The following is a 57238-nucleotide window of genomic DNA, read 5'->3' on the forward strand; positions in this document are numbered from 1 at the left end:
TACCTGGATGAGCACCCCCGGCTTCAGGCGGGGCAGCAGTTCGAAGAAGAACACCATGACGTCGGAGCCCATCTGGAGCCGGTGCGAACCGTCGATGAAGAGGATGTCTCCCGGCTCCAGTTCGGCGAAGACGCCGAGGTCGGCCTCCTGGAGCGGGAGACGGACCACCTCGTCGCAGAGGTGGTCGATATGGGCCCGGGGCTCCGGGTCGATCGACGTGATGCGGGTGCTCAGGCCGAGGTCCTGAATGGCCCGGCGGGCGAACTTGGTGGAGTTCCCCGAGCCGACTTCGAGATAGCGGGCCGGCCGCTCGGAGGCGAGGAAACCATAGAGCGAGAGCGCGTCCAGCGGGGGCAGCCAGGTGTTGCCCCAGTAGGCGGTGGCGGCCTTCTCCACTCCGTTCAGGGGGATCCCGGCCAACTGGTCGGCGTACTCCAGAAAACCGGTGAGCTGTTCGGCGTAACGCTCCCGGCTCTTCTCCAGGAGCGCGCACACAGGGCTGATTTCGGCGCGCGGCTCGGGTGCCACCACGTGGTCCAGAAACACCGGTTTGGCCAGGCCAAAGGGCCACATGACCAGGCCGAACGCGGTGGGCCTGCGCTCCAGCCGGTCAAGTCCACGGCGTAGAACGGGAAGCCGCTCCAGCAAGGTGGGGGTGGGTTCGGTCACGAGGATCGGGGACCGCTTGTGCACGGAGGGAAACCTTTCGATCGGTTGGAAGGCCGAGAAGGGCGAGCCACAGGTTCCGCAAGCACTGTTCGATGGAAGACGGTGAACCAACGGAGTCGGCGAAGCCGGTGATACTCCGGACGCCGGTGATCCTTCCCGGATCGTCCCCCGCTATCCACGAAGACCGTCCTTACCGCGCCGGGCAGTTGACGGAGTTCGTACGATGGAGTGGAAACGCATCAACGCCCGTCCAGGCCTGTGAGCCCAGCGGGCCGAGCGGGGGAAGAAAGGTGCGTGCCCGATGCCGATCGGGCTCCTCTCCACGATTGCCGCCGTGTTCTACGGGGGCACGGTCTCCGTCCTCGCCCTCACCGCGACCTTCGCCCGGCGTCGCACACTGCGACGTGAAGCGCGCAGCACCCTCGCCCTGCTGGTTCCGGGGAGGGCGGTGGAGTCGGAGCGTTAGCCGGCCCGGCCGGATCGGTCCGACGACCGGACCAGCCCGGCCCGAACAATCTCGCAGCCGTGCCTTGACCTCAAGTCCGCTTGAGATCCCAGAGTTATCCGCATGAACACCGAAACCGCAGACATCAAAGCCATCGAACAGGTCGTCGCCACCGTCGAGCGCGCTCAGCGTGCCAAGGACGTCGAGGGCTTCCTCGCGCTCTTCCACCCCGACGCCCTCTGGACGACCGGCCACGGCAAGGTCCTGATCGGCTTCGACGCGATCGCCGAGTTCACCCGCACCGTGCTGCCGGCGGCCAGCTGGGAGGGCGAGATCACCTACAAGGCAGTGCACACGCAATTCCTGCGGCCCGACGTGGCGGCCGTGAAGGTACGGCAGGTCTACCACTCACCGGAGGGCGAAACGGAAGGCGCTCCGCTCTACGTCATGACGAAGCAGGATGACGGAAGGTGGCTGCTGCACGCCTGCCAGAACACGGCAGTGTGGGCCGGATAGACATCTCGGAGTCACGGACGGCGACGGCGCGGGGGATCTTGCAGGCGCCCTCCGCGCCCTCGCCGTTCCACCGCCGCGCCTACGGTCGCCGGCGCAGGTCCGCCGTGAAGGTGTCCCACGCGGCGGGAGCGAGCACGAGAAGCGGGCCGTCGGGGCGCTTGGAGTCGCGGACGGCGACGGTACGAGGGATGTTGCGGGCCACTTCGACACACTCCTGGCCCGCGTTGCCGCCGCTGTAGCTGGACTTGACGAACTCGTACCCGGGCACGCGGTTTACAGCTCCCTGAGAATGGCGTTGATGAGTCTGACCGAGGTGTGCTGCGCAAGCCCCAGGCGCGAGATGCGGTCGAAAAGGCTGCTGTGGCGCTCGGCATCAGTATCGCTCTCCAGCCAGAGAGTGGTCGAGGTCGTATCCATGTGAACCACATCAAGCGCCCCCGGTTCAGCGAAGGACACGATGGTGAAGGCGCTTGTCATGCCGGGGTGAGCACCGGCGATGTACGGCATCACCTGAAGCTTCACGTTCGGCTGCCGCGCCACGTCCAGCAGCCTGCCGAGCTGTTCCCTCATCACCTCGCGTCCGCCCACCAGCTGACGCAGGGCGCCTTCATGCACCACCACCCGCAGCTCAAGCGGGCGGTCGCCGATCAACCGCGCCTGCCGCGCCATCCTGGACTCGACGAAGGGTTCGATCTCGTCGGGGTCCTCCCAGGACCCGTTTCCCACGGCGAGCGCTCTGGCGTAGTCCGGGGTCTGCAACAGTCCAGGCACGATGGCGACTTGCCAGGTGCGAAGGCTGGTGGCGATGTCCTCCAGCGCCACATACTCGGCCATGGACTGGAGTCCCGGGTACTGATTCCACCAACCACTTGCCTTGCGACGTTCGCGGTCGGTCTTGGCGAGTGCCAGCAACCTGTCGATGAAATCGGCGTCACCCTCGCCGTACAGGTGGCACAAGGCCCTGATGTCGGGATCCCGTATCGGTACGAGGCCCCGCTCGATCTTCGCAACCTTGGCGACCGACGCCGTCAGCGCCTCCGCGGCGTGCGATTGCCGCAGGGAACGCCCCTCGCGCATGCGCAGCAACTCCCCTCCGAGACGGCGCCCGAGCACAGTCGAGACCGTCCGGCCCCGATCAGGGCTGTTACCTGCCACGTCGCATCCCTCCGCCGAGTTGCCCAAGTCTCGGACTCATTCTCCTCGAACACCAACTAGGGCAGAGAAATTTCTGCCCGAACTTATTGCTGCACACGCGATCACACCGCTACCGTCGGTGTTCCACCGCTCGCACAGCGGAGCCGAAACCGGCGGAAGTGCACCGCCCTGCCCCGCGCCGAAACCGGCGCCCCGCAAGCGCGGCATCGCCACCGCCCCTCACCGAGAGGTACGCGCCCATGACCTCAGCCCAAGAGAAGCCCCCCGTCCCCGAACCCGTTCTCCGCGAGGACAGACTCAACTTCACGCCGACCGCCCGCAGCGTCACCTTCTCCCGGCGCCGTACCGCGCGGCTCGTACGGGAGTGGGGGTATCCGGGGCTGGCCGGCGACGCGGCCTTGCTGGTCAGCGAGTTGGCGACCAACGCGTTACTGCACGGCGCCATCCGGGGGCGGCTCTTCCGCGTTCACCTCACGCTCACCGCGACCACGCTCCGTATCGCGGTCAGTGACCCGCGCGGCGAGCGGCTGCCCGGTCTGCGCGAGGCCGCGGGCGACGAGTGCTACGGGCGGGGGCTCCTGATCGTCGCGCGGATCGCGGACCGCTGGGGCATCGAGCCGCGCACCGTCGGGAAGACCGTGTTCGCCGAACTCGCCCTGCGGCAGGGGCCGGACATGCCGATGGGCCCGCGCGAAGTTCGCGCGGGCCCATCTCGTACAGCTACGCCCAGGTGATCAGGCGCTTCGGCTGTTCCAGGATCGCGGCGACGTCCGCCAGGACCTTGGAGCCGAGCTCGCCGTCGACCAGGCGGTGGTCGAACGACAGGGCCAGCGTGGTGACCTGACGGGGCTTCACCTTGCCCTTGTGGACCCACGGCTGGAGCTTGATCGCACCGACCGCGAGGATCGCGGACTCGCCCGGGTTCAGGATCGGGGTGCCCGTGTCGACGCCGAAGACGCCGACGTTGGTGATGGTCACCGTGCCGCCCGCCATCGCGGCGGGGGAGGTCTTGCCCTCGCGGGCCGTGGAGACCAACTCACCGAGGGACGCGGCCAGTTGCGGAAGCGTCTGCTCGTGCGCGTCCTTGATGTTCGGCACGATCAGACCGCGCGGGGTCGCGGCGGCGATGCCCAGGTTCACGTAGTGCTTCTGGACGATCTCCTGGTTCGCCTCGTCCCAGGCGGCGTTGACCTCCGGGTTCCGCTTGATCGCGACCAGGAGGGCCTTGGCGATGATCAGGAGCGGGTTGACCCGCACCCCCGCCATGTCCTTGTCCTCCTTGAGCTCCGCGACCAGCTTCATCGTGCGCGTCACGTCGACGGTGACGAACTCGGTGACGTGCGGAGCCGTGAAGGCGCTGCCGACCATCGCCTGGGCGATGGCCTTGCGTACGCCCTTGACCGGGATACGGGTCTCGCGGGCGCCCACCGTGGTGACGACGGCCGGAGCCGGGGTCTCGGGAGCGGCCTCCGCCACCGGAGCGGCGGCGATCGGCGCCGGGGCCTGTGCCGGTACGGGCTTGGCCGCCGCGTGGACGTCCTCGCGGGTGATGATCCCGCCCTCGCCGGTCGGGACGACCGTCGCCAGGTCGATGCCCAGGTCCTTGGCCAGCTTGCGGACCGGCGGCTTGGCCAGCGGCCGGCTCTCCGGGACCACCGCGCCGTGGCCGTTCATCTCGCCCTGGATGGCCGCCGCGGCGGCCGGTACGGCAGCGGCCGTACCCTTGCGGGCCCGCCGCTTGGTCGAGCTCTCGGCCACGCCGTAGCCGACCAGGACCGGCTGGCGGCCCTTCGGAGCCTCGGGCTCCGGTTCGGGCTGAGCAGCCGGGGCGGGTTCGGCCGCCGGGGCCGCGTCGCCGCTGCCCGGTGCCACGTCCACCGCGATGATCACCTGGCCGACGTCGACCGTCGTGCCCTCGGGGAAGCGCAGCTCGTGCACCACGCCGTCGAACGGGATCGGCAGCTCCACGGCCGCCTTCGCCGTCTCGACCTCGCACACGACCTGGCCGTCGGTGACGGTGTCGCCGGGCTGGACGTACCACTTGAGGATCTCGGCCTCGGTCAGTCCCTCGCCCACGTCGGGCATCTTGAACTCACGGAAGCGAGCAGCGTTGGAAGTGTCGGTCATCGTTGTCACGTCCCAGTCCTCAGTACGCCAGCGAGCGGTCGACGGCGTCGAGCACACGGTCGAGACCCGGCAGGTACTCGTCCTCCAGACGCGCCGGCGGGTACGGGGCGTGGTAGCCGCCGACCCGCAGCACCGGTGCTTCCAGGTGGTAGAAGCAGCGCTCGGTGATCCGGGCGGCGATCTCGGCCCCGGAGCCGTAGAACACCGGCGCCTCGTGGACCACGACGAGCCGGCCGGTCTTCTCGACCGAGGTCTGGATGGCGTCGAAGTCGATCGGGGACATCGAGCGCAGGTCCAGGACCTCGATCGACTTGCCCTCCTCCTGGGCGGCCGCGGCCGCCTCCAGGCAGACCTTCACCATCGGGCCGTACGCGACGAGCGTGAGGTCGGTGCCGGTACGGGCCAGCGAGGCCTTGTGCAGCGGGCCCGGGATGGAGTCGGTCTCGACCTCGCCCTTGTCCCAGTAACGGCGCTTCGGCTCGAAGAAGATGATCGGGTCGTCGCTCTGGACGGCCTGCTGCATCATCCAGTAGGCGTCGCTCGCGTTCGACGGCGAGACCACCTTCAAGCCCGCGACGTGCGCGAACAGCGCCTCGGGCGACTCGCTGTGGTGCTCGACCGCGCCGATGCCGCCGCCGTACGGGATACGGATGACGACCGGCAGCTTGATCTTGCCGAGCGCACGGGCGTGCATCTTGGCGAGCTGGGTGACGATCTGGTCGTACGCGGGGAAGACGAAGCCGTCGAACTGGATCTCCACGACGGGCCGGTAGCCGCGCAGGGCCAGGCCGATCGCGGTGCCGACGATGCCGGACTCGGCGAGCGGGGTGTCGATCACCCGGTCCTCGCCGAAGTCCTTCTGGAGCCCGTCGGTGATCCGGAAGACGCCGCCGAGCTTGCCGACGTCCTCACCCATGATGAGGACCTTGGGGTCGGTGTCGAGGGCCTTGCGCAGCGACTCGTTGAGAGCCTTCGCAATGGACATCTTTTCCATGGCCATGGCTACTTGCCCTCCTCGGCGGTGTCAGCGAACGATGCCTGGTAGGCGGCGAACTGGGCGCGCTCCTCGTCGACGAGGGGGTTCCCGTCCGCGTAGACGTTGTCGAAGATCGCGATCGGGTCGGGGTCGGGCATCGCCCGTACCGCCTCGCGGACCCGCTTGCCGAGGGCCTCGCTCTCCTCGTCCAGCGCGGTGAAGAACGCCTCGTCGGCGGCGCCCTCCTTCTCCAGGTACGCGCGCAGCCGCAGGATCGGGTCCTTGGCCTCCCAGGAGGCCCGCTCCTCGTCGGCCCGGTACTTCGTCGGGTCGTCGGAGGTGGTGTGCGCGCCCATCCGGTAGGTGAACGCCTCGACGAGGGTGGGCCCCTCACCCCGGCGGGCCCGCTCCAGCGCCGACCTGGTCACGGCCAGGCAGGCGAGTACGTCGTTGCCGTCGACCCGGACGCCGGGGAAGCCGAAGCCCTGCGCACGCTGGTAGAGCGGGACGCGGGTCTGCTTCTCGGTCGGCTCGGAGATCGCCCACTGGTTGTTCTGGCAGAAGAAGACGACCGGGGCGTTGTAGACCGCGGAGAAGGTGAAGGACTCGGCGACGTCCCCCTGGCTGGAGGCGCCGTCACCGAAGTACGCGATCACGGCCGAGTCCGCGCCGTCCTTGGCGACGCCCATGGCGTAGCCGGTGGCGTGCAGGGTCTGCGAGCCGATGACGATCGTGTACAGGTGGAAGTTGTTGGTGTTCGGGTCCCAGCCGCCGTGGTTCACGCCGCGGAACATTCCGAGCAGGTTGGTCGGGTCGACCCCCCGGCACCAGGCGACGCCGTGCTCCCGGTAGGTCGGGAAGACGTAGTCGTCGTCGCGCAGGGCCCGGCCGGAGCCGATCTGGGCGGCCTCCTGGCCGAGCAGCGACGCCCACAGGCCCAGCTCGCCCTGGCGCTGGAGGGCGGTGGCCTCGGCGTCGAAGCGGCGGGTCAGGACCATGTCCCGGTACAGGCCGCGCAGCTCTTCCGCGGTCAGGTCGATCGAATAGTCCGGATGCTCCAGCCGCTCGCCCTCGGGCGTCAGCAGCTGTACGAGCTCGGGCTCGGAACTCTGTGGCGTCTTCGCGGACGTCTTCGCGGTCGTTTTCACGGCGCTGGTCCGCTTGCTGCTGCGTCGCGGTTTGCGCGCGGCAGTGCTCTCCACGGTCACGTGCGTGCTCCTCCGTCGGTCCGGCCCCCGGGGTCTGCCGGGAAGCCAGTGCGGCTCGCCTGTGTCCGTACCCGTGCACGGGGTGGGTGCCGCTCGGTCCGGGAACAGGCGTGACAGGTGCCCCGGCGAGCGCCCTGCCGAATGCACGTTACCCAGTACGCCGCATAACTGCGAAACCCTATCTGACCTGCGATTTTGCTTGGATTTCCAAGTAAATCGAAAAAGTCGGGAACTCTCGCTGGTCACAGCATTGGTAACAGCCTCGCAGGCCGCCGGAACAACGGCACGTTATCCCGCCGTTCGGCGGCAGGGAAGAGGTGAGTGTGTGAGACTGCGTTTTGTGCGCGAACAAGGAAAAATCACCGTTTTTCTGTTGGACGACCATGAAGTCGTCCGACGCGGAGTCCATGAATTGCTCTCCTCCGAGGACGACATCGAGGTCGTCGGCGAGGCCGGCACGGCGGCGGACGCGCTGGTCCGTATCCCCGCGACCCGGCCCGACGTGGCGGTGCTCGACGTACGGCTGCCGGACGGCAGCGGGGTGGAGGTCTGCCGGGAGGTCCGCTCGAAGGACGAGAACATCAAGTGCCTGATGCTCACCTCGTACGCCGATGACGAGGCGCTCTTCGACGCGATCATGGCGGGTGCCTCGGGATACGTACTGAAGGCGATCCGGGGCAACGAACTGCTGAGCGCGGTACGTGACGTGGCGGCCGGGAAGTCGCTGCTGGACCCGGTGGCGACCGCGCGGGTGCTGGAGCGGCTGCGGGAGGGCAAGAAGGGCCGGGGTGAGGACAAGCTCGCCGGCCTCACCGACCAGGAGCGCAAGATCCTCGACCTGATCGGCGAGGGCCTGACGAACCGGGTGATCGGCGAGCGGCTGCACCTCGCCGAGAAGACGATCAAGAACTACGTCTCCAGCCTGCTCTCCAAGCTGGGCATGGAACGGCGCTCGCAGGCCGCCGCGTACGTGGCCAGGCTCCAGGCGGAGAAGCGCTGAGGAGCACCGGGGGGCGCTGAGGAGCACGCCGGGAAGCGCCGGGAAGCCGGTGATCTTCGGGACCTTGGTCCCGGATCAACCGGGGCCGCAGCCTCTGTCTGCGACCTCCCCGGCGGCGGAGAGTGGAGGCCATGTCCTCCGAGGAACTCCAGGCGATCGAACTTCTCGGCCGCGTCCGGTACGGCCGGCTGGCGACCAGCATGCGGGCCCTTCCCTTCCTGTCGGTGGCCCGGCACGTCGTGATCGACGGGCACGTGGTCCTGCGGATGCACAGCGGTTTCGGCTATCACAACGCGTGCGACGGCACGGTCGTGGCGTACGGCGCGGACAACTTCGACACCGCCGCCCAGGCGGGCGGCAACGACCTGTGGGCCGTGCAGTTCACCGGCACCGCCGAGATCGTGCGCCCCTCGGCCGACCGGCGCGAACTGTTCGGCGACGGTCCCGCCCGGGTGAACGGGGAACCCTTCGACCCGGCGTACCTCAGGATCGAGCCGCACTTCGTCTCTGTGCACACTCTGGACTTCAACGCAAGTCAGACGACCGGCCACACAGCGTGATCTAACATCTGGTGAGTGCTGCGCTCATTTGTCACCCTTCCGTCCGCTTCGCCGGCCGGCGGGGTCCGGTTCCCTTCCGTGCCCGCTCCGCCCGTGTCCCCGGTGGACCGGGCGTTGTTCCCCTCCGTACCACCGCCGCCCGTGTCCCCGGCCGACCGGGCCCCCTTCCCGTCCGTGCCACGACAGCCGCCGGCGCCGCCGGTGCCACCGGTGAACGAGGTGCTGCGCCGCTACCCGGACGCCGGTGAACCCCTGAGCTGCAAGCCCATCACCAAGGGGCTGCTCAACCACGGCTACCGCGTCTCCACCACCCGCGGCTCGTACTTCCTCAAGCACCACCTCGACGACTCCACCGGTGACCGCGCCACGATCGTCCGCCAGCACCGAGCCACCCAGCGGCTCCAGTCGCTGGGCGTGCCCGTCGCCCCGCCCGTGCAGGACACCGAGGGCGACACGGTCACGGAGATCGGCGGCCGGTGCTACGCCCTGCACCCCTGGGTGGACGGGCTGCACCGGGCGGGCGCCCAGCTCACCACCGCCCAGTCGGAGCGGCTCGGGACACTGCTCGGGACGGTGCACACCGGGCTCGAACAGGTCATGGGCCCGTGCACCGGTCCCGCGCACCGCTCCTGCGGTTACCGGAGCGCCGATCCGGGCGACACCTTCGCGCTCATCGACGACCTGCTGACGGCCGCGCGCCGGCGCCGCCCCCGGGACTGCTTCGACGAGCTGGCCGAGCACCGCCTGCGGGAGCGGCGCACCCTGCTTGAACGTCACGCCGACCGCAGACCCCCCACCCCCGGCGCCCCGGCCACCGGCTGGGTGCACGGCGACTTCCACCCGCTGAACGTCCTGTACCGGGGCACCGACCCGGTCGCGATCCTCGACTGGGACCGGCTGGGCGTCCAGCCGAGGGCGGAGGAGGCGGTACGGGCCGCGGCGATCTTCTTCGTGCTGCCGGCCGGGAAGCTGGAGCTGGAGAAGGTACGGGCGTACGCGCGGGCCTACCGGCTGGCGGCCGGGGCCGGGGCGGCCGAACTGGCCGCCGCGGTGCACCGGGTGTGGTGGGAGCGGCTCAACGACTTCTGGATACTGCGCTGGCGGTACTGCCTGGACGACCGAAGGGCCGACCCGCAGTTCCCTGCGGTGTCGGCCCTGGCGGTCTGGTGGACGCGCGAGTACGAGACGGTGCGCGAGGCGTTCACGGGCTGAGTGCGTCCGTGAACGGCCGGGTCAGCGGGTGATCACTGGGTGGTGATCACAGAGTGGTGATCACGGGGTGGCGCCCGTACCGGCCGCCGCGGACGCGCCTGCCGCCGCGGACGTACCGGTGGTGGCACCGCCGTCGGACGTACCGGTGGTGGCACCGCCGTCGGACGTACCGGTGGTGGCACCGCCGTCGGCCGTGCCGGTACCGCCGTCCTCGTTACCCGTACCGCCGTCCTCGTTACCCGTACCGCCGTCCTCGTTACCCGTACCGCCGTTCTCCGTGCCTCCGGTGGCCGGGGGGGACGGCTGGTTCGACGGCGGTACGGAGGGCTGGGTCGGCGTGGTCGACGGGGAGTAGGTCCGCGAGGGCGGGGTGTCCTGCTGACTGCCGGTGGAGTTCCCCGGCAATTCGGTCTTCTGGCTCTCGTCGTCGGTCGGCTCGGACGAAGTCTTCTCCGGGGACGGCGAACTGGAGACCTTGTCGGGCTTCTTCTCGTGCTTCGACCCGGTGTCGTTCGCGGCGTTGACCGCGAAGGCGACACCCGCGCCGATGGCGATCAGCGCGAGCACGACGAACAGCCACAGCTTGCCGCGGCCGCCACCACCGTTGTGCCCGCCCTCGTAGCCGCCGTCGTCGGGGTTCATCGGCGGCAGGATCGGGCCCTGCGAGGTGTCCCCGTGCGGCGGGTGGCCCATCGCCATCGTGCCCCCGGCCATGCCCATGGCCGGGGTGTGCCCGCCTTCGTGCATCGCGACCGGGCCGGTGTTCCACGTACCCGTGTGGCCGCCCTGCACCTGAAGCATCTGAAGGCTGTACTGGACGAGGCCGCGCATCTCCTCGGCGCTCTGGAACCGGTCGTCCGGGTCCTTCGCGAGGGAGCGCATGACCAGCCCGTCCAGCTCCGGCGGCACCGCGTCCAGAACCTCGGACGGCGGGACCGGAATGTCCTGGACGTGCTGGTACACGACGGAGAGCGGCGTCTCACCCGTGAACGGGGGCCGCATGGCCAGGAGTTCGTACAGCAGGCAGCCGGTGGCGTAGAGGTCGGAGCGGTGGTCGACGGCCTTGCCGAGCGCCTGCTCCGGAGAGAGGTACTGCGGCGTGCCCATGACCATGCCGGTCTGGGTCATCGTCGACTGCGCGCCGTGCAGCGCACGGGCGATGCCGAAGTCCATCACCTTGACCGCACCGGAGTTGGTGATGATCACATTGGCCGGCTTGATGTCGCGGTGCACGATGCCGTGCTGGTGCGAGTACGCGAGCGCTTCCAGCACACCCGAGACGATGATCAGGGCCTGCTCGGGCGGCGGCGGCTCGGCACTGATCAGCAGGTCGCGGATGGTCCGCCCCTCGACCAGCTCCATCACGATGTAGGGGACGGTCGCCCCGCCCACGACGTCCTCGCCGGAGTCGTACACGGCGACGATCGCGTGGTGGTTGAGCCCGGCGACCGACTGCGCCTCGCGCGTGAACCGGGCCTTGGAGACCGGGTCCTCGGCGAGATCGGAACGCAGGAGCTTCACCGCGACGGTACGTCCGAGCCTGACGTCCTCGGCCGCGAATACCTCCGCCATGCCGCCCCGGCCGAGGCGGTGGGTCATCCGGTAACGTCCGTCACCGACAACACCGCCGATGCCCCAGGAGTCGGTGCCATCCGAAACTCCGCCGCCGTTTGCTTCGGAATCGGGTGCCATCAGTCCTCGCCGTCGTATCTGTCCGCGCGTCCGCGGGTTCTCACGGTGTCTAGCTGCATTGCCACGTCACGCTACAGCCTCTTCCGGACACACCGTTTCCGAGAGGGACCGGTCATCCAACCGCCCGGCGTGCCGTCCACGCAAATTTCATGCGGGTCCTGTAACGCTTCCGAGACGCTTCTTGTGCGTACGGTCACGGAACGGGCACCCGGCTTGACGTGTCGTACCCCTCGGGCAGACTTGGCGCGTAATGGATGATCGCGTCAGTCGCGCGCCGAGGGGGAGCAAGTCATGAGCCAGGACGGCGCACACGGCGCACAGGGTCGCTATGCGGGCGGTTCGGTCGCCGGCGGCCGCTACCAGCTTCGCGACCTGCTCGGCGAAGGCGGAATGGCGTCGGTGTACCTGGCGTACGACACCGCCCTGGACCGACAGGTCGCGATCAAGACACTTCACACGGAGCTGGGGCGCGAGCAGTCCTTCCGCGAGCGGTTCCGGCGCGAGGCGCAGGCCGTAGCCAAACTGCAGCACACCAACATCGTCTCGGTCTTCGACACCGGCGAGGACGAGCTCGGCGGCGCGCTGATGCCGTACATCGTCATGGAGTACGTGGAGGGGCAGCCGCTCGGCTCCGTGCTCCAGGCCGACATCCAGAACCATGGCGCGATGCCGGCCGACCGGGCGCTGAAGGTGACGTCCGACGTGCTGGCCGCGCTGGACACCAGCCACGAAATGGGCCTGGTCCACCGCGACATCAAGCCCGGCAACGTGATGATGACCAAGCGCGGCGTCGTGAAGGTCATGGACTTCGGCATCGCCCGCGCCATGCAGTCGGGCGTCACGTCGATGACGCAGACCGGCATGGTCGTCGGCACCCCGCAGTATCTCTCCCCCGAGCAGGCCCTCGGCCGCGGCGTGGACGCCCGCTCCGACCTGTACTCGGTCGGCATCATGCTCTTCCAGCTGCTGACCGGGCGGATCCCGTTCGACGCGGACTCCCCGCTGGCCATCGCGTACGCGCACGTCCAGGAGGAGCCGGTCGCGCCCTCCACCATCAACCGGTCGATCACCCCGGCGATGGACGCGCTGGTCGCCCGCGCGCTGAAGAAGAACCCGAACGAGCGCTTCCCTAGCGCGGCGGCGATGCAGGACGAGATCGCCCGCGTGCTGGCCGCGAGCGGCTCCACGGGCGCTCCGGTGATCGTCGCGGGCGGCGGCGCCCCGGCGAACAGCGGCTCGGGCGTCGGCTCGGCGGTCTTCCCCCCGGTCGACCAGTCCGGCGGAATGCCCCAGAGCGTCCAGACGCCCTACCAGCCGGGCCCGTACCAGTCGGGCGCCCAGCCGGGCCCGTACGCGCCGACCCCGGCCCCCACCCCCGCCCCGTCGTACGGCTACCCGCAGTCGGCCCAGCCGTACCAGAGCCAGGTCCCGGCCCAGCAGACCCCGCCGCCCTACACGATCTCCCCGCAGACCCAGCAGCAGACGCCCGCCGGCTCGGGCGGGGGCGGCTCCAAGCGGAGCATGCCGGTCGTCGTGGGCTCGATCGTGGTCGCACTGATCGCGATAGGCGGACTGATCACGGTCCTCTCCCTCAAGGACTCGGGCGAGAAGGACGACCCCACGGCCGGCCAGTCCCCCGCCGGCGAGCACAAGGATCCGGAGCGGAACCGGACGATGGACACCGAGGACTGCACGGACGCGCTGGAGGACAGCGACGACCCGGAGAAGGTCGACGCGCCGAAGTTCTTGTACAAGGACTTCCTGTCCGCGAAGGCGTGTGCAGACGCAGCTGGCTGGACCGTCAAGAAGATCGAGGTCCCGGGGAACACATATGCGGAGGACCAGATCATCGACCAGTTCCCGTCGTCCGGCACCGCTGTGGACAAGACCGGCGCCCACTTCGAACTGCGCGTCGCAACGGGTGACCCGGCCTGAGCCGCGCCGGTTACGGAACGTTGCAGTCTGTCGCCCACCGCAATTAGGATCATCGTTCGGCAGTAATCGAATGGGGGGATTCATGCGACTCCGCAGCAAGTCCATGCTGTTTGTGGCGGCATCCGTAGCGTTTCTCAGCGCCACGACCATCACCTCGGCTTCGGCGGCAACCGGGGTGGTCCTGTCAGCAGAGACCACTGGCGCCTTCGGCGACGCGTATGTCACGTTCGCAAGCAGGACGTACGCGAGCAAGATCGAGTTCCGGTCCGTCGACACTCTGGCCGATGGCCATCACGCACGCCTCCGGCTGATCACCAAACGGAGTAACGGCGTACAGGCCACCTGGCCGTGGCGAATCAACTACGGCGGCAAGGGCGCCCAGCCAGAGTGGACGACGTCCCTGACCGACAAAGAAGGAATCGCTGAGGTACGACTTCAGGTATGCAGGGGCGAGGGTGACGCCCTGATCAATTGTGTGTACAGCGACTGGAGATCCAACGGTCTCGCATAGACAAACCCACACGAGAAGCCCGGCACGCAGGTAAGTGCCGGGCTTCTCGCATCACCCAAAATGCCCACTGTGTCCACACATGCAACGCTGCACTCATGTCTGCTGCGCTCTTCCACTCACGGCATTCGCGGCGCGTCGCCTGCATGGCGGCGTCGGGTGCGGCGCTGGCGCTGCTACAGGTCCAAGCTCACGCCAGTCACCAGCCACCCAGCGGCACCTCGGGGGCAACGCGGGGACCATTCACCACTTCGGCAGCCAGTCCAGCGCCGCCAAAGCCTCACCAGGCTTCGGAAAGCTCCATTTCCCCCTCTACCCAGCACACTCCGCCCAGCCCCCCGCCGATTGCCCCATCGGCCACCTCTTCGGCCGCCCCCGCACCCCTCGGATCACCACTGCCATCCCGCCGGGCTTCCGGCTCCCTCTCCTCCGCCGCTCCCGCAGGCTCCGACTCCCCCGAGAAGACGCCGCGTTCCGAGGCACGGTCCCCGCTGGCCGGGCGGGAGGCCGGGGAGGGCCGACTGCGGCCCGGACGGCAGCTCTCGCCGCAGGAGCTCGCGCACGCGGACAATACGTTTCAGCAGTCTGCCTCACCCTCCGCCACGACTGATCCGGAGCCGATACCTGCCGCGCCGCCCGCAGCAAGCACATCCCCCGGCACCGACGGGCTCTCGCCGCAGGCCCTGGACGCGCCGACCGTGCGCCGGGTGAAGCAGGTCTCACTGGGCGCGGGAATCGCGCTGATCGGGATGGGGCTGGGCTTCCTGGCGTTCCGTATGCGCCGGGCCGACTGAGCCACCCCGGGCCCCTCACCGGGTCTCGCGCACCCCCGGAGGGATTTGCATCGAGCGACATACTCGGTATACATACTGAGTATGTCGATCCGCCACGGGCTGCTGGCCCTGCTGGAGCGGGGGCCCAGATACGGCTCCCAACTCCGTACCGAATTCGAGTCGCGCACCGGCTCCACCTGGCCACTCAACGTCGGCCAGGTGTACACGACGCTCAGCCGGCTGGAGCGCGACGGCCTGGTCGTCCAGGACGACGAGGACGACCAGGGCCATGCTCTCTACGCGATCACCGACGGCGGACGCACCGAGCTGCGGAACTGGTTCGAGACGCCCGTCGACCGCAGCAACCCGCCCCGCGACGAGCTGGCCATCAAGCTCGCCATGGCGGTCGGCGCGCCCGGTGTCGACATCCGTGCCGTCATCCAGTCCCAGCGCCACCACACCCTGAAGGCGATGCAGGACTACACCCGTCTCAAGGCGCAGTCGCTCAGCGATGTCCCGACCAACCGCGACGAGGTCGCCTGGCTGCTCGTGCTGGAGCAGCTGATCTTCCAGGCGGAGGCCGAGGCACGCTGGCTGGACCACTGCGAGACCCGGTTGATCCGCCTCGCCGACGCCGCCGCCAGGGAGCCGGACCCCGAGGTCCGTACGACCGGACGCACCACGCCCCGCGTCGCCCTCCCGCGCAGCCGGCGCTGATCAACACACCGCACATCGCACACCGCAGCAGGCGCTGAGCACACACGCCCCGCGCCTGCCGCACACCGTCTGACGCACTCCGCCTGCCGCACACCGCAGCCGGCACCGACCACCGCCGGCGCGGAACCCGGGCCACAGGCCACCCGCGTACGCAGCGGACACCGGCACGGTCCGCCACAGACCGCTCCGCCGTCCCGGCTCCGTCGCCCCACACACCCGTTCCAAGGGGGAACCGTTCACCATGTCCTCGCACGTCCCGCCCCGATCCGCGGCGCCGACCGGCGCACCCGTACCGGCCGGCGCACCGGTCCTCGAACTCCGGGCGCTCACCCGCACCCACGGCTCCGGCATCGCCGAGGTGCACGCCCTGCGCGGCATCGACCTCGCCGTGCACGCCGGTGAACTCGTCGCCGTGATGGGCCCGTCCGGTTCCGGCAAGTCGACCCTGCTGACCATCGCGGGCGGTCTCGACACCGCGACCAGCGGCCAGGTCGTCATCGAGGGCCAGGACATCTCCGGACTCGGCCGCAAGGGCATCGCCGCGCTGCGCCGCCGCAGCGTCGGCTATGTCTTCCAGGACTACAACCTGATCCCCGCGCTCACCGCCGCCGAGAACATCGCCCTGCCGCGCGAGCTCGACGGTGTCTCCGTCCGCAAGGCCCGCAAGGAGGCCCGGGAGGCGCTGGAGGAGATGAAGCTGCTGGAGGTCGCCGACCGGTTCCCGGACGAGATGTCCGGCGGCCAGCAGCAGCGGGTCGCGATCGCCCGCGCGCTGGTGGGGGACCGGCGCCTGGTGCTCGCCGACGAGCCGACCGGAGCGCTCGACTCCGAGACCGGCGAGAAGGTGCTCGCGCTGCTGCGCAACCGCTGCGACCAGGGCGCGGCCGGTGTCATGGTGACGCACGAGCCGCGGTACGCGGCCTGGGCGGACCGGGTCGTCTTCCTCCGCGACGGTTCGATCGTCGACCAGACGCTCACCGCCGACGCCGACTCGCTCCTCACCTCCGAGGCCGCCAAGTGAGCGTCTTCACCGGCTGGCGCGCCGCCCTGCGGATAGCCCGGCGCGACGCGATGCGGTTCAAGGGCCGCAGCGCACTCGTGGTCGCGATGATCGCCGTACCGGTGGTCGGCGTCACCGCCCTCGACGTGACGTACCGCAGCGTGTCACCCACCACGGCCGAGCAGCTGACGGCCGACATGGGCTCCGCCGACGCGCTCTTCAGCGACCAGCGGATCGGCCCGATCGAGCAGCTGCCCGACGGGGACAGGTACGAACAGGTCGACGAGAACGCAGTGGTGGACGAGAACGCCCCGCTGCTCGACATCAGCACCACGTTCCCCAAGGGCTCACGGGCGATCAGCATCCAGTCCGTCCCGGCGAGCATCACCACCAAGTACGGCATCTCCGAGACCGACATCCACGAGTTCCGGACATCGGACGAGCTGGCCCGCGGCAGGATCGAGCTCGTACGCGGTGAATTCCCGCACGGCAAGGACGAGCTGGCCGCCACCGAACCGTTCCTGAAGTCGACCGGACTGAACGTCGGCTCGGTCACCACCGTGCGCAACTTCGGCAAGAAATACACGATCACCGGTGTCGTCGAGGAGCCCGACTCGCTCAACACCAAGGCTCTGTACGCCGACCCGGGGGCGGTCATCGCCCCGTGGAAGGCAAGGTCCGACCACGACAAGAAGGTGGTGCCGCCGAACACCAGCACCGTGGACTGGCTGGTCAAGGGCCCCGAAGGGGTGGGCGTGACCTGGCCGGACGTCATGGAGGCCAACAAGTCCGGCGTCGTCGTCAAGTCCCGTCAGGTCGTCCTCGACCCGCCGCCGGACTCCGAGATCCCGCTGGCCAGGAAGGGCGGCGAGGAATACCCGGACTTCTCCGAAGGAAAGCCGAACGCACCGCTCATCACCGTGATCGCCATGGCGGTCCTGGAGATCGTGCTGCTCGCCGGACCGGCCTTCGCGGTCGGTGCGCGCCGCTCGCGCCGCCAGCTCGGCCTGCTCGGCACGTGTGGCGGAGACCGACGCCATGTCCGGGCCGTGGTGCTCGGCGGTGGTCTGGTGCTCGGCGGCATCGGAGCCGCGACCGGTGTGGTGGTCGGGCTGGCGGCCACCGCCGTCTTCCGCCCGACGATCGAGGCATGGGCCGGACACCGCTTCGGCTCTCTCACCCTGAACCCGATGGAAATGCTGCTCATCGCGGTGATCGGCCTGGTCACCGGCCTTCTCGCGGCGTTCGCCCCGGCGATCGTGGCGAGCCGGCAGTCGGTACTTGAGTCGCTCACCGGACGCCGTGGCGTCCGCCGCTCCTCCCGGGTGATGCCCGTCCTGGGCGGCTGCGTACTGGCCGTCGGATGCGCCGTCGCCGTCTACGGCGGCACCAGCGGGGACTCGTCACTGGTGGCCGGTGGCTCGGTGGCCGCCGAGCTCGGGCTGCTCGCCTGCATCCCGGTGATCGTCGGCTTCCTCGGCCGGCTCGGCCGCATGCTGCCGCTCTCCCCCCGGCTGGCGCTGCGCGACGCGGCCCGCAACCGTGGCCGTACCGCACCCGCGGTCGCGGCCGTGATGGCGGCCGTCGCCGGATCGGTCGCCGTCGCCACGTACATGTCCAGCACCAAGGCCGAGTCCGCATTCGACTACACGCCCACCCAGACCCAGGGAACGGTGATCCTCTCCGCCTTCGCCTACTCCTCCTCCGGCCTCAAGGCCTACACCCAGCTCCCGCAGGCACGGGCCGCCGTCGAACGGAACATGGCCGTCACCGGCGGGCATGCCGACTTCCGACGGGTCTGGGCGGGCAGCGACTGCGACATCTACGGCGACGACGAGAACAGCTGCGGCTCGCTCGAACTGGTCAAGCCCGCCGGCAAGGACCACGTATGTCCGCTCACCGAAAAGGGTGCCAAGGAGCTCGCCGCGCGGCTCTCCTCCGACGAGCACAGGAAGCTGATGAGTTCCCCTGCCTGCCTCGCGGGCAGGACTACGACGGGCCTCTTCAGTTCCGGTGAGAGCGGCATCGTGGTGGCGGACGAGGCCATGCTCAGCACCTATGTGAAGCTCGACGACCCTGCGGCCGCCGAGGCACTGGCGGCCGGCACACCGGTCCTGCTCAACGAGGCGTACGCGAAGAACGGCGAGGCCACCATCAAGGCGGTCCACCGCTACAACGAGAAGGACAAGCAGAACCGGAAGCTGCACCCAGGCAAGGCACGGACCACCACGGACCGGCTGAAGGTGTACGTGGCACCCGCGAAGTACGCCGCCACCCCCGGGTTCGCCATGATCGTCCCGCAGCGGACCGCGGAACGGCTCGGCCTGCACACCGCGGAGAGCGGCAGCGTGTACACCGTCTCGCACACACCGACGGAGGCCGAGACGCAGCAGACCTACGGCGCGCTCGCGCAGGCCGGCGACGGCGTCGTGATGCAGTCCGAGTCCGGCCCCGACGGGAGCGTGGACGCCATGCTGCTGATCCTGACGCTGTTCGCCGGAATGGTGACGCTGGGCGCCGCCGCGATCACCACGGGCCTCGCCAAGGCGGACGCGGAAGCCGATCTCAACACTCTGAGCGCGGTGGGTGCGCCCCCGAGCGTGCGGCGGAAGCTGTCCGGCTTCCAGTGCGTGGTGGTGGCACTCACGGGCGTGGTCCTCGGCACGCTGGCGGGACTGGTGCCCGCGGTGGCGCTGCGGCTGGTCGACCTGCGCCTGGCCCTGCAGGCGATGCGGCAGGAACCCACGGAGTCCGCGTACACCCCGATCGTGCTGCCCTGGCCCACCCTCGGCCTGCTCGTGGTGGGCGTCCCGGTGCTGGCCGGTCTGCTCGCGGCGGCACTCACCCGCTCACGCCTCGCGCTGGCGCGGCGGGCCGGATGACGGTGCGACGGACCGGATGACGGCTGAGGCCCCGGAGGCCCCGGAGGTGGTGCGGCCGGTGGGCTGACCGGCTGACTTGGTGCCCCCGTAAACGGTGGATCAACCGTTTGCGGGGGCACCACAGTGTCGTACGGCAGCTGTGCGAGACAATGGCGCCATGGAGATGCCGAGGAATGAACGGTCGCAGGAGCACCCCCAAGTCCTCGTGGTGGGGCAGGACGGCATGGCGATCGGCGGCGGTGGCACTGACGACGAATCGCGTGAGGTCCCGGTGACGGAGATGGTCGAACAGCCCGCGAAGGTCATGCGCATCGGCAGCATGATCAAGCAGCTCCTGGAGGAGGTCAGGGCGGCTCCTCTCGACGAGGCGAGCCGGGTCAGGCTCAAGGAGATCCACGCCAGCTCGGTGAAGGAGCTGGAGGACGGCCTCGCGCCGGAGCTGGTGGAGGAGCTGGAGCGGCTCTCTCTGCCGTTCACCGAGGAATCGGTGCCCTCCGAGGCGGAACTCCGGATTGCCCAGGCACAGTTGGTGGGCTGGCTGGAGGGCCTGTTCCACGGCATCCAGACGGCGCTGTTCGCCCAGCAGATGGCGGCCCGGGCCCAGTTGGAACAGATGCGCCGCGCCCTTCCGCCGGGCAGCGCCCACGAGGAAGAGGACGGCAGCGGTGACCCGCACGGGGCCATCCGGTCGGGCCCGTACCTCTAGACGCCCCGTCCCCGCACCTGAGAGATACCTGGCCGTACGCACCTGACAGCGAGCGACACCGAGGCCCGGCACACATGGTCGACGACCTGTGCGCCGGGCCTTTTCGTCAGCCCGTCGGGGCCTGCAGCAGCACCTTTCCGACATGCGCGCTGGACTCCAGCACCCGGTGGGCCTCGGCGGCGTCCGGCATCGGCACGATGCGGTCCACGACCGGCCGCACGACCCCGTCCGCGATCAGCGGCCAGACGTGCTCGCGCACGGCGGCGACGATGGCGGCCTTCTCGGCGAGCGGACGGCCGCGCAGCGAGGTCGCGGTGATGGCGGCCCGCTTGTTCAGCAGGGCGCTCAGATTCAGCTCGCCCTTGACGCCACCCTGAAGGCCGATGATGGCCAGCCTGCCGTTGACGGCGAGCGCCTTCACATTCCGGTCGAGGTACTTCGCGCCGACGATGTCGAGAATGACATCCGCACCGGCCCCGTCGGTCGCCTTGCGCAGTTCCTCGACGAAGTCCTGCTCCCGGTAGTCGATCAGGATGTCGGCCCCGAGTTCCGCGCAGCGCGCCAGCTTCTCCGGTCCCCCGGCGGTGACCGCGACCCGCGCGCCCACGGCCTTGGCTAGCTGGATCGCCATCGTGCCGATGCCGCTGGACCCGCCGTGCACCAACAGCGTCTCGCCGGGGCGCAGATGGGCCACCATGAAGACGTTGGACCAGACCGTGGCCGCCACCTCGGGCAGCGCCGCTGCCAGGGCCGGTTCGATGCCGTCCGGCACGGGCAGCAACTGCCCGGCGGGCACCGCGACCTTCTCCGCGTACCCGCCGCCCGCGAGCAGCGCACACACCTCGTCGCCGACCGACCAGCCGGTGACACCGGGCCCGATCGCCGAGATACGGCCCGAGCATTCGAGGCCGGGGTACGGGGACGCGCCGGGCGGCGGGTGGTAGAACCCCTGCCGCTGCAACACATCGGCGCGATTGACCGCGCTGGACACGACATCGACGAGGACCTCGCCCTCGCCGGCTACCGGATCGGGCACCTCGGCCCAGACGAGTGCTTCGGGGCCGCCCGGTTCAGGGATCGTGATCGCATACATGGCGCGAGGCTACTCCGTGGCAGATGAAGGACCACGAAGGACGCCGCACGGAGCGAGGCGGGCCGCATGTGGGGCGGGTTCGGCCGGACGTGAGGCGGAGCGAGGTGGGCCGGACGTGAGGAGGGGCGGACGTGAGGCGGGGCGGGGCGGGCCGGACGTGAGGAGGGGCGGACGTGAGGCGGGGCGGGGCGGGCCGGATCAGTCGCGTGGGCGCGGCAGGCCGGTGGACGGGCCGTCCGACGGCGATGGGTTCGAGGCGCGCACGATGGTGATCAGACGGTCCGTCAACTGCAACGGGCTGGCCGCCGGATCGTCGTAACCCAGCAGCCGGTGCCCCCGCAACACGCTGACCACGAGATCGTCGGTCTCCCGGACGCTCTTGCCCACCTCGGCCTTTATCACCGGCCGTTCGACGAGATCGAGCCCGCTGCCCTGCTGGATCAGGTCCTCCATCACCGTGCCCGCGCTGGGGCTGAGGACCGAGAGGCCCAGCAGCCGGCCCGCCGCACTGGCACTGGTGATCACCGCGTCGGCACCGGACTGCCGGAGCAACGGCGCGTTCTCCTCCTCGCGCACCGCCGCGACGATCTTCGCGCCACGGTTGAGCTGTCGGGCCGTCAGAGCCACCAGCACGGCCGTGTCGTCGCGCTGGGTCGCGATGATGATCTGACGCGCCTTCTGGAGCTCGGCCCGCAGCAGCACCTCACTGCGCGTCGCGTCGCCCACCACACCGACGAACCCTTCGGCGTTGGCGATCTCGATCACCTTGGTCGCCGGGTCGACGATGACGATCTGTTCCTTCTTCAGGCCGGTGGCACACAGGGTCTGGATGGCCGAACGGCCCTTCGTCCCGAAGCCGACGACAACGGTGTGATCACGCAAGTTGGTTCTCCAACGCTTCAGCCGAAAGTCCTCGCGGGTCCGTTCGGTGAGGACCTCAAGAGTGGTGCCGACCAGGATGATCAGGAAGAGCACCCGCAGTGGCGTCACGAGCACCACATTGGTGAGCCGGGCGGCGTCCCCGTACGGGGTGATGTCGCCGTAACCGGTGGTGGAGAGGGTGACCGTCGCGTAGTACACCGCGTCCAGCAGATCGACCTTGCCGTCGGCGGCATCGTGATAGCCACCGCGGTCCATCCAGACGATCAGCACCGTCGCGGCAAGCACCAGCAGCGCCATCATCAGCCGCTTGGCGACCTGCCGCGCCGGTCCGTCGACGACCCTGCGCGGGAGCAGCACCCGTGTGGGTACGACATGCTCGTCAGCGCGCCTGGCCATCGCATCGTGGCCGGGAAGTTTCACGTGAAACACCCTTCCGTCCACGGCATCGCCGAGGCCCACGGTAGATCGAGGATCTCCACTTCGGTGCCGGACCGTACCCCGCCGGGCGGTACGACGGCCAGCCCGTCGGCGGCAGCGATCCCACGGAGCATCGCCGGACCGTTGTAACGCAGCGGTACGACGTACTCGGCACCGCCCCCGGTTCCCGCGCCGCCGGCCCCTTCGCCGCCGCTGCCGTATCCGCTGACCGACCGGCCGTCAGCCGTGCTGCCCGCCCGGTGGACCACGGGCACCAGACGGGTGTCGTGCGGGTGCCCGTGCACGTCGTCGCGTACAGCGACCCGGTACGGCGCCTCCGGCTCCCGGCCCGCCAGCCCGCGCAGGAGGGGCTCGGCGAGAGTGAGGAGCCCGGAGACGGCGGCCAGGGGGTTGCCCGGCAGCCCGACGAGATACGGGCCCCCGTCGTTCTCCTTAAGTCTGGCCAGCAGCATCGGGTGGCCGGGGCGGACGGCGACTCCGTCGACCAGCAGCTCCGCCCCGATCTCGGCAAGGACCGGGTGGACGTGGTCGACGGGGCCCGCAGCCGTACCGCCGGTGGTGATGACGAGGTCGGCCTCGGAGGTGGTGAGAGCGTGCCGCAGGGCGGCCGCGTCGTCACCGAGCCGCTGCGGGGCCGAGACCTCGGCTCCCAGCGCACGCAGCCAGGGGCCGATCATCGGGCCGAGCGCATCACGGATCAGCCCGTCGTGCGGCAGGCCGCCGGTCAGCAGTTCGTCGCCGAGCACGAGGACGTCGACGCGGAGCCGGGGCACCACGACGAGCGTGTCGTACCCGGCCGCGGCGGCCAGACCGAGAACGGCGGGCGTCACCGACGCTCCGGCGGGCATGAGCCGATCGCCGGCCCGGCACTCCTGGCCGCGGGGCCTGATGTCCTGTCCGGGGAGCACCTGATGTTCCGCGTGGAGCAGCCCCGTGGCCCTGTCCACGCGAGCGTGTTCATTGCGGATCACGGCGTTGGCGTCTGCCGGAATGCGGGCTCCGGTGGCGATCCGTACGGCATCGCCGTCGGGAAGCGTGGCGGGCGCGCTCCGCCCGGCGAGGATGCCCAGGTCCCGGTTCGAGCCGGCCCCGGCCCGCGCCTCGGCCCCGGCGACGTCGCGGACGTTCCAGGGCCCCGGTCCGGAGACGACCCAGCCGTCCATGGCAGAGGTGTCGAAGGACGGAAGATCGGTGAGTGCGACGAGCGGCTCGGCGAGTACGTGCCCGAGTGCCTGGCCGAGAGGAAGCCGGCCGGCCCCGATCCCGATGGCCCGGGCGGCCGAGCCGGACTGCCCGGACTGCCCGGACTGCCCGGACCTCCCGGACCTCCCGGACCGAGCGGCCAGTGCACGGGCCTCCGGCCAGGAGGCCGCTAGCCCGTGCCCATGTCGGCGCCTGTGCCCGTGCTCGTGCCCGTGCCGGTCCTGCCCGGGGGCGGTGCCGGAGCCCCGGTCCGGGTCCGACGAACGGGGTACGACAGTGGGATCGGCAGTGGGATCGGCCGTGGGATCGGGATTGAGATTGGCCGTGAGTTCGCCTGCGGGTTCGCCTGCGGGTTCGCTCTCGGGGAAGGACATCTCCGAAAAGTGCGACTGCTGCCACGGGGGGCTGGATTCCGTTTCCGTGGGTCGCGGCCGACCTGTCGCGTGAGGCCACCCCTCTGAACGGGGCCGACCCGTCGGGCGGTGCTCACCGGGCGGCCGGCTCCCGACCAGCGCGAGAGCCTGCTCGACGGCCCGTTCCTCCTCGGCCGCCCGCACCTCTTCCGGAGTCGGGCACCGCTCCCCGCCCCGAGGCCGCTCACACGCCGAAGGCCCGAAACCTGCCTCCGGCCCCACACCTGCCACCGGCCCGGCATCCGCCGACAGCCCGGAGGCCGGCGCGGACCCGGCGCCCACCGAAACGGTGTCCGCAGCCGGAGGCCGGTCGGACCCGCCGCCACCGGCGGTCATTGCGTCTCGTTCTCGTCCGCCCAGCGAAGGGCGAGCGCGGCAGCCTTCCGGGCGGCCTCGGCCACCGCCGTGGCGCTGTCGCCGTCGCCTTCGCTGCTCGCCATGGCCGCCGCGTACCCGACCAGAAAGGTGGTCAGCGGCGCGGCGGGCCGGGCCACACCGTGGGCGGCGTCACGGGCGAGGTCGAGCAGGACGCCGGTGTCGACGTCCAGTTCGATGCCGAGTTCGTTCTTGACTGCGGTGATCCATTCATCCAGCACGGCCCCATGCTCTCTGATGCGGGCACGCGCCGACGCAATGTCCTCCCAGGTGTCGCAGTCGAAGGAGGCGAGAGGGTCGGCCGCCACCCGGGCAAGGTCGAGTTCAGGCGTCAGCAGGCGCAGGGGGAGCCCGGACAGGCCGCCGTGTTCGGTGGCGAGGAGCGCGAGCTCACGGCGCAACGGATCGGCACGGTAGACGGCGACGAGAGGCTGGTCGCGGCCCTCCTGGTCCGTGCACAGAGCCCCGTCCCGCTGTCCTTGCCCGGCGGCGGCCAGCAGCGTTGCGACGGTCTCCGCCCCGAGGAACGGCAGGTCGGCGGAGAGCACGAGGACCCGTTCCGCCGTCGTCCGCCGGATCCCCGCGTCGAGCGCGGCCAACGGACCGCCGCCCCGGGGCTCTTCGTACGTCCAGACGACCGGCCGCACGGTGGACCGGCGGCCGCCCACCACCACCGTCGTCGACGCGTCGGCACAGGCCGCGAGCACCCGGTCGAGCAGCGCACGGCCCCCGACCCGGATCCCCGGCTTGTCGGCGCCGCCGAGCCGCTTGGCGGCCCCTCCGGCAAGAACGATGGCGTCATACGCGGTCATGCATCCGAGTATGCGGGCCGCAGGCTTCCGTCGATCCGCCCGGTCGGTGATCGAGCCGATCGACCGGACCCGGCGGGGGGAGGAAACGGAAGCCTGCGGCAGCTCTCGCCTACAACGTGCGCAGCAGCACCGCCGGTTGTTCCACGCAGTCGGCTATGTAGCGCAGGAAGCCACCCGCCGTGCCGCCGTCGCAGACCCGGTGGTCGAAGGTCAGCGAGAGCTGGACCACCTGTCGTACGGCCAGTTCCCCCTGGTGCACCCAGGGCTTGGGCACGATCCGGCCGACGCCCAGCATCGCCGCCTCGGGGTGGTTGATGATCGGGGTCGAGCCGTCGACTCCGAACACCCCGTAGTTGTTCAGCGTGAACGTCCCGCCGGTCAGCTCCGCCGGAGTCAGTCGTCCGGCCCGCGCCGCCTCGGTCAGCCTGGCGATCTCCGCCCCGATCGACTCGGCATTCCTGGCCTGCGCGCCCCGCACCACAGGGACGACCAGACCCCGCTCGGTCTGAGCCGCGAACCCGAGATGGACCTCCGGCAGCCGCACGATCTCCCGCGCTTCCAGGTCCACCGTGGAATTGAGCTCGGGGAACCGGGCCAGCGCCGCAGTGCAGATGCGCGCCAGCAGCGCCAGCACCGACACCTTGGGCCCGGCAGCCGTACCGGCGACGCTGTTCATCGCGGCTCTGGCCGCCATCAGCTCGGTGGCATCGGCATCGACCCAGCACGTCGCGTCGGGGATCTCCCGCCGACTGCGCGAGAGCTTGTCGGCGACCGCGCCCCGTACACCGCGCAACGGAATCCGCTGTGCGGCCGAGCCCTCCACCGTACGGCCGGCCGACGACGCCACCGATACGGGAACGGCCTCCGGCTCCGGAGCCGCCCCGGCCGCCGGTGCCGCGAACCCGGCCGGCAGCGGGGCGGACGTACTCTCCGCCAGCGCCCTGATCGCGGATTCGACATCGGCCCGAAGGATCAGCCCGTCCCGTCCGGAACCCGACAGCTTCCGCAGATCCAGATCATGCTGCCGCGCCAGCTTCCGTACCAGCGGGGACACCACGGCCACCGGTCCCGGCACCGCGTCCGGCACCGGATCGGGAGCCGCGACCGGAACCACCGGAGCCACCGGCACCCGTGCCGGAACGGCCGCGGCCACCGCCGTGGGACGGACCCGTCGACGACGCGCCACCGGTGCGCCCGTCCCGTACCCGACCAGCACATTGCCGGACGACTCCACCTCACCGGAACCAGAACCGGCCCCAGCCGAACCGGAACCGGAACCGGAGGCAGCCCCGGCCCCGCCCGAACCGGAACCGGAGGCAGCCCCGGCCCCCACCTCCGACGCCCCGGCATCCGCCCCCACCGAGACCGCCACCGTCAGCAGCGGTGCCCCGACCGGAAGTTCCGAGCCCTCATCGCCGAACCGTGCGGTCACCACGCCCCCGTACGGGCACGGCACCTCCACCATCGCCTTGGCCGTCTCGACCTCGACGACCGGCTGGTCGATGGCGACGACATCGCCGACCTCCACCAGCCAGCGCACGATCTCCGCCTCGGTGAGCCCCTCGCCGAGGTCTGGCAGCTTGAATTCGAGTACCTGGGGCATCAGCTCTCCGCCTCCCACTGCAAGCGGGCCACCGCGTCCAGCACCCGGTCCACACCGGGAAGATGGTGCTTCTCCTGCATCGGCGGCGGATACGGAATGTCGAACCCGGCGACCCGCAGCACCGGCGCCTCCAGATGGTGGAAGCAGCGCTCGGTGACCCGGGCCGCGATCTCACCGCCCGGACCGCCGAAACCGGAGGACTCATGGACGACGACCGCACGCCCCGTACGCCGCACCGAGGCGGCGACGGTCTCGTCGTCGAACGGCACCAGCGAGCGCAGGTCCACGACCTCCAGGTCCCAGCCCTCCTCGACGGCCGCATCCGCCGCCTCCATGCAGACGGGCAGCGACGGCCCGTACGTGATCAGCGTCGCGCTGCGACCCGGCCGGCGAACCACGGCCCGGCCGATCGGCTCCACCGCCACCGGGGCATCGGGCGACCAGTCCGCCTTCGACCAGTAGAGCCGCTTCGGCTCCAGGAACACCACCGGATCATCGGAAGCGATCGAGGCCCTCAGCAGCCCGTAAGCGTCCTCGACCGTGGCGGGCGTGACGACCTGGAGGCCGGGCGTCGCCATGTAGTACGCCTCCGAGGAGTCGCTGTGGTGCTCGACCCCGCCGATCCCGCCGCCGTACGGCACCCGGACCGTGATCGGCAGCGGCATGGCGCCGGCCGTCCGGTTCCGCATCTTCGCGACATGGCTGATGAGCTGCTCGAACGCCGGATAGGCGAAGGCGTCGAACTGCATCTCCACAACGGGCCGCAGCCCGTACATCGCCATGCCCACGGCCGCCCCGAGAATGCCGGCCTCGGCCAGCGGGGTGTCCGTGCAACGATCCTCGCCGAACTCCTTGGCCAGGCCGTCGGTGATCCGGAAGACCCCACCGAGCGTGCCGACGTCCTCACCGAGTACATGCACGGTCGGGTCCTGCGCCATCGAGTCGCGCAGCGCCCGCCCGAGCGCCTGTGCCATCGTGGCGGGCTTGGCCTTCGCCGTCCGCTCTCCGGCCGTCGCCGCTGCGGTGGTCATCGCCCTTCCTCCACGTCGTCCTGGCCGTGCTGGTCCAGCTCTGCATTCAGCTCGACCCGCAACCTGGCTGCCTGCTCCCGCAGTTGTGCGGTCTGTTCCGCGTAGACATGGGCGAACAGGTCCATCGGGTCCAGCACCGGATCGGCGTTCATCCGCTCGCGCAGCGCCGCCGCCATCCGCTCCGCGGCCGCGCGCGCCTCCTCGATCGCCTCGTCGCCGAGCAGCCCCCGGCCGGTCAGCTCCCGCTCCAGAAGCTGGATCGGGTCGTGCGCGCGCCAGGCCTCCACCTCGCTGTCGACGCGGTAACGGGTGGCGTCGTCGGCGTTGGTATGGGCGTCCATGCGGTACGTCACCGCCTCGACGAGCGTCGGTCCGCCGCCACTCCGCGCCCGCGCCACCGCCTCACCGAGGACCTGGTGCACCGCGGCCACGTCGTTCCCGTCCACCAACCGGCCCGGCATCCCGTACCCCACGGCCTTGTGCGCCAAGGACGGGGCGGCGGTCTGCTTCGCCAGCGGTACGGAGATCGCGAAGCCGTTGTTCTGCACGAGGAAGACGACCGGGGCGCGCCAGACGGCCGCGAAATTCAGCGCCTCGTGGAAATCGCCCTCGCTGGTCCCGCCATCGCCGACCATGGCGAGCGCCACCACGTCGTCGCCCTTGAGACGCGCCGCATGGGCAAGACCGACAGCGTGCGGCAGCTGGGTGGCCAGGGGCGTGCAGAGCGGCGCGATGCGGTGCTCGCGCGGGTCGTAACCGGTGTGCCGGTCGCCGCGCAGCAGCGTCAGGGCCTCGACCGGGTCCAGGCCGCGCGCCACCGCCGCAAGAGTGTCCCGGTAGCTGGGAAAGAGCCAGTCCCGCTCCTCCAGCACCGACGCGGCCGCTATCTCGCAGGCCTCCTGCCCCGTGCTCGACGGGTAGACGGCGAGCCGGCCCTGCTTGGTGAGCGCGGTGGCCTGCGCGTTGTACCGCCGGCCGCGGACCAGCTCCGCGTAGAGCCTCAGCAGCAGCTCGGGGTCGGCATCGGCCACGGCGTCCGTACCGAGCACGCGATACGGCTCGGGGTCCGGGAGCAGCGGCGCGGGATCGGTGAGCGGCTTCCAGGCCGGGGGCGGCGTGGGCCGGTAAGCAGCCGCGCCGGGCAGCTCTTGGACCGTCATGACAAGCACCTCCTGGCATCGAGGGTTTTCGAGCGGCGTCTGTCGGCATCAGGGGATCGTCCGATGCCGAGGGGTGTCGAAATACTTCGAAATGTCGAGCGCTGTCCGAGGCACGAATGCGGGGCGCCTCACCTACCGATTGTTCGGTCGCGAGCGCATTTTGGCTACAGGCACCTCCAGCCTGTGGACAAACGGTTCTCCACAGCCTGGGATAGAGGCAGGTCGTCCAGGACGGAGAGGCGGGGGCACATGCCAGCTGAACAAATGGCCGACGGGGGCGAGGACCCCGTGCGGCTGCCGCCCGCACGGCCGCTCGACGCCATCGATCGCGGCATCCTGCGACTGCTCCAGACGGACGGCCGCGCCTCGATACGGTCGGTGGCCGACCGTGTCCACGTGTCCCGGGCCAACGCCTACGCCCGGATCAGCCGGCTCATCGACGACGGCGTGATCCGTGGCTTCACCGCGCGCGTGGACCATGAGCGGGCGGGGCAAGGAGCCTCCGCGTACATCACTCTCAAGATCGTCCAGAATTCCTGGCGCACGGTGCGCGAGGAGCTCCAGGCGCTGCCGGGGGCGACCCATATCGCGCTGGTCAGCGGCGACTTCGATGTCCTGCTGCTGGTGCACACCCAGGACAACAGGTCATTGCGCGAACTGGTCCTGACGAAGATCCAGGCCATCCCGGAGGTGCTCTCCACCCGCACACTCCTGGTGTTCGAGGAGACGGACCTGACCCCGGGCACGGACAGACCCACCGAGCTGACCTGAGCGCGTCGTCCCGCATTCACCGAAGAATCAGTCCGTGCACCGAAGCCCTGGCGCTCCGGTGCACGGGAGGCCTGTCGCCGCAGTGCACGGGCGCCCTGCAGCCATTAATAGTTCAACCGTTGAACCGTTCAACGACTGGAGCGCATCCCCTCGAAGGCCACCCGGACGAGCGTGTCCGCCAGGCGCTCGCCGTCGGCACCGCCGTCGGGCAGCGGCCGGTACCACTCCACCAGGGAGTTGACCATTCCGAAGAGCAGCCGGGTCACCAGCCGTATGTCCACGTCGGAGCGGAGGTCGCCGTCCGCGACCGCAGCCCTGAGCAGATCGGTCACCCGGTGGTCGAACTCGCGCCGCCGCTCCATGGCCCAGCGCTCGGTCCTCGTATTGCCCCGCACCCGCAGCAGCAGCGTGACGTAGGGCAGTTCGGCTATCAGCACGTCGACGGTGCGGCGGGTGACGTACTCGACCCGCTCGATCGCACGCCCCTGAGTCGCCCCCGGCTCGTCGAGAATTCCGAAGAGCCCGTCCAGCGCACGGCTGACCGCGCGGCGCAGAAGCTCTTCCTTGCCCGCTACGTGGTGGTAGATGGACGACTTGGAGATGCCCGCCGCCTTGGAGAGGTGCTCCATGGACGTGCCGTCGTAGCCGCGCTCGTTGAAGACACGGACGGCAACGGTGAGCAGAGTCTCCGGGGTGTACGTGTCCCGCTTGGCCGTGGTCATGTCCGCGATCCTCCCCTACGAGTTGTCCACAGGTTTGGCGGGCCCCCTTGTCCCGACCGATCGTTCGGTTACTCTAACTCTGTCCGCCCGTCCCTGCCCAGCTCGATGAGGAGTTGGTCCGTCATGGCCGCCGAGCTCTCCCCGCAACTGCTGTCCGAGAAGCACCGCCCCACGCTCGACCAGGCCCTCGACGCGATCCGTACGCGCGCCTACTGGTCCCCGCACCCCGAGCATCCGAAGGCTTACGGCGAGGGCGGCGCCCCCGGCAGCCTGAGCGCCGCCGAGGGCAAGGCCGCGTTCGACGCCGTGCTGAACACCCGGCTCGACCTCGGCCAGCCCGGCACCGACGGCTGGACGGGCGGGGAGGTCTCTCCGTACGGGCCGGAGCTCGGCGTCGAATATCCGCACGCCGACCTGGACGTCCTGCTTCCGGCGATGCGGGCGGGCATGCCCGCCTGGCGTGCGGCCGGCCCCGAGACCAGGGCCCTGGTCTGTCTGGAGATCCTCGCGCGGATCAGCGCCAGGACCCACGAGTTCGCTCACGCCGTGATGCACACCAGCGGCCAGGCCTTCATGATGGCGTTCCAGGCGGGCGGCCCGCACGCCCAGGACCGCGGCCTGGAGGCGGTGGCGTACGCGTACGAGGAGCAGATCCGCACCCCGCGGAGCGCCGACTGGTCCAAGCCGCAGGGCAAGCGCGACCCGCTCCGGCTGCAGAAGTCGTTCACCGCGGCCCCGCGCGGCATCTCGCTCCTGATCGGCTGCAACACCTTCCCCACGTGGAACGGCTACCCGGGCCTCTTCGCCTCCCTGGCCACCGGCAACCCCGTCCTGGTCAAGCCGCACCCCCGCGCCGTGCTCCCGCTCGCGCTCACGGTGCAGCTGGCCCGCGAGGTGCTCGCCGAGGCGGGCTTCGATCCCGATCTGGTCGCCCTGGCCGCCGAACGACCGGGTGAAGGCATCGCGAAGACCCTCGCCCTCCGGCCCGAGATCCGGATCATCGACTACACCGGGTCGACCGCCTTCGGCGACTGGCTGGAGACCAACGCCCGCCAGGCCCAGGTCTACACCGAGAAGGCCGGGGTCAACACGATCGTCCTCGACTCCACGGACGACTATCGCGGCATGCTGTCCAACCTGGCGTTCTCCCTGTCCCTGTACAGCGGCCAGATGTGCACCACCCCGCAGAACCTGCTGATCCCCCGGGACGGCATCACCACCGACGCCGGCGACAAGACGTACGACGAAGTGGTCGCCGACATCGCCGCCGCGGTCACCGGCCTGCTGGGCGACGACGCCCGGGCGAACGCGCTGCTCGGCGCCCTGGTCAACCCCGATGTGAAGGCCCGCCTGGAGGCGGCCGCCGATCTCGGCGAAGTCGCCCTGCCCTCCCGCGAGGTGGCCAACTCGGAGTTCCCCGGCGCCGTGGTCCGCACTCCCGTCGTCGTCAAGCTGGACGCCACCAAGCCGGACGACGAGGAGCACTACCTGTCGGAGTGCTTCGGTCCGGTCGCCTTCGCGGTGGCGGTCGACTCGACGGCCGACGCCGTGGAGCTGCTCCGCCGTACGGTCCGCGACCGGGGCGCGATGACGGTCGGCGCGTACACCACCTCACCGGAGGTGGAGCGCGCGGTGGAGGACGTCTGCCTGGACGAGTCGGCCCAGCTGTCGCTGAATCTGACCGGCGGGGTGTACGTCAACCAGACCGCGGCCTTCTCCGACTTCCACGGCTCGGGCGGCAACCCGGCGGCGAACGCGGCGTTGTGCGACGGAGCCTTCGTGTCGAACCGCTTCCGCATGGTGGAGGTCCGCCGCCAGGCATAGCCGCGCCCCCGCGCCCCCGCTCCCTCTCGGCCTCTACGGCGCCCGGGGAGCGGGGCCGGGGAGCGGGGCCGGGGAGTGGGGCCCGGACCCCTGGACCGGCCTGATCCAAACGAGATCCCCTAGCCGCGTTGTCCCACCTCGGGGATCTCCGCGTACCGCTGCACCCACGCGTGCATGGCGATGGCGGCCGCGGCCCCCGCGTTGATCGACCGCGTCGAACCGAACTGCGCGATGGAGCACACCATCGCCGCGTGTTTGCGGGCCTCCTCGGTGAGCCCGGGCCCCTCCTGCCCGAAGAGCAGTACGCAGCGCCGGGGCAGCTCGGTCCGCTCCAGTGGCACCGCCCCCGGCAGATTGTCGATCCCGATGATCGGCAGGCCCTCGGACTCGGCCCATGCGGTCAGCGACTCCGTGTCGGGGTGGTGCCGCACATGCTGGTACCGGTCGGTGACCATCGCGCCGCGCCGGTTCCAGCGCCGCCGCCCCACGATGTGGATCTCCTTGGCGAGAAAGGCGTTCGCGGTACGCACCACGGAGCCGATATTGAAGTCGTGGCCCCAGTTCTCGACCGCGACATGGAAGTCGTGGCGCCGCAGATCCAGATCGGCGACGATCGCCTCCCGGGTCCAGTACCGGTAGCCGTCACCCACGTTGCGCCGGTCGCCGTGGGCGAGCAGCTCGGGGTCGTACCGCTCGTCCACGGGCCAGGGCAACGGGTGCGGCCCGACGCCGATCTCCGTCCCGAACCCGTCGTCGTACTGCATCGGTTCCACGTCCGCACCGGGCCCCGCCGCTTCCGGGTCCGTACCGGGCCCCGCCGGTGCCGCGGACACGACGGGCAACTCAAGCCCGGCGGCTCCCTCGCTCAACGATTCCCCGCCGCCACTGCCCGTGCTGCCCGTACTGCCGCTGTCACTGCTCACCCGACGAGCGTATGGCCCCCGTCGTCGCTGTGCTGCGGGGCCTCCTCGTCATCCTCGCCACGCCGCGGCCCGGGCACCTTGCTCCGGCCCGGGAACAGCACACCCCGGGCGAGGGTCGCCCGGCCGCCGAGCCAGACCAGGAAGACGGTCGGCAGGAAGACCGAGTCGGCGGCGATCATCGCCATGGAGAAGAAGGGCAGCCCGAGCAGCAGGGCGATGCCGGCGTGCTCCAACATCATGGCGACGAGCAGCACGTTCTTGACCCGCCGGTTGAAGAGGGTGAACGGAAAGGCGACCTGGACGATGACCGTGCCGTACGTGAGGACCATCACCATGACGCCGTTGGAGGCCAGGATGTCCGACAGCCCCGGCCAGGGCGTGAAGTAGTCGAGCTTGAGCGGGTAGTACAGCGCCGTGCCGTCCTGCCAGCGCGAACCCTGGATCTTGTACCACCCCGCGGTGGCGTAGATCAGACAGACCTCGGCCATGATCACGACGAGGGTCGCGTTGTGGGCGAGGTTGGCGACGACATCGAGCAGGATCCGCGACTGGCTCCGCGGTGCGAAGCGGTTCACCGCCCACCAGGCGCCCTCGCCGACCCACAGGAACCAGAGCAGGGTTGGCAGCCACCAGGTGCCGCCGAGCCCGTCCGTCACACTGGCCACGATCAGGACGAGGCCGAGCACCACCCAGAGGACCGGACCGGCCACGTTCCCCCGCACCGGGCGCCGCTGCCCGCCCGCCTCCGCCCGCTCCTGCCGCGCCGCCCGCCGGGCGTCCAGCGACCAGACCCGTCCGCAGCGCGTGAGCACCAGATAGATCGCCATGAGGTGGATGACGTTGTCGCCGCCGTCGCCCATGAAGATGCTGCGGTTCTGCAGGGAGAGCACTCCGGCCATGAAGAGGACCGACATGGCGCGGGTGTGCCAGCCGACCATCAGCAGCGCCGCGGAGATCAGCGCGACCGCGTACACGATCTCGAACCAGACCGTGCTGTCCGACCACATGAGCGCGGTGAACGACTGGTTGCCGGATATGAGCTGCTGCGCCATGTCCCAGCGCCACGGGGCGTCGGGGCCGTACATCTCGTGGCGGTGCGGCAGCTCGCGCAGCAGGAAGAACAGATAGGTGGCCGAGAAGCCGATCCGGATGACGGCACTCTGGTACTGGCCGAGGGCCCTGGAGGTGATGCGCTGGATACCGCGGGCGACCTTGTGGTCGATCTTGCGGTCGAGGACGGCGGTACTCACTTGCCCGCCCCCTCGGCGCTCTCGGGAAGGTCATCGGGAGTGACCGTCCACCACGGCAGTACTCGGTAGGACGGCCGCGTACTGATCTTCTCCTCGCTCCACGCGGGCGCCGCGACGGACCGCACCTCGGAACGGACCTGGATGCGCTCGACGGTGCCGCCGTAGTCGTGTTCGCCGAGGCGCAGCATCACGATGCGGCGGATGTAGCGCTCGGAGAGCTGTCCGCGGAGGCCGTTGGCCTTGTTCTCGTTGTCGTGGGAGCTGAGGTAGAAGTCCCAGCCGCGGCGCAGTTCGTTCTGGTGGACGTGGCTGGGGAGGAGATTGCCGCGTATCGCCTTGCCGTCCTCGCCGGAAAGGCTCATCCAGGGGGTGGTGCGGCGGCCGTCCGCGCCGGCTATCTCGGCCCGTACGTGAACGGCGATGTTCTGCTGGAGCGGATTCGGGGCGAAGAGCTTCCAGTTCTGCTCGAACTCGGGATAGACCCACTCGTCGACCGCTTCGCCGTGCTGCTTGGTCAGGGTGTTGGAGGGTGCGACGTGAAGAAACACCATGACCAGCTGTCCACAGGCGACCAGTCCGATGACCGACAGTGCGACCGCGGCAACGATCTGGTACGGAAGGGACAGGGCGGCCATCCCGGCACGAGGGCCTGATTCCAGGGCCTGACCAGCAGCGGAGGGCTCTTCCTCGCGTCGATCCGGCCCCGGCTCGGCGCTCCCGTTCCCGCTCTCGGAGCCCCTGTCGTCGTACGAATCCATCCCGCCCCGATCCCCGTCGATCCCCGGTCAGTTATCCACAGGGTTGACACCCTACGGGCCACCGACTCACCATTGAAGACATTGAACCGAACGATCGGTCGGTAGGGAGCCCGGGATGGCGGCAGTGACTGCGGACCAGACAGCGCAGGCGGGAGCGGACAGGCCCGAAGGGGCGGACGGAGCCCTGGAGGCGGCATTCGACGCCGCGGTGGCGGCGGACGAGCGCATCGAGCCACGCGACTGGATGCCCGATGCGTACCGGGCCTCGCTGGTCAGGCAAATGGCCCAGCATGCCCACTCCGAAATCATCGGCATGCAGCCGGAGGCCAACTGGATCTCGCGCGCGCCCTCGCTGCGCCGCAAGGCGATCCTCATGGCCAAGGTGCAGGACGAGGCGGGCCACGGGCTCTATCTGTACAGCGCGGCGGAGACCCTCGGCACCGGCCGCGAGGAGCTGCTCGACAAGCTCCACGCGGGCCGCCAGAGGTATTCATCGATCTTCAACTACCCGACGCTGACCTGGGCGGACGTCGGCGCGATCGGCTGGCTCGTGGACGGCGCCGCGATCACCAACCAGGTGCCGCTGTGCCGCTGCTCCTACGGCCCGTACGCGCGGGCGATGGTCCGCATCTGCAAGGAGGAGTCCTTCCACCAGCGCCAGGGCTACGAGCTGCTGCTCACCCTCAGCAAGGGCACCCCGGCACAGCACGAGATGGCGCAGGATGCGGTGAACCGCTGGTGGTGGCCGTCCCTGATGATGTTCGGCCCGCCGGACGACGCTTCGGCCCACTCGGCGCAGTCGATGACCTGGAAGATCAAGCGGCATTCCAACGACGAGCTGCGGCAGCGCTTCGTGGACATCTGTGTCCCGCAGGCCGAGGCGCTGGGGCTCACCCTGCCGGACCCGGACCTCCGGTGGAACGAGGAGCGCGGACAGCACGACTTCGGCGCGATCGACTGGAAGGAGTTCCAGGAGGTCCTCAAGGGCAACGGCCCGTGCAACGAACAGCGCCTCACCCAGCGCCGCAGGGCGCACGAGGAGGGCGCCTGGGTCCGGGACGCGGCGGTTGCCTACGCCGAGAAGCACACAGCAACGCACACAGCAGCGAGGAACGGGGAGGCGACAGCATGAGCAGCTCGACCGAATGGCCACTGTGGGAGGTGTTCGTGCGTTCCCGCCGCGGTCTTTCCCACACCCACGCCGGCAGCCTGCACGCGCCGGACGCGGAGATGGCCCTGCGCAACGCGCGCGATCTGTACACGCGCCGTTCCGAGGGCGTCTCGATCTGGGTGGTCCCATCCGCACAGGTCACGGCCTCCTCACCGGACGAGAAGGACTCCTTCTTCGAGCCGGCCGGTGACAAGCCGTACCGGCATCCGACGTTCTACGAGATCCCGGAAGGGGTGAAGCACCTGTGACCGCGACCCTCGCCCTGGGCGACGACGCGCTGGTGCTCTCGCACCGGCTGGGGGAGTGGGCGGGCCATGCGCCCGTGCTGGAAGAAGAAGTGGCCCTGGCCAACATCGCCCTGGACCTGCTGGGCCAGGCCCGGCTGCTGCTCTCCATGGCCGGGGACGAGGACGAGCTGGCGTATCTGCGCGAGGAACGTGCCTTCCGCAATGTCCAGCTGGTCGAGCAGCCGAACGGCGACTTCGCCCACACCATCACCCGCCAGCTCTACTTCTCCGCCTACCAGCGGCCGCTGTACGAGCAGCTGGCCTCGGGCGGGAGCGCGTTCGCCGGTCTGGCGGCGAAGGCCGTCAAGGAGGTCGCGTACCACCAGGACCACGCGGAGCACTGGACGCTGCGGCTCGGCGACGGCACGGACGAGAGCCATGACCGGATGCAGCGCGGCGTGGACGCCCTCTGGCGGTTCACCGGCGAGCTGTTCGAGCCCGTCGAGGGCCTGGAGATCGACTGGCGGTCGCTGCGGAGCGACTGGCTGGAGTCCGTCTCCGCGGTGCTGGACCGGGCCACGCTGACGCTGCCGGCCGGTCCGCAGTCCGGGGCGTGGACGGCGGGTGCGGGGCGCCAGGGCATCCACACGGAACCCTTCGGCCGCATGATCGCCGAGATGCAACATCTGCATCGCAGCCACCCGGGGGCGTCATGGTGACCGAGACACTCCTGGAGGAGGAGCTGCACCGCCTCGCAGGCTCCGTGCCCGACCCCGAACTGCCGGTGCTGACCCTGGACGAGCTGGGCGTGCTCCGGGGCGTGGACGTCCTCGCCCCCGGCAAGGTCACCGTGCGCCTCACCCCGACCTACACGGGCTGCCCCGCGATCGAGGCCATGTCCGCGGACATCGAGCGGGTGCTGCACGACCACGGCATACCGGAGGTCTCCGTGGTCAAGGTGCTCTCACCGGCCTGGTCCACGGACGACATCAGCGCGGAAGGGCGGCGCAAGCTGGCGGAGTTCGGCATAGCGCCCCCACGCCCGCACGACGTCACGGCTCCCGCGGGCGGCCCGGTGCCGCTCACGCTCTCGGTGCGCTGCCCGCACTGCGGCTCGACCGATACGGAGCTGCTGAGCCGGTTCTCCTCCACCGCGTGCAAGGCGCTGCGCCGTTGCGTGACATGCCGCGAACCGTTCGACCACTTCAAGGAGTTGTAGATGTTCCATCCGCTCCGGGTCCGCGCCGTCGAACGGCTCACGGACGATTCGGTGGCCGTCACTCTCGCCGTGCCGCCCGAGTTGCGCGAGACCTTCCGCCACAAGCCCGGCCAGCATCTCAATGTGCGGTACTCGGTCGACGGCGAGGAGATCCGCCGCTCGTACTCGATCTGCTCCCCGGCAGTCGAGGAGCCGGCCGATCCGGTACTGCGGGTGGGCATCCGCCACGTCGACGGCGGCGCGTTCTCCACCTATGCCCTGAAGGAACTCGCCGTCGGTGACGTGGTCGAGGCGATGTCTCCGATGGGCCGCTTCGTTCTGGAGCCCCGCGCCGGACGCTTCGCGGCGATCGTCGGGGGCAGCGGGATCACGCCGGTGCTGTCGATCGCGGCCACGCTGCTGGCGCGGGAGCCCGACGCCCACTTCTGCCTGATCCGCAGCGACCGGACAGCGCTCTCGACGATGTTCCTGGACGAGGTCGCCGACCTCAAGGACCGCTATCCGGACCGGTTCCAGCTGGTCACGGTGCTCTCCCGGGAGGAGCAGCAGGCGGGTCTTCCCTCCGGCCGGCTGGACCAGGACCGTCTCACCGAGCTGCTGCCCGCGCTGCTTCCGACGGCCAAGGTGGACGGCTGGTATCTCTGCGGGCCGTTCGGGCTGGTCCTGGCCGCGGACCGGGCGCTGCGCGGCCTGGGTGTCGACCGGACCCGCGTCCATCAGGAGATCTTCCATGTGGACGACGGCCCGAGCGCGTCCGCCCGCCCCCGGATCGAATCACCGGCCCACAGCAGACTCACCGCGACCCTGGACGGCCGCTCCGGCACCTGGCCCGTGGAGGAGGGCGAATCGCTGCTGGAGACCGTGCTGCGCAGCCGCGCCGACGCGCCGTACGCCTGCAAGGGCGGGGTGTGCGGGACCTGCCGGGCGTTCCTGGTCTCGGGCGAGGTGCGGATGGACCGCAACTTCGCGTTGGAGCCCGAAGAGACGGGCGCGGGCTATGTGCTGGCGTGCCAGTCGCATCCGGTCACGCCGGAGGTGGAGCTCGACTTCGACCGCTGACCGGCGCCGTCGCCTCTCCTCCCGTGTTCCCTTCTCGTAGAACCTGTTCTATCTTGACGATCCGTCAGATTCGGGCGGGCGTTCGGGCGGGCATCGGTCAACGGGAGGCCAGGACAGTGGACTTCACCTTCACCGAGGAACAGCAGGCGGCCGCGGAGGCAGCGCGCGCGGTCTTCTCGGGAGTCGTACCGGACGGGGTTCCCAGCCCCGCTCTGGTGCCGGGCGCGGTGGCCGAGGACATCGACCGCCCGCTGTGGGCCGGGCTCGCGTCGAGCGACTTGCTGAGCCTGACGCTGCTGCCCGAGCACGGCGGTGCCGGGCTCGATCTCGTCGCGCTGTGCCTGGTGTTGCGCGAGTCCGCCAAGGTGCTCGCGAGAGTGCCGCTGCTGGAGACGTGTGCGGTCGCCATGGCGCTCCAGCGGTACGGAGACCCGGGGCTGGCCGCCGAGTTGCTGCCCCGGATCGGCCGGGGCGAGCTGGTCCTCACCGCCGGGTCCAACGGCCGCTCCGGCCACGATCCGGCCGAACTCGCGGTCAAGGCCCGCCGGAAGGCGATGACGGGAACCGCCGGGAAGGACATGGTCCCCGGCAGGGCCGCCGCCGACCCTGCCAATGCCGCTGTCGGCTGGGTGCTCGACGGAATGCAGTCAGCGGTGCCGTGGGGGCAGGCGGCGGACTGGATCGCGATTCCGGCCCACACGGACGAGGGCCGGGCGGTCGTCGCCCTGGTCCGGCCCGCCCAGGACGGCGTCACCCTGGCCGAGCAGGTCTCCACCAGCGGCGAACGGTTCGCCGAGGTCCGGCTGGAGTCGGTACGTATCGACGACCGCGCGCTGATCGACGGCGCCGGGGCCTGGGAGTGGCTGCGCGCGATCCTCACCACCGGGACGTGCGCGCTCGCGCTGGGCCTGGGTGAGGCCGTGCTCGCCATGACGAGCCAATACACCGGCAAACGCGAGCAGTTCGGTTTTCCGGTGGCAACATTCCAGTCCGTCGCGGTACAGGCGGCGGACCGGTACATAGACCTGCGCGCCATGGAAGTGACGCTCTGGCAGGCGGCCTGGCGGATCTCCACCGGGGCCGACGGGGCGCTGCCCGCCGAGGGCGACATCGCCGTGGCGAAGATCTGGGCATCGGACGGCATCCGACGGGTCGTGCAGACGGCACAGCATCTGCACGGCGGTTTCGGCGCGGACACGGACTACCCGCTGCACCGTTTTCATGCCTGGGCGAAGCAGATCGAGCTGTCCCTCGGCCCGGCGGCGGCACACGAGGAGGCACTGGGCAACCTCCTGGCCGCGCACCTGCTCGACTGACCCCGGCCGAAGCACCCGCTCGGCCGGCCCCGGTCCAACGGCAGACAGCCCGCCCGACAGCCGCTAACCGACAACCGACAGCCGACCGGCAACGGGGCCGCCCCGGCCGGCGCCGCCCAAGTCAGGAGCGCCCCGGCCGGGAACGGTTCGGCAGCCCGGAACAGCTCTCCGGATCAGAGCACGAAGGCCGGGTCGCCGCTGTCCGTGACCATCGGGCGTCCGGCGCCGTCCCAGGCGAGCATCCCGCCGTCGATGTTCACGGCGTCGAGGCCTTGCTGCACCAGGTACTGCGTGACCTGGGCCGACCGGCCACCGACCCGGCACATGACGTGCACGCGACGGCCGTCTTCGGCGGCCTCGGTCAGCTCACCGAAGCGGGCCACGAAGTCGCTCATCGGGATGTGCAGGGCGCCCTCCACGTGCCCGGCCGCCCATTCGTTGTCCTCCCGGACGTCCAGCACGAAGCCGTCCGACGGCACCGCCGCGACGTCCACCGAGGGCAGCGGGGCGAAATTCATGGGTCATGCCTTCTCTCGTACGTACGCTCCAGAGTCACCCGGAACGCTACTGCACCATGCCCGCCAGCTCCGCCTCGCGCTGCGCGACCTCGCCCAGCAGCTGCTCGGCGATCTCGTCGAGCAACCGGTCCGGATCGTCCGGCGCCATCCGCAGCATGGACCCGATCGCACTCTCCTCCAGCTCCTGGGCAAGCACCGTCAGAAGCTCCTTGCGCTGGGTCAGCCAGTTCAGCCGGGCGTAGAGCTCCTCGCTCTCGCTGAGCTCCGTCTCCGGGGCCGCCGGGCCCGCCGCCCATTCCTGCGCCAGCTCCATCAGGAGCGCCTCGTCCCCCCGTCCGTACGCGGCGTTCACCCGGGCGATGAACTCGTCCCGGCGGGCCCGCTCCGTCTCGTCCTGCGCCAGGTCCGGGTGGGCCTGGCGCGCCAGGTCGCGGTAGAGCTTGCGCGCCTCCTCGGTCGGCCGGACCCGCTTGGGCGGCCGGACCGGCTGCTCGGTCAGCATCGCCGCAGCCTCGGGGGACAGCCCGTCGGAGTCGATCCAGTCGTGGAACAGCTCCTCGACGCCCGGCATCGGCATCACGACAGCCCGGGCCTCCTGCGCCTTGCGGATGTCCTCCGGGTCGCCCGTCCTGGCGGCCCGGGCCTCCGCGATCTGTGCGTCGAGCTCATCGAGGCGGGTGTACATGGGCCCGAGCTTCTGGTGATGCAGCCGGGAGAAGTTCTCCACCTCGACCCGGAAGGTCTCCACCGCGATCTCGAACTCGATCAGCGCCTGCTCCGCCGCCCGAACCGCCCTCGCGAGCCGAGCCTCGGGCCGCTCCCCCTCAGTACGGCCGTCCGTTCTCCCACCGGCGTCCCCGCCCGCTGATCCACCGGCGTCCCCGCCTGCCGATCCGCCTGCCGATCCACCGACGTCCCCGCCCGCCGACCCACCGGTGGCCGCATGGGCGGCCCCGTCCCCGTCGCTGCCCGCGGCGGCGCCGGAGCCACCGTCAGCACCGGTCTCCGGACCGGCACCGGCCGGCCCGTGCTGCTCGAACGGCTCGCCCTGCCCGTGCTGCTCAAGCGGCTCGTTCGGGGCATGCTGCTCGCGCTGCCGGTCGTTGTCCTGCCGGTCATCGTCGTTCCGGGTGGTCGACACCCCGGCGGCTTCGTGGGTCACCCGTCCAGCGTATGGCCACCGCCCACGTCCCGAGGACGCGCGGTCGGCCCGCTGCCCCTCAGACGCCCAGTTCGGCGGCTATCCGCCCCGATCCGACAGCCCGCACCAGCTCCGCGTGATCCGCTTCCGCACGGTCCGCGTAGGTGACCGCGAACGCCGCCAGCGCCTCGTCCAGTTCCTCGTTCTTGCCGCAGTAGCCCGCGATCAGCCGAGGATCCGCGGTGTGCGCATGGGCCCGCGCCAACAGCGCACCGGTCATCCGGCCGTAGTCGTCGACCAGGTCGGCCGCCAGCGCCGCCGGGTCCACGCTGCCCTTGCGGTTCCTGAACTGCCGGACCTGGAACGGGCGTCCGTCCACCGTCGCCCAGCCCAGCAGGATGTCGCTGACCACCTGCATCCGCTTCTGCCCGAGCACCACCCGGCGCCCCTCGTGCGCCACCTCCGGCACATCGAAGCCGACCGTCGGCAAATACGGCGCCAGCACGGAGGGCCGCGCCTCCTTTACCTGGAGCACCAGGGGCTCGCCGCGGTGATCGAGCAGGAGCACCACGTACGACCGGGTGCCGACGCTCCCGGTACCGACCACCCGGAACGCCACGTCGTGGATCGCGTACCGGGCAAGAAGCGGAACCCGGTCTTCCGAGAGCGTGCCCAGATAGTCGCCGAGTCCCGCCGCGACCGCCGCGGCCTCCTCGTCCGGCACCCGCCGCAGCACCGGTGGCGCGTCTATGAAGCGGCGTCCGCCGTCCCCGGAGTCCTCGGTGGACTTGGCCGCGAAGCGGGCGCTGGTGTTGTTGCGGGCCTTCTCCGAGACCCGCTCCAGGGTGCCCAGGAGATCCCGCGCATCGGTGTGCGAGACCAACTCCTCGTCCGCGATGGCGTTCCAGGCGTCGAGCGCGGGCAACTTGGCCAGCAGCCGCATCGTCCGCCGGTACGCGCCCACCGTGTCGTACGCGCCCTGCCGGCAGGTGTCCTCGTCCGCCCCGGCCTCGCGCCCCGCGAGCACCAACGAGGTGGCCAGACGCTTGAGGTCCCACTCCCACGGGCCGTACACGGTCTCGTCGAAGTCGTTGAGATCGATGACCAGGCTGCCCCGCGCATCGCCGTACAGCCCGAAGTTGGCCGCGTGCGCATCGCCGCAGAGCTGGGCGCCCACCCCGCTGACCGGTGTGCCCACCAGGTCATGGGCCATCAGCCCGGCCGAACCGCGCAGAAAGGCGAAGGGCGTGGCAGCCATCCGCCCCACCCTGATCGGGGCGAGAGCGGGCACTCTGCCCCGGCTCGACTCCTCGACCGCCCGCACCGCATCGGGCCGCCCGGCCGGCAGGTCCAGAAACGCGTGCGAGGCCCTGGGCACCCGCTCCCGCATCCCCTTGCCCGTCGACCTCGGCGACTGCGCCGGGCCCCCGCCCGCCGCAGCCCCCCGTCGCGCGAATCCGGGCACGACCGGAATCCGCCGATCGCCCGTCACGGCCCGCTGGACCGACACTGTCGCTTCGTTGTCACCCATGGCGCGCAGCCTCCCCCGCTCTCGCCCTGCGCTTTTGGCCCGAAGCCCTGTCGCAGATCAGCAGTTCAATCAATTGCGACGAAGGTACCGCCGTCGCCCGAAAGCCGTCTGCCCCTGTGGAAATCCCACCTCGCCGCCTGTGGACAACGATCCGTCCTGGTCAGACGCCGAGTCTTGGTCAGACGCCGACGGTCTCCTCCAACTCCTCCTCGATCTCCTCCTCGATCTTTTCCGCGTCGCCCGCCTCGGTCCGGGTCCCGGCCCCGGCAGCGTGCTTGGGCCCGTGCGCCCCGCCGGCCTCGGCGGAACCCGCGACAGCGCCGGTGACGGCCGCCGTCTCCACCGCGGCCTTCCGCCGCTTCGACTCGGCCAGGCCCGCCAGGCCGATCAGGGCCATGCCCACCACGAACCAGAGCGCGAGCACCAGCACATGTCCGCCGAGCGCGTGTCCGCCGAAGTACACATGGCTGCGTACGCCCTCGACGAAGCCCGCACCGTTCCAGAAGGAGTGCAGCGAGGCGAAGAAGCCGGGCTGGAGTTCGGGCCGGAAGATGCCGCCGGAGCTGGTGAAGTTGAGCATCACGAACAGGACCATCAGGCCGAGCGTCGTCCACCGCTTGAGGAAGGTGTGCAGTCCGACACCGATCAGCAGGATGCCCGCGGAGTACAGCCAGGCCATCGCCCAGAGACCGCCGAGCCCATGGTCCACGAGGCCGAACACCGGCCCCGCGAACGCCACTCCGATCACGCTCACTACCAGCGAAGCGGCAACGGCCAGTGCGGCCCTGATCCGCAGCGCCAGCACGGCACCCGCGCCACCGATGACCGCGACCGACGCATACGAGCCGATGCTCACCGCGACCAGCAGGAAGAAAATGCCCTGGCCGGTCGGATCGCCGTCCGCGGTCGGCGCCGTGTCCGTCACCTTCAGCGGGTCACCCTGTCCGGCGGCAACCTTGGTGAACACCTTTTCGACCACCGTGGCGGTGGTGTCCGAGGAAGCGCTGGCCACGAGCAGCTCGGGGTGCTTCCCCGGCAGGTAGGCGCCGTAACTCGCCTGCGTCTTCAGGTGGTCCACCGCCGCGGCACGGTCGGGAACCGTACGTACACTCAGCGCCCCGTCGCTCTTGTCCTGCAGCGTCTGCGCAAGCACCTGCGCACTGGGCCCCGAACCGACCACGTCCACCCGCAGATCATGCGGCTCCGGGGCGTGGAAGGCCCCGAGGTAGGCGAGCCCCATGCCGATGCACATCAACAGCGGCGTGACGAAATGGCCCAGCACATGGCGGAGAGCTGCGGCGGTGGAGCCGGGGGCGGCACTCGGGCCTGCGGACATGCGGAACACTCCAATAGTTGGCTTTTACAACTCCTAACTCGTTGTACTATACAACTGAAAGTCGAGAACCGCGAGACGGAAGGCGGAACAGTGCCAGGCACCCCCGAGGAACGCGAGGAATCGCTGGATGTCATCCAGCGGGAACTGACCGCCTTCGCACGCCGCGCCCGAGCCGCGGCGGCCCGCCTCCACCCGGAACTTCCGCTGGTCTCGTACACGCTGCTGGCGCACATCGAGGACCGGCACGGCTGCCGCGCGACGGATCTGGCCGCCCACTACATGCTGGACAAATCGACGGTCAGCCGGCAGATCGCCACCCTGGAGAAACTGGGTCTGGTCGAGCGCCATCCGGACCCGGACGACCACCGGATCCAGGTACTGCATCCCACCGCGGCCGGAACCCAGGCCCTCGCTTCCACCCAGGCCAGCCGCCGCACGGCCTACCAGGAACGACTCGCGGACTGGTCGGAAGAGGATCTCGCCCGGTTCGCGGAGTACCTGCTGCGCTACAACTCGGCCGGCAACACCACCACGACCACCGCACAGACACCGCAAACCTGACCCGACAGCCCCATCGGCCCTGTCGGAGCCGCAGAAAGCCTCAAACCAGACGTTTCACGTGAAACCAAAAATCTGGGAGCGAACTCGCAAGAAAGTGCGTGACCAGATCCCGGGAACGAAGAAGCCCCACAGACCGTTGGCCTGTGGGGCTTCCTACTTGTGCGCGAGGGGGGATTTGAACCCCCACGTCCCTAAGGACACTGGCACCTGAAGCCAGCGCGTCTGCCGTTCCGCCACTCGCGCAAGAGTGGTGTTTCCAGACTCTCTCTCACCGTTTGGTGCGAGCGCCTGGCGACATCCGGAAGATTAGCACGCTGGACAGGGTGGATTCACATCCGTTGTTTCATCGACCGACCGAAGGGAACCGGGAACGCCGAGCGGCCGCCCCCACTCCTCCTTTGTGCACCCCGGGTGCGGGACACTGTGAGGAGGCCGCCTCTACGATCCGTGTGAGAGGTGACACTCATCCACAGGGCAGACAAGGGGAACCAGCCGATTTCCCTACGCGTGGATACGATCAGTAAGCAGTACAGGGACGACTACAACGGAGGAGGTGCCCCATGGGAGTCATGAAGCGTTTCGAGCAGCGTCTCGAAGGTCTGGTCAACGGCACCTTCGCCAAGGTCTTCAAGTCCGAGGTCCAGCCGGTCGAGATCGCGGGAGCCCTCCAGCGCGAGTGCGACAACAACGCGACGATCTGGAACCGCGAGCGGACCGTCGTCCCCAACGACTTCATCGTCGAGCTCAGCACCCCTGACTACGAGCGGCTCAGCCCGTACTCGGGCCAGTTGGGCGACGAACTCTCCGGGCTGGTCCGCGACTACGCCAAGCAGCAGCGGTACACCTTCATGGGCCCCATCAAGGTCCATCTGGAGAAGGCCGACGACCTCGACACCGGGCTCTACCGGGTACGCAGCCGCACCCTGGCGTCGAGTTCGTCACAGCAGGACCCCCAGGGCCGCCAAGGACTGCAGGGCCAGCCTCCCCACCCGGGTCCCGGCCGGTCCGCTCAGCCCACCGGCGGCTACGGATACCCGCCCAGCTCCGCCCCGCCCATGCCCGCGGCCCCGCCGCCGGGCGGCAGGCCCGGAGCGCCCAGCACCGACCGGCACCCGCCGGCCGGGCCCAGCCCCCTGCCGAACGCGCAGGTGCGACGCTGGATCGAGATCAACGGCACCCGCCATCAGATCTCCCGCCCGACGCTGGTGCTGGGACGCAGCACCGACGCCGACGTGCGGATCGACGACCCCGGCGTATCGCGCCGGCACTGTGAGATCCGGACCGGAACGCCCTCGACGATCCAGGATCTCGGGTCTACCAACGGCATCGTGGTAGACGGGCAGCACACCACCCGCGCTACGCTCCGCGACGGCTCGCGGATCGTCGTGGGCAGCACCACCATCGTTTACCGGCAAGCCGAAGGGTGAAGCGGGGGCAATGTCAGAGCTGACCCTGACGGTCATGCGGCTAGGTTTCCTGGCTGTTCTGTGGCTGTTCGTGATCGTGGCCGTTCAGGTCATTCGTAGTGACCTGTTCGGAACGCGCGTCACGCAGCGCGGCTCACGCCGCACTGCGAACGACGCACGGCCTCCACAGGCACGCCAGAATGCTGCGGCGCCGCCGCAGCAACGCCAGCAGCCGGGCCGGCAGCGCCGGGGGGCGCCCACAAAGCTGGTCGTCTCCGAGGGCAGCCTCACCGGCACCACGGTGGCGCTCCAGGGGCAGACCATCACGCTGGGCCGGGCGCACGATTCAACAATCGTGCTGGACGACGACTACGCGTCCAGCAGGCATGCCAGGATCTACCCCGACCGTGACGGCCAGTGGATCGTCGAGGATCTCGGGTCCACCAACGGCACGTATCTCGACCGGACCCGACTCACCACCCCGACACCCGTTCCGCTGGGCGCGCCGATCCGGATCGGCAAGACCGTCATCGAGCTGCGGAAGTAGTACGACAATGAGCGAGCGGAGCGAGCGAGCCGCGGCGGTCCGAGCAACGGCCCCCGCCCGGCTCCCGACCGGAGGGTGGGCAGTGTGGCTCGAGACCGGCTATACCCCGAGCCGACGGGAGAGGTGCGCATGAGTCTTTCCCTGCGCTTCGCCGCCGGATCGCACAAGGGCATGATCCGGGAGGGCAACGAGGACTCCGGCTACGCCGGGCCGCGCCTTCTCGCCATCGCCGACGGCATGGGCGGCCAGGCAGCCGGTGAGGTCGCCAGTTCCGAGGTGATCTCCACGCTCGTTCAGCTCGACGACGACGTCCCGGGCTCGGACATCCTCACCTCGCTCGGCACCGCGGTCCAGCGGGCCAACGACCAGCTGCGCGTGATGGTCGAGGAGGACCCCCAGCTGGAGGGCATGGGCACCACGCTCACCGCCCTGCTCTGGACCGGCCAGCGCCTCGGTCTCGTCCATGTCGGCGACTCCCGCGCGTACCTGCTGCGCGACGGCGTACTCACCCAGATCACCCAGGACCACACGTGGGTGCAGCGGTTGGTCGACGAGGGCCGGATCACCGAGGAAGAGGCCACCACCCACCCGCAGCGCGCCCTGCTGATGCGGGCACTGGGCAGTGGCGAGCACGTCGAGCCCGACCTCTCCATCCGTGAGGTCCGGGTCGGCGACCGCTATCTGATCTGTTCCGACGGGCTGTCCGGCGTCGTCTCCCATCAGACCCTGGAAGAGACGCTCGCCAGCTACCAGGGCCCGCAGGAGACCATCCAGGACCTGATCCAGCTCGCCCTGCGCGGCGGCGGCCCCGACAACATCACCTGCATCGTCGCCGACGTCCTCGACGTCGACAGCAACGACACCCTGGCCGCTCAGCTCAACGACACCCCGGTCATCGTCGGCGCGGTCGCCGAGAACCAGGCGGCGCAGATGAGCGACGCCGAGAGCACGGCCGCCATGCAGACCCCCGCCGGACGGGCGGCCGGCCTCGGTCGGCCCGTACCGCCGCCCTCGGGGGGCTTCGGCCCGCCCGGAAGCGGCGACGACGGCGGCTACGGCGGGATGCCCGACGGCTCCTTCGACGCGTACACCGACGACGACTTCGTCAAGCCCGGCGGCGGCCGCAAGTGGCTGAAGAGGTCCCTGTACACAGTGCTGGCGCTCGCCGTCATCGGCGGTGGCCTCTACGGCGGCTACCGCTGGACACAGAGCCAGTTCTACGTCGGCGCGAAGAACGAGCACGTCGCGCTGTTCCGCGGCATCAGCCAGGATCTGGCCTGGGTCTCGCTCTCGGAGGTCGAGAAGGACCATCCCGAGATCGAACTCAAGTACCTCCCGCCCTACCAGCGCAAGCAGGTCGAGGCCACCATCGCCGAGGGCAACATCTCCGCCGCCCGCGAGAAGATCGGCGAACTCTCCGTCCAGGCGTCCGCCTGCAAGAAGAACGCCGAACGCCGGGCCGCCGAGAAGGCCGCCGGCGACGAGGCCCAGGCACCGGGTACGGACGCGGAGGCCGCCGGGACCGCCAGTGGCGCGAAGACGTCAGACTCCGCCAAGACCAAGCCGACCAAAACTCCCACTCCTGGTCCCAGCCTCTCGGAGGAAGAGAAAAAGCTGGTCCCGCAGTGCGGTAAGCAGTAAAGCCGTAGGGGGCCTTCAGCACCATGAGCGTTGTCACCAATACGACCACGATCGGCGCGATCGACGCACCGAGCCGCCGCAACACCGAACTGATGTTGATGGTCTTCGCCGTCGCCATCTCGGTGTTCGCCTACGCCAACGTGGGACTCGCCCTCAACGGCGAACTGCCCTCCGGCATGCTCGGATACGGGCTCGGACTCGCCCTGCTCGGCGGCATCGGCCACCTCGCCGTCCGCAGATTCGCCCCGTACGCGGACCCGCTGCTGCTGCCGCTGGCGACGCTGCTGAACGGGCTGGGGCTGGCCATCATCTGGCGTCTGGACCAGTCCCCGCGGTTCCAGGCGACCGAGAACTTCGTGCCCGCCGCCTCCAAGCAGCTGCTGTTCTCGGCTGCGGGCGTCGCGCTGCTGGTCATCGTTCTGCTGGCCCTGAAGGACCACCGCATTCTGCAGCGCTACACCTACATCTCCATGCTGGTGGCGCTGTTCCTGCTGATCCTTCCGATGTTCTTCCCCGCGGTGAACGGCGCCAAGATCTGGATCAAGATCCCCGGCGTCGGCACGATCCAGCCGGGAGAGTTCGCCAAGATCATCATCGCGGTGTTCTTCGCCGGCTATCTCATGGTCAAACGGGACGCGCTGGCCCTGGCCAGCCGCCGCTTCATGGGCCTCTATCTCCCCCGGGGCCGTGACCTCGGACCCATCCTCATGGTGTGGGCCTTCTCGATCCTGATCCTGGTCTTCGAGACGGACCTGGGCTCGTCCCTGCTGTTCTTCGGCATGTTCGTCGTGATGCTGTACGTGGCCACCGAGCGCACCAGCTGGATCGTCTTCGGTCTTCTGATGTCCGCGGCAGGCGCCGTCGGTGTGGCCACGTTCGAACCCCACGTACAGCAGCGTGTGACCGCCTGGCTCGACCCGTTCGACGGCTGGGGCAAGCTGGCCGCCAGCGAGCAGATGGCCAAGTCCCTGATGGCCTTCGGCTCCGGCGGCACCCTCGGCACCGGGCTCGGCCAGGGCAACTCCGACCTGATCGGCTTCGCCGCGAACTCCGACTTCATTCTCGCCACCGTCGGCGAAGAGCTCGGCCTCGCCGGGATGATGGCCATCCTGCTCGTCTACGGCCTGATCGTGGAGCGCGGCGTCCGCACCGCCCTCGCCGCCCGCGACCCGTTCGGCAAGCTCCTCGCGATCGGGCTCTCCGGCTCCTTCGCCATCCAGGTCTTCGTCGTCGCCGGCGGTGTCATGGGGCTCATTCCGCTGACCGGTATGACCATGCCGTTCGTCGCGGCAGGCGGATCGTCGGTCATCGCCAACTGGGCCCTGATCGGCATCCTGCTCCGCATCAGCGACACCGCGCGCCGCCCCGCCCCGACCCCGGCGCCCTCTCCCGACGCCGAGATGACCCAGGTGGTCCGACCGTGAACAAGCCCCTTCGCAGGATTGCGATCTTCTGCGGGCTGCTCGTCCTCGCTCTCCTGGTCCGCGTCAACTGGCTCCAGTACGTCCGCGCCGACGAGCTGAACGGGAACGAGCACAACCGCCGGGTCCAGATCGAGCGGTACGCCCACGAGCGCGGCAACATCATCGTCGACGGAGCCCCCATCACCGGGTCCGTCGAAACCAAGGGCAGCGACTTCAAGTACAAGCGGGTCTGGAAGAACGGCCCCATGTGGTCCCCCGTCACCGGGTACTCCTCGCAGGCGTTCGACGCCTCGCAGCTGGAAAGCCTTGAGGACGGAATCCTCACCGGTAACAGCGACCAGCTGTTCTTCGACCGCACGCTGTCCCTCTTCAACGGCAAGAAGAAGACCGGCGGCAACATCGTCACCACCCTCAACGGCGCCGCCCAGAAGGCCGCCTTCAAGGGACTCGACAACAGGAAGGGCGCCGTAGCCGCGCTCGACCCGCAGACCGGCGCCATCCTGGCCCTGGTCAGCACCCCTTCGTACGACCCGTCGGTCTTCGCGGGCAATTCCCTCAAGGACGCCGAAGCCCGGCAGCAGCTCCTGAAGGACAAGGACAAGCCGATGCTCAACCGGGCATTGCGCGAGACCTACCCGCCCGGCTCGACCTTCAAGGTCGTCACCGCCGCCGCGGCCCTGGAGAACGGGCTGTACAAGGGGATCGACGACAAGACGGACTCCCCGCTGCCCTGGCGGCTCCCGCTGACCACCGGCAACCTTGCGAACGAGGGCAACATCCCGTGCGAGAACGCCACGCTCCGGGAAGCGCTGCGGTGGTCCTGCAACACCGTCTTCGGCAAGATCAGCGATGACCTCGGCAACCAGAAGATGATCGACGAGGCCGGCAAGTTCGGCTTCAACAAGGAGATCTTCACCCCGGTACGCGCCGATGCCAGCGTCTACCCCAAGGACAACCGTCCGCAGAACGCCATGGCCGGCATCGGCCAGGCGTCCAACCGCGCCACCCCGCTCCAGATGGCGATGGTCGCCGCGGCCGTGGCCAACGACGGCAAGCTGATGCAGCCGTACATGGTCGCCGAGCGCCAGGCCCCCAGCCTGGACGCGATCTACACCCACGAGAAGGAGCAGTTCAGCCAGCCCCTCTCGGGTGAGAACGCGCAGAAGCTCCAGCAGATGATGGAAACGGTCGTCAAGAACGGCACGGGAACCAACGCCCTCATCAACGGCGTCACTGTCGGCGGCAAGACCGGTACCGCCCAGCACGGCCTGAACAACAGTGAGAACCCGTACGCCTGGTTCATTTCGTACGCCAAGACCGACAGCGGCTCCCCGGTCGCCGTCGCCGTGGTCGTCGAGGACAGCGATGCCAACCGCGACGACATCTCCGGTGGCGGCCTGGCCGCCCCGATCGCGCGGGATGTGATGAAGGCGGTCATCGACAGCAAGAAGTGATGCCCATCACATCGGGTGCCATACCTGCACATCGGGATACCGGTCAGGTATCAGGTCCGGACTCCGGGCCGATCAGGTAGTGCGCGGCCGGTAGCGTATGCGCGAGCAGCACACCGCCGGACCACACACCGGTGCGGTCGGGACTGACGGAGAGGGCTGGAACAGTATGGAAGAGCCGCGTCGCCTCGGCGGCCGGTACGAGCTGGGCTCGGTGCTCGGCCGTGGTGGCATGGCCGAGGTCTACCTCGCACACGACACCCGGCTCGGCCGCACCGTAGCAGTGAAGACGCTCCGTGCCGATCTGGCCCGCGATCCGTCCTTCCAGGCCCGGTTCCGCCGTGAGGCCCAGTCCGCCGCCTCGCTCAACCACCCGGCGATCGTCGCCGTCTACGACACCGGCGAGGACTACGTCGACGGGGTCTCCATCCCGTACATCGTGATGGAGTACGTCGACGGGTCGACGCTCAGGGAGCTACTGCACTCCGGCCGCAAGCTGCTGCCCGAGCGCACCCTTGAGATGACCGTCGGCATCCTCCAGGCGCTGGAGTACTCGCACCGCGCCGGAATCGTCCACCGGGACATCAAACCGGCGAACGTCATGCTGACGCGCACCGGTCAGGTCAAGGTCATGGACTTCGGCATCGCCCGTGCCATGGGCGACTCCGGAATGACGATGACCCAGACCGCCGCCGTCATCGGAACCGCCCAGTACCTCTCCCCGGAGCAGGCCAAGGGCGAGCAGGTCGACGCGCGGTCCGACCTCTACTCGACCGGCTGTCTGCTCTACGAGCTGCTGACGGTACGGCCGCCGTTCATCGGTGACTCACCGGTCGCGGTCGCCTACCAGCACGTGCGGGAAGAGCCGCAGAAGCCCAGCAACTTCGACCCCGAGATCACGCCCGAAATGGACGCGATCGTGTTGAAGGCCCTGGTCAAGGACCCCGACTACCGGTACCAGTCGGCCGACGAGATGCGCGCCGACATCGAGGCCTGCCTCGACGGCCAGCCGGTCGCCGCCACCGCGGCGATGGGCGCGGCCGGTTACGGCGGCTACGACGGATACGGCAACGACCAGCCGACCACCGCGCTGCGCGCCGCGGACCAGAACGGCGCGCAGACGTCGATGCTGCCCCCGGTCAACCCGGACGACGGCGGCTACGGCTACGACGACCGCCCGGACCGCCGCCGCCAGAAAAAGAGCAACACCTCGACGATCCTGCTGATCGTGGCGGGTGTCCTGGTGCTGATCGGCGCGATCCTGATCGGCCAGTCGGTGTTCAGCAACCGCAACAGCGACAGCGACAAGTTCGATGTTCCGAACATGGTCGGCTCGACAGTGAAGGAAGCCGAGAGGCTCGCGGACAACGCCGGCGTCGTCCTGAAGGTCGGCTCGCGCAAACCGTGCGAGGACCAGCCCAAGGGCAAGATCTGCAGTCAGACCCCGACCGACGACGAGACGATGGCGAAGAAGGAGACCGTCACGGTCGTCGTCTCCACCGGGGCGCCGAAGGTCGATGTCCCGAACGTCGTGGAGAAGACCGAGGCGACGGCCCGCAAGGAGCTGGAGGCCCAGGGCTTCACGGTGAACGTCACCGCGGTCGAGTCCGAGAAGACCTCCGGTACGGTCATCAAGCAGACCCCTGACGGCAACACGAAGGCCGAGAAGAACTCCGAAGTCACCATCACGGTCGCCAAGCAGGCCACCCAGAAGGTGCCGAACGTCGCCGACCGGGACTACAACGCGGCCGTGGCTCAACTCAACGGCCTGGGCTTCACCAACGTCTCCAGGACCGACGTCGATTCGGAGAAGCCGGCGAACCAGGTGATCAGCCAGACACCGCCCCCCGACTCGATGCAGCCGCTGACCGCCCAGATCGTGCTGACGGTCTCCAAGGGCCCGCAGCAGCCCGAGCAGACCACGGTTCCGGATCTCCAGGGCAAGACGCTCGGGGAGGCCAAGGGCCTGCTCACCGCGGCCGGACTGCAACTCGGCCAGGTGCAGGGGCCGAACGACGACAACGCGAAGGTCGTCACCTTCCAGCCCGGCGCGAACCAGCCGGTCGACAAGAACAGCGCGGTCAACGTGGTGACCATGCCGGGCGGCGGAGACGGCAACATCTTCGGCGGCCCGTCCGGCAGACACCGCTGACACCGTTACACCGCCCCGAAGGGCCCCGGCGCCGCACGGCGACCGGGGCCCTTCGTCGTACTCACCACGTGCCTGCCGGAGACCGTCCCCGCCGGGTGTCCGGCCGGGACCGGGGGACAGCTGTCGGCTGTCAGCGCAGCTCCGCCGGCTTCGTACGGTCCTTGTCCACCTTCTCCGTACGCACCAGCTCTCCCCACACGATGTAGCGGTACTTCGACGTGTAGACCGGCGTGCAGGTCGTCAGCGTGATGTAGCGGCCGGACTTCTTCGCGCCCGAGCCCTTCGGCACCTCCTGCAACACGTCGACGTTGTACTTCGACGTCTCGGGAAGCTCCTTGAAGACCTTGTAGACGTACCAGGTGTCCTTGGTCTCGAAGACGACCGCGTCCCCGGTCTTCACCTTGTCGATGTTGTGGAACTTGGCGCCGTGCCCGTCGCGGTGGGCGGCCAGGGTGAAGTTGCCCTTCTTGTCCCACGGGAGGGCCGACTTCACCGGGTCCGTGTAGTAGCCCGCGATGCCGTCGTTCAGGTTCTCGGTGTCGGTGCCCTTCTTGACCAGCACCTCGCCGTTCTTCATCGACGGGACGTGCAGGAAGCCGATGCCGTCCTTGGTGTCGAGCGCGCCCGGTCCGCCCGCCCAGCGGTCGCGGATGGTGTGGCCCTGTTTGGTGGCCTCACGGTCGGCGAGCACATTCGTCCACCAGAGGGAGTAGACGACGAAGAGTCCGAGCACCAGGCCCGCGGTGATCAGGAGTTCGCCGAAAAGACTGACCGCGGTCGCGACGGGATGGCGGCCCCTGCGCCGGGGCGGGGGCTCGGACTCGCCGGTTCGCTCTTCGTGCTCGGTCCTCGCTGTCACCGCACCAGTCCCTGTCGTGATGATGATTCAGCCCACGAGCGCGTCGGGCTTCCCCTCGCTGCGCGGTCGTTCGTCGACCATCTTGCCCCAGACGATCAAACGGTACGTACTCGTGAATTCCGGCGTACAGGTCGTCAGAGTGATGTACCGGCCCGGCCCGTCGAACCCGGAATCGCGCGGCACCGGGTCGATCACCGAGACGTTGGACGGCGATGTCTGCGGCAGGGTCCTGGCCGTCTTGTACGTGTAGTACGCGTCCTGCGTCTCGACCACGATCAGGTCGCCGGGGTTCAGCCGGTTGATGTAGCGGAACGGCTCGCCGTGCGTGTTGCGGTGACCGGCCAGGGCGAAGTTGCCCTTCTTGGCGGAGGGCATCGCGGTGCGGAGCGTGCCCTCGCTGTAGTGGCCGACCATGCCCCGGTCGAGGACCTTCTCCTTGCTGATGCCCTCGGCGATCGGAGCGACCACATCCAGCTTGGGGATGTGGATGATGGCGAATCCCTGCCCCGCTTCGAACTCCCCTGGGCTGCGGTCGCCCTTCGCCCAGTCGTCCTGGATCTTGTGCGTCTCCTTGCCGGCGTACTGGTCGGCGCGCACATTCGTCCACCACAGCTGATAGGTGACGAACAGCAGCATCAGCACGCCGAGCGTGATGAACAGCTCGCCGGTGACCCGGCTGGCCACCACGGCCGGGCTGTCCTTGGCCGCACGTGCCGCACGCCGTGCCTCGACGCGCGACATCGGCTTGTCGGGCTGCGTGGCGGCCGTCGCCGCCGCCTCCGGCCGCTGATCGGCACGGCGTCGGCCCCGGCCCTTGGCGGCGCGACGGCGCTCGGCGCGGCCTCCGGTACGCGGCTCCGAACCGGTGTCGTCGGCGTCCGGACCGGGGTCCGTCGCAGAGCGCGGAGTCGCGGAGTACGAGTCGGGGTCCGCCGCTGATGCCGCCGATACCGCCGATACCGCGAAGATCTCCGTGTCGCCCAGCGGATCCGGATCCGGGTCCGGAACCGGCCGCCCGGCTGTCGTCTTCACCCGGCCGTCCGACCGGTGGGCGCCGGCCGTCCGTGGACCGACCGCCTCGTCGCCGGCCGGGAAGACGACGGCAAGGGGCTGCGTCAACTGCTCCGGAACGGACTGCTGCGGAACCAGCCGCTGCGGAACGGACTGCGCCATGAGCGGCGGCACGGGCCGCGTCGGCTGCTCCGGGACGGGCGCCGGCATGGGGGCCGGTACAGCCGTCTGCGGGCCGTACCAGTCCCGTGCGAACCCCTCGGGGTCGTACCACTCCTGCGGAGCGCCCTGGGGGCTCTGTGCCCCGTACGGCGCCTGTGCCTGGGCCGGCCCCTGTTGCGGCTGGGCCGGTCCGTCCGGGGCACGGTGCTGTCCCGGCCCGGCTGCCGGCGCCTCGGTCGACCGGGCCGGAACATCGTCGGCCCTGAACCACGGGGAGGTGCGCGGCCCCGGCAGCGGATCGTTCAACGGGTCCGCCAGCCGGTCGACCGCCGCCTCGAACGCGCCTGCGGCCCCGTACGCTCCCTGCTCGTACGGGCCGTCCTGATCGGCGTCGTGTCCGGGGCGGAGCTCGGTCACGCTACGGCCTTGCCCACCACCGGCGCGAGCCCCGCCGACCGCGCGACGGCTTCCGTGTCGCCGCACTGGGCCAGCCAGTTGGCCAGCATCAGGTGTCCGTGCTCGGTCAGCACCGACTCCGGGTGGAACTGCACGCCCTCCACCGGCAGCTCACGGTGGCGCAGCCCCATGATGATCCCGTCGGCGGTCCGCGCCGTCACCTCCAACTCCGCCGGGACGGTGTCCGGTTCGGCGGCGAGCGAGTGGTAGCGGGTCGCGGTGAAGGGGGACGGGAGGCCGGCGAAGACGCCCGTGCCCTCGTGGGTCACCTTCGAGGTCTTGCCGTGCAGCAGCTCGGGGGCGCGGTCCACGACACCGCCGTACGCCACCGCCATCGACTGCATCCCCAGGCAGACCCCGAAGACCGGGACGCCGGTGGCCGCGCAGTGGCGCACCATCTCGACGCAGACGCCCGCCTGCTCCGGGGTGCCGGGACCGGGCGACAACAGGACGCCGTCGAAGCCGTCCTGGGCGTGTGCCGTGGTCACCTCGTCATTGCGCAGCACCTCGCACTCGGCGCCGAGCTGGTAGAGGTACTGGACGAGGTTGAAGACAAAGCTGTCGTAGTTGTCCACGACGAGAATGCGGGCACTCACTGGCCGCCGCCCTCCGTCCCGGTCGAGCCGTCGACCGTCACGTCACCGAACGGAAGCAGCGGCTCCGCCCAGGGGAAGACGTACTGGAAAAGCGCGTAGACAACAGCCAGTACCA

General features: G+C 69.9%; 53 protein-coding genes and 1 tRNA gene (1 of these 54 cut by a window edge). 27 read left to right on the plus strand and 27 right to left on the minus strand.

Translation table 11 applies throughout. The features are described 5' to 3' along the window. On the minus strand, nucleotides 1–693 hold a 693-nt coding region (locus EES42_RS21150), incomplete at its 3' end, for a class I SAM-dependent methyltransferase (RefSeq protein WP_124719811.1). 277 nt (nucleotides 694–970) lie between these two features. Here EES42_RS21150 and EES42_RS44800 point away from each other — a divergent pair. Beyond that, complete coding sequence (locus tag EES42_RS44800) at nucleotides 971–1135, plus strand: hypothetical protein (RefSeq protein ID WP_164495283.1); 165 nt, start codon at nucleotides 971–973, stop codon at nucleotides 1133–1135. A gap of 102 nt (nucleotides 1136–1237) precedes the next feature. Then, nucleotides 1238–1630: an SgcJ/EcaC family oxidoreductase gene (locus EES42_RS21155; protein WP_124719812.1), complete on the plus strand. Its 393-nt coding sequence runs from the start codon at nucleotides 1238–1240 to the stop codon at nucleotides 1628–1630. Between the two features lie 79 nt (nucleotides 1631–1709). Here the strand turns inward: EES42_RS21155 and EES42_RS21160 are convergent, their stop codons facing one another. Then, nucleotides 1710–1898, minus strand: a complete 189-nt coding sequence (locus EES42_RS21160; protein ID WP_124719813.1) for a DUF397 domain-containing protein — start codon at nucleotides 1896–1898, stop codon at nucleotides 1710–1712. Nucleotides 1899–1903: 5 nt separating this feature from the next. Next, on the minus strand, nucleotides 1904–2785 hold the full coding sequence (locus EES42_RS21165) for a helix-turn-helix domain-containing protein (protein ID WP_124719814.1): 882 nt from the start codon (nucleotides 2783–2785) through the stop codon (nucleotides 1904–1906). Between the two features lie 239 nt (nucleotides 2786–3024). On the opposite strand from EES42_RS21165, the gene EES42_RS21170 reads away from it, so the two are divergent. Beyond that, nucleotides 3025–3519: an ATP-binding protein gene (locus EES42_RS21170; protein WP_124719815.1), complete on the plus strand. Its 495-nt coding sequence runs from the start codon at nucleotides 3025–3027 to the stop codon at nucleotides 3517–3519. Here the strand turns inward: EES42_RS21170 and EES42_RS21175 are convergent. From EES42_RS21175 to pdhA (EES42_RS21185), 3 genes are read right to left on the minus strand one after another with little or no spacing between them, the layout of a single operon-like run. Then, nucleotides 3506–4921 carry a dihydrolipoamide acetyltransferase family protein gene (locus tag EES42_RS21175; RefSeq protein WP_124719816.1) on the minus strand — a complete coding sequence of 472 codons (1416 nt, stop codon included), beginning with the start codon at nucleotides 4919–4921 and terminating at the stop codon, nucleotides 3506–3508. The two genes, EES42_RS21170 and EES42_RS21175, sit on opposite strands and share 14 nt — an antisense overlap. A gap of 10 nt (nucleotides 4922–4931) precedes the next feature. After that, nucleotides 4932–5912 (minus strand): alpha-ketoacid dehydrogenase subunit beta, encoded by a 981-nt coding sequence (locus tag EES42_RS21180; protein WP_124719817.1) that lies wholly within the window; start codon nucleotides 5910–5912, stop codon nucleotides 4932–4934. Nucleotides 5913–5914: 2 nt separating this feature from the next. Further along, the gene (gene pdhA, locus EES42_RS21185; protein WP_124719818.1) at nucleotides 5915–7096 is read right to left on the minus strand and encodes a pyruvate dehydrogenase (acetyl-transferring) E1 component subunit alpha; all 1182 of its coding nucleotides are present in this window, start codon (nucleotides 7094–7096) and stop codon (nucleotides 5915–5917) included. A 340-nt stretch (nucleotides 7097–7436) separates the two neighbouring features. Between pdhA (EES42_RS21185) and EES42_RS21190 the strand changes: the two genes are divergently transcribed. The 3 genes from EES42_RS21190 (at nucleotide 7437) to EES42_RS21200 (ending at nucleotide 9868) form a co-directional block, all read left to right on the plus strand. Then, nucleotides 7437–8096, plus strand: coding sequence for a response regulator (locus tag EES42_RS21190; RefSeq protein ID WP_124720165.1), 660 nt, complete (start codon nucleotides 7437–7439; stop codon nucleotides 8094–8096). 131 nt (nucleotides 8097–8227) lie between these two features. After that, on the plus strand, nucleotides 8228–8656 hold the full coding sequence (locus EES42_RS21195) for a pyridoxamine 5'-phosphate oxidase family protein (RefSeq protein ID WP_124719819.1): 429 nt from the start codon (nucleotides 8228–8230) through the stop codon (nucleotides 8654–8656). Nucleotides 8657–8875: 219 nt separating this feature from the next. Then, nucleotides 8876–9868 carry a phosphotransferase gene (locus EES42_RS21200; protein WP_124720166.1) on the plus strand — a complete coding sequence of 331 codons (993 nt, stop codon included), beginning with the start codon at nucleotides 8876–8878 and terminating at the stop codon, nucleotides 9866–9868. A 60-nt stretch (nucleotides 9869–9928) separates the two neighbouring features. Here EES42_RS21200 and EES42_RS21205 read toward each other — a convergent pair whose 3' ends face one another. After that, nucleotides 9929–11560 (minus strand): protein kinase domain-containing protein, encoded by a 1632-nt coding sequence (locus EES42_RS21205; protein ID WP_124719820.1) that lies wholly within the window; start codon nucleotides 11558–11560, stop codon nucleotides 9929–9931. 291 nt (nucleotides 11561–11851) lie between these two features. Between EES42_RS21205 and EES42_RS21210 the strand changes: the two genes are divergently transcribed. The 6 genes from EES42_RS21210 to EES42_RS21240 all read left to right on the plus strand — a co-directional run bounded on the left by EES42_RS21210 (nucleotide 11852) and on the right by EES42_RS21240 (nucleotide 20081). Further along, complete coding sequence (locus EES42_RS21210) at nucleotides 11852–13495, plus strand: protein kinase domain-containing protein (RefSeq protein WP_124719821.1); 1644 nt, start codon at nucleotides 11852–11854, stop codon at nucleotides 13493–13495. An 82-nt stretch (nucleotides 13496–13577) separates the two neighbouring features. Then, nucleotides 13578–14006 carry a hypothetical protein gene (locus EES42_RS21215; protein WP_124719822.1) on the plus strand — a complete coding sequence of 143 codons (429 nt, stop codon included), beginning with the start codon at nucleotides 13578–13580 and terminating at the stop codon, nucleotides 14004–14006. Between the two features lie 872 nt (nucleotides 14007–14878). Next, nucleotides 14879–15493, plus strand: coding sequence for a PadR family transcriptional regulator (locus tag EES42_RS21225; RefSeq protein ID WP_124719823.1), 615 nt, complete (start codon nucleotides 14879–14881; stop codon nucleotides 15491–15493). 241 nt (nucleotides 15494–15734) lie between these two features. Further along, nucleotides 15735–16514 (plus strand): ABC transporter ATP-binding protein, encoded by a 780-nt coding sequence (locus tag EES42_RS21230; protein WP_124719824.1) that lies wholly within the window; start codon nucleotides 15735–15737, stop codon nucleotides 16512–16514. Beyond that, nucleotides 16511–19375 (plus strand): FtsX-like permease family protein, encoded by a 2865-nt coding sequence (locus EES42_RS21235; protein WP_124719825.1) that lies wholly within the window; start codon nucleotides 16511–16513, stop codon nucleotides 19373–19375. The genes EES42_RS21230 and EES42_RS21235 overlap by 4 nt, the downstream gene beginning before the upstream one ends. A gap of 157 nt (nucleotides 19376–19532) precedes the next feature. Further along, entirely contained in the window at nucleotides 19533–20081 is a 549-nt protein-coding gene (locus EES42_RS21240; protein WP_124719826.1) for a bacterial proteasome activator family protein, read from the plus strand. Between the two features lie 106 nt (nucleotides 20082–20187). On the opposite strand, the gene EES42_RS21245 is transcribed toward EES42_RS21240, so the two are convergent. From EES42_RS21245 to pdhA (EES42_RS21275), 7 genes are all read right to left on the minus strand, one after another. After that, entirely contained in the window at nucleotides 20188–21174 is a 987-nt protein-coding gene (locus EES42_RS21245; protein WP_124719827.1) for an NAD(P)H-quinone oxidoreductase, read from the minus strand. Between the two features lie 198 nt (nucleotides 21175–21372). Then, complete coding sequence (locus EES42_RS21250; RefSeq protein ID WP_124719828.1) at nucleotides 21373–22515, minus strand: potassium channel family protein; 1143 nt, start codon at nucleotides 22513–22515, stop codon at nucleotides 21373–21375. Further along, a complete protein-coding gene (locus EES42_RS21255) occupies nucleotides 22473–24446 on the minus strand; it encodes a molybdopterin molybdotransferase MoeA (protein WP_241196495.1) in 1974 nt (657 codons plus the stop codon). The genes EES42_RS21250 and EES42_RS21255 overlap by 43 nt, the downstream gene beginning before the upstream one ends. Then, a complete protein-coding gene (locus tag EES42_RS21260) occupies nucleotides 24443–25297 on the minus strand; it encodes an NTP transferase domain-containing protein (protein ID WP_124719830.1) in 855 nt (284 codons plus the stop codon). The genes EES42_RS21255 and EES42_RS21260 overlap by 4 nt, the downstream gene beginning before the upstream one ends. A 109-nt stretch (nucleotides 25298–25406) precedes the next feature. After that, complete coding sequence (locus EES42_RS21265) at nucleotides 25407–26900, minus strand: dihydrolipoamide acetyltransferase family protein (protein WP_124719831.1); 1494 nt, start codon at nucleotides 26898–26900, stop codon at nucleotides 25407–25409. After that, the gene (locus tag EES42_RS21270; RefSeq protein ID WP_124719832.1) at nucleotides 26900–27931 is read right to left on the minus strand and encodes an alpha-ketoacid dehydrogenase subunit beta; all 1032 of its coding nucleotides are present in this window, start codon (nucleotides 27929–27931) and stop codon (nucleotides 26900–26902) included. Before EES42_RS21270 ends, EES42_RS21265 begins: the two co-directional genes overlap by 1 nt. Further along, nucleotides 27928–29091: a pyruvate dehydrogenase (acetyl-transferring) E1 component subunit alpha gene (gene pdhA, locus EES42_RS21275; RefSeq protein ID WP_124719833.1), complete on the minus strand. Its 1164-nt coding sequence runs from the start codon at nucleotides 29089–29091 to the stop codon at nucleotides 27928–27930. Before pdhA (EES42_RS21275) ends, EES42_RS21270 begins: the two co-directional genes overlap by 4 nt. Before the next feature lie 249 nt (nucleotides 29092–29340). Here pdhA (EES42_RS21275) and EES42_RS21280 point away from each other — a divergent pair, with 249 nt between their 5' ends. Then, nucleotides 29341–29862: an Lrp/AsnC family transcriptional regulator gene (locus tag EES42_RS21280; protein WP_241196496.1), complete on the plus strand. Its 522-nt coding sequence runs from the start codon at nucleotides 29341–29343 to the stop codon at nucleotides 29860–29862. 128 nt (nucleotides 29863–29990) lie between these two features. Here the strand turns inward: EES42_RS21280 and EES42_RS21285 are convergent, their stop codons facing one another. Continuing rightward, nucleotides 29991–30584: a TetR/AcrR family transcriptional regulator gene (locus tag EES42_RS21285; protein WP_124719834.1), complete on the minus strand. Its 594-nt coding sequence runs from the start codon at nucleotides 30582–30584 to the stop codon at nucleotides 29991–29993. A gap of 123 nt (nucleotides 30585–30707) precedes the next feature. Between EES42_RS21285 and paaN the strand changes: the two genes are divergently transcribed. Next, a complete protein-coding gene (paaN, locus tag EES42_RS21290) occupies nucleotides 30708–32408 on the plus strand; it encodes a phenylacetic acid degradation protein PaaN (RefSeq protein ID WP_124719835.1) in 1701 nt (566 codons plus the stop codon). A 119-nt stretch (nucleotides 32409–32527) separates the two neighbouring features. On the opposite strand, the gene EES42_RS21295 is transcribed toward paaN, so the two are convergent. The 3 genes from EES42_RS21295 to EES42_RS21305 all read right to left on the minus strand — a co-directional run bounded on the left by EES42_RS21295 (nucleotide 32528) and on the right by EES42_RS21305 (nucleotide 35339). Continuing rightward, nucleotides 32528–33172: a TrmH family RNA methyltransferase gene (locus EES42_RS21295; RefSeq protein WP_124720169.1), complete on the minus strand. Its 645-nt coding sequence runs from the start codon at nucleotides 33170–33172 to the stop codon at nucleotides 32528–32530. 155 nt (nucleotides 33173–33327) lie between these two features. Further along, complete coding sequence (locus tag EES42_RS21300; RefSeq protein WP_241196497.1) at nucleotides 33328–34581, minus strand: HTTM domain-containing protein; 1254 nt, start codon at nucleotides 34579–34581, stop codon at nucleotides 33328–33330. Beyond that, nucleotides 34578–35339 (minus strand): DUF5819 family protein, encoded by a 762-nt coding sequence (locus EES42_RS21305; RefSeq protein ID WP_124719836.1) that lies wholly within the window; start codon nucleotides 35337–35339, stop codon nucleotides 34578–34580. The genes EES42_RS21300 and EES42_RS21305 overlap by 4 nt, the downstream gene beginning before the upstream one ends. 115 nt (nucleotides 35340–35454) lie before the next feature. Between EES42_RS21305 and paaA the strand changes: the two genes are divergently transcribed. From paaA to EES42_RS21335, 6 genes are all read left to right on the plus strand, one after another. Beyond that, complete coding sequence (gene paaA / locus EES42_RS21310) at nucleotides 35455–36471, plus strand: 1,2-phenylacetyl-CoA epoxidase subunit PaaA (protein ID WP_124719837.1); 1017 nt, start codon at nucleotides 35455–35457, stop codon at nucleotides 36469–36471. Continuing rightward, nucleotides 36468–36758, plus strand: a complete 291-nt coding sequence (gene paaB, locus EES42_RS21315) for a 1,2-phenylacetyl-CoA epoxidase subunit PaaB (protein ID WP_093548044.1) — start codon at nucleotides 36468–36470, stop codon at nucleotides 36756–36758. Before paaA ends, paaB begins: the two co-directional genes overlap by 4 nt. Continuing rightward, entirely contained in the window at nucleotides 36755–37456 is a 702-nt protein-coding gene (gene paaC / locus EES42_RS21320; RefSeq protein ID WP_124719838.1) for a 1,2-phenylacetyl-CoA epoxidase subunit PaaC, read from the plus strand. Before paaB ends, paaC begins: the two co-directional genes overlap by 4 nt. Next, entirely contained in the window at nucleotides 37450–37956 is a 507-nt protein-coding gene (gene paaD, locus EES42_RS21325) for a 1,2-phenylacetyl-CoA epoxidase subunit PaaD (RefSeq protein WP_124719839.1), read from the plus strand. Before paaC ends, paaD begins: the two co-directional genes overlap by 7 nt. After that, on the plus strand, nucleotides 37957–39015 hold the full coding sequence (locus tag EES42_RS21330) for a 2Fe-2S iron-sulfur cluster-binding protein (RefSeq protein WP_124719840.1): 1059 nt from the start codon (nucleotides 37957–37959) through the stop codon (nucleotides 39013–39015). It abuts the gene before it with no gap. A gap of 116 nt (nucleotides 39016–39131) precedes the next feature. After that, nucleotides 39132–40331, plus strand: coding sequence for an acyl-CoA dehydrogenase family protein (locus EES42_RS21335; RefSeq protein ID WP_124719841.1), 1200 nt, complete (start codon nucleotides 39132–39134; stop codon nucleotides 40329–40331). 173 nt (nucleotides 40332–40504) lie between these two features. On the opposite strand, the gene EES42_RS21340 is transcribed toward EES42_RS21335, so the two are convergent. The 4 genes from EES42_RS21340 to EES42_RS21355 form a co-directional block, all read right to left on the minus strand. Continuing rightward, complete coding sequence (locus tag EES42_RS21340) at nucleotides 40505–40849, minus strand: rhodanese-like domain-containing protein (protein ID WP_124719842.1); 345 nt, start codon at nucleotides 40847–40849, stop codon at nucleotides 40505–40507. 46 nt (nucleotides 40850–40895) lie between these two features. Then, nucleotides 40896–42011 (minus strand): J domain-containing protein, encoded by a 1116-nt coding sequence (locus EES42_RS21345; protein WP_124719843.1) that lies wholly within the window; start codon nucleotides 42009–42011, stop codon nucleotides 40896–40898. Nucleotides 42012–42069: 58 nt separating this feature from the next. Beyond that, nucleotides 42070–43521, minus strand: coding sequence for a DUF2252 domain-containing protein (locus EES42_RS21350; RefSeq protein WP_124719844.1), 1452 nt, complete (start codon nucleotides 43519–43521; stop codon nucleotides 42070–42072). Nucleotides 43522–43699: 178 nt separating this feature from the next. Further along, nucleotides 43700–44857, minus strand: coding sequence for an ABC-2 transporter permease (locus EES42_RS21355; protein ID WP_241196498.1), 1158 nt, complete (start codon nucleotides 44855–44857; stop codon nucleotides 43700–43702). Nucleotides 44858–44947: 90 nt separating this feature from the next. Between EES42_RS21355 and EES42_RS21360 the strand changes: the two genes are divergently transcribed. Then, entirely contained in the window at nucleotides 44948–45418 is a 471-nt protein-coding gene (locus tag EES42_RS21360; RefSeq protein ID WP_124719845.1) for a MarR family winged helix-turn-helix transcriptional regulator, read from the plus strand. Between the two features lie 160 nt (nucleotides 45419–45578). Here EES42_RS21360 and EES42_RS21365 read toward each other — a convergent pair. Further along, a tRNA-Leu gene (locus EES42_RS21365) sits at nucleotides 45579–45661 on the minus strand. 317 nt (nucleotides 45662–45978) lie between these two features. Between EES42_RS21365 and EES42_RS21370 the strand changes: the two genes are divergently transcribed. From EES42_RS21370 to pknB, 6 genes are all read left to right on the plus strand, one after another. Next, complete coding sequence (locus EES42_RS21370) at nucleotides 45979–46845, plus strand: FhaA domain-containing protein (RefSeq protein WP_124719846.1); 867 nt, start codon at nucleotides 45979–45981, stop codon at nucleotides 46843–46845. Nucleotides 46846–46855: 10 nt separating this feature from the next. Continuing rightward, complete coding sequence (locus EES42_RS21375) at nucleotides 46856–47371, plus strand: FHA domain-containing protein FhaB/FipA (protein ID WP_072487556.1); 516 nt, start codon at nucleotides 46856–46858, stop codon at nucleotides 47369–47371. A gap of 129 nt (nucleotides 47372–47500) precedes the next feature. Next, on the plus strand, nucleotides 47501–49012 hold the full coding sequence (locus EES42_RS21380) for a PP2C family protein-serine/threonine phosphatase (RefSeq protein WP_124719847.1): 1512 nt from the start codon (nucleotides 47501–47503) through the stop codon (nucleotides 49010–49012). A gap of 23 nt (nucleotides 49013–49035) precedes the next feature. Then, on the plus strand, nucleotides 49036–50436 hold the full coding sequence (locus EES42_RS21385; protein ID WP_124719848.1) for an FtsW/RodA/SpoVE family cell cycle protein: 1401 nt from the start codon (nucleotides 49036–49038) through the stop codon (nucleotides 50434–50436). After that, nucleotides 50433–51890, plus strand: a complete 1458-nt coding sequence (locus EES42_RS21390; RefSeq protein WP_124719849.1) for a penicillin-binding transpeptidase domain-containing protein — start codon at nucleotides 50433–50435, stop codon at nucleotides 51888–51890. The genes EES42_RS21385 and EES42_RS21390 overlap by 4 nt, the downstream gene beginning before the upstream one ends. 166 nt (nucleotides 51891–52056) lie before the next feature. After that, entirely contained in the window at nucleotides 52057–54039 is a 1983-nt protein-coding gene (gene pknB / locus EES42_RS21395; protein WP_124719850.1) for a Stk1 family PASTA domain-containing Ser/Thr kinase, read from the plus strand. Nucleotides 54040–54169: 130 nt separating this feature from the next. On the opposite strand, the gene EES42_RS21400 is transcribed toward pknB, so the two are convergent. The 4 genes in view from EES42_RS21400 to EES42_RS21415 are tightly spaced (at most 27 nt apart) and all read right to left on the minus strand, a layout consistent with a single transcriptional unit that may run on beyond the window. Then, nucleotides 54170–54898, minus strand: a complete 729-nt coding sequence (locus tag EES42_RS21400) for a class E sortase (protein WP_124719851.1) — start codon at nucleotides 54896–54898, stop codon at nucleotides 54170–54172. Between the two features lie 27 nt (nucleotides 54899–54925). Further along, complete coding sequence (locus EES42_RS21405; protein WP_124719852.1) at nucleotides 54926–56488, minus strand: class E sortase; 1563 nt, start codon at nucleotides 56486–56488, stop codon at nucleotides 54926–54928. After that, nucleotides 56485–57123 carry an aminodeoxychorismate/anthranilate synthase component II gene (locus tag EES42_RS21410; protein WP_124719853.1) on the minus strand — a complete coding sequence of 213 codons (639 nt, stop codon included), beginning with the start codon at nucleotides 57121–57123 and terminating at the stop codon, nucleotides 56485–56487. The genes EES42_RS21405 and EES42_RS21410 overlap by 4 nt, the downstream gene beginning before the upstream one ends. Next, nucleotides 57120–57238, minus strand: the 3' portion of a protein-coding gene (locus EES42_RS21415; protein WP_124719854.1) for a hypothetical protein. It continues 67 nt past the right edge of the window; only the last 119 of its 186 coding nucleotides appear in the window; the start codon falls outside the window, past its right edge; it ends in the stop codon at nucleotides 57120–57122. The genes EES42_RS21410 and EES42_RS21415 overlap by 4 nt, the downstream gene beginning before the upstream one ends.

Source organism: Streptomyces sp. ADI95-17, assembly GCF_003846175.1.
GTDB lineage: Bacteria > Actinomycetota > Actinomycetes > Streptomycetales > Streptomycetaceae > Streptomyces > Streptomyces sanglieri.

Coding starts and splice junctions, on each gene's coding strand:
- paaD (WP_124719839.1), top strand. CDS start 37,450: ATGGTGACCGAGACACTCCTGGAGGAGGAGCTGCACCGCCTCGCAGGC.
- EES42_RS21230 (WP_124719824.1), top strand. CDS start 15,735: ATGTCCTCGCACGTCCCGCCCCGATCCGCGGCGCCGACCGGCGCACCC.
- EES42_RS21225 (WP_124719823.1), top strand. CDS start 14,879: ATGTCGATCCGCCACGGGCTGCTGGCCCTGCTGGAGCGGGGGCCCAGA.
- EES42_RS21340 (WP_124719842.1), bottom strand. CDS start 40,849: ATGAATTTCGCCCCGCTGCCCTCGGTGGACGTCGCGGCGGTGCCGTCG.
- EES42_RS21330 (WP_124719840.1), top strand. CDS start 37,957: ATGTTCCATCCGCTCCGGGTCCGCGCCGTCGAACGGCTCACGGACGAT.
- pknB (WP_124719850.1), top strand. CDS start 52,057: ATGGAAGAGCCGCGTCGCCTCGGCGGCCGGTACGAGCTGGGCTCGGTG.
- EES42_RS21350 (WP_124719844.1), bottom strand. CDS start 43,521: ATGGGTGACAACGAAGCGACAGTGTCGGTCCAGCGGGCCGTGACGGGC.
- EES42_RS21255 (WP_241196495.1), bottom strand. CDS start 24,446: ATGACCGCCGGTGGCGGCGGGTCCGACCGGCCTCCGGCTGCGGACACC.
- EES42_RS21210 (WP_124719821.1), top strand. CDS start 11,852: ATGAGCCAGGACGGCGCACACGGCGCACAGGGTCGCTATGCGGGCGGT.
- EES42_RS21270 (WP_124719832.1), bottom strand. CDS start 27,931: ATGACCACCGCAGCGGCGACGGCCGGAGAGCGGACGGCGAAGGCCAAG.
- EES42_RS21180 (WP_124719817.1), bottom strand. CDS start 5,912: ATGGCCATGGAAAAGATGTCCATTGCGAAGGCTCTCAACGAGTCGCTG.
- pdhA (WP_124719833.1), bottom strand. CDS start 29,091: ATGACGGTCCAAGAGCTGCCCGGCGCGGCTGCTTACCGGCCCACGCCG.
- EES42_RS21370 (WP_124719846.1), top strand. CDS start 45,979: ATGGGAGTCATGAAGCGTTTCGAGCAGCGTCTCGAAGGTCTGGTCAAC.
- EES42_RS21305 (WP_124719836.1), bottom strand. CDS start 35,339: ATGGATTCGTACGACGACAGGGGCTCCGAGAGCGGGAACGGGAGCGCC.
- EES42_RS21285 (WP_124719834.1), bottom strand. CDS start 30,584: ATGACCACGGCCAAGCGGGACACGTACACCCCGGAGACTCTGCTCACC.
- EES42_RS21170 (WP_124719815.1), top strand. CDS start 3,025: ATGACCTCAGCCCAAGAGAAGCCCCCCGTCCCCGAACCCGTTCTCCGC.
- EES42_RS21155 (WP_124719812.1), top strand. CDS start 1,238: ATGAACACCGAAACCGCAGACATCAAAGCCATCGAACAGGTCGTCGCC.
- EES42_RS21260 (WP_124719830.1), bottom strand. CDS start 25,297: ATGACCGCGTATGACGCCATCGTTCTTGCCGGAGGGGCCGCCAAGCGG.
- EES42_RS21215 (WP_124719822.1), top strand. CDS start 13,578: ATGCGACTCCGCAGCAAGTCCATGCTGTTTGTGGCGGCATCCGTAGCG.
- EES42_RS21355 (WP_241196498.1), bottom strand. CDS start 44,857: ATGTCCGCAGGCCCGAGTGCCGCCCCCGGCTCCACCGCCGCAGCTCTC.
- EES42_RS21385 (WP_124719848.1), top strand. CDS start 49,036: ATGAGCGTTGTCACCAATACGACCACGATCGGCGCGATCGACGCACCG.
- paaB (WP_093548044.1), top strand. CDS start 36,468: ATGAGCAGCTCGACCGAATGGCCACTGTGGGAGGTGTTCGTGCGTTCC.
- EES42_RS44800 (WP_164495283.1), top strand. CDS start 971: ATGCCGATCGGGCTCCTCTCCACGATTGCCGCCGTGTTCTACGGGGGC.
- paaN (WP_124719835.1), top strand. CDS start 30,708: ATGGCCGCCGAGCTCTCCCCGCAACTGCTGTCCGAGAAGCACCGCCCC.
- paaA (WP_124719837.1), top strand. CDS start 35,455: ATGGCGGCAGTGACTGCGGACCAGACAGCGCAGGCGGGAGCGGACAGG.
- EES42_RS21265 (WP_124719831.1), bottom strand. CDS start 26,900: ATGCCCCAGGTACTCGAATTCAAGCTGCCAGACCTCGGCGAGGGGCTC.
- EES42_RS21375 (WP_072487556.1), top strand. CDS start 46,856: ATGTCAGAGCTGACCCTGACGGTCATGCGGCTAGGTTTCCTGGCTGTT.
- EES42_RS21195 (WP_124719819.1), top strand. CDS start 8,228: ATGTCCTCCGAGGAACTCCAGGCGATCGAACTTCTCGGCCGCGTCCGG.
- EES42_RS21245 (WP_124719827.1), bottom strand. CDS start 21,174: ATGTATGCGATCACGATCCCTGAACCGGGCGGCCCCGAAGCACTCGTC.
- EES42_RS21280 (WP_241196496.1), top strand. CDS start 29,341: ATGCCAGCTGAACAAATGGCCGACGGGGGCGAGGACCCCGTGCGGCTG.
- EES42_RS21205 (WP_124719820.1), bottom strand. CDS start 11,560: ATGGCACCCGATTCCGAAGCAAACGGCGGCGGAGTTTCGGATGGCACC.
- EES42_RS21380 (WP_124719847.1), top strand. CDS start 47,501: ATGAGTCTTTCCCTGCGCTTCGCCGCCGGATCGCACAAGGGCATGATC.
- EES42_RS21240 (WP_124719826.1), top strand. CDS start 19,533: ATGGAGATGCCGAGGAATGAACGGTCGCAGGAGCACCCCCAAGTCCTC.
- EES42_RS21295 (WP_124720169.1), bottom strand. CDS start 33,172: ATGCAGTACGACGACGGGTTCGGGACGGAGATCGGCGTCGGGCCGCAC.